Source organism: Pseudoalteromonas tunicata (assembly GCF_002310815.1).
GTDB classification, from domain to species: Bacteria; Pseudomonadota; Gammaproteobacteria; order Enterobacterales; family Alteromonadaceae; genus Pseudoalteromonas; species Pseudoalteromonas tunicata.
The window spans coordinates 1,366,442-1,424,112 of the sequence record NZ_CP011032.1 but is presented as its reverse complement, the minus strand read 5'-3'; the positions used below and the strand labels follow the sequence as shown (position 1 = coordinate 1,424,112).

The following is a 57,671-nucleotide window of genomic DNA, read 5'->3' as shown; positions in this document are numbered from 1 at the left end:
AAAAAATAAAAAACCCAATCAACACAGAAGTGCTTATTCAATAACCCCTCATCTTTGGCAAGTTTTATCAATTCTCGTATCTCGTTATCTTGCTGTTGCATACGAAGTTGAAGCTTTTCACTTTTCTGAAACATCTTCTCGAATCTTTGCAAAAAAGCAAATTCTTCGTATAACGGCAAAGTATTTTCGAAGACAAGCTTAATAGCATCCAATGAGTCTTTAGCGTTATTTTCAATGGACACATTTACTTCATCAAAGCGGTCTAAACAATATAACGCAATCTCTTCTTGAAGCGCTTCCTTATGCTTAAATTGGCGGTACACCGTTGCTCTGCCAACTTCAGCCATTTTAGCTACATCAACTAGCGTTGAATCCTCATTTTGAATAAACAGTTTTAACCCCGATTGAATGATTTTTTTTCTAGAATTATTTGTTCTTGCATCCATTTTATGAGACAACCTTGTATCATATATTTAATTCCATTATGATACACCAACGTCTCAAAAGTTAAAAATGAATTCTGTGGGGTAAGAAAGTGAATAGACTAATCGGTATTGACTTTGCAAGAGCACTAGCGCTCTTTGGCATGGTTATTGTAAACTTTAAGTTAGCCATGAACGCCGATATTGGCACACCACAATTAATAGAGTTTGCGGCTCTACTCGAAGGCCGGGCCTCGGCTTTGTTTGTCATATTAGCGGGTATAGGTATTGCGCTTTTAACTAAAAAATGTGTAACCAGTGGCTCAATGGAACACATAAAGCAAGTAAGAACCTCTTTGATAAAAAGGTCTGTTTTACTACTTTTGATTGGCTTGGCTTTTACTTCTATTTGGGAAGCAGACATCTTGAAATTCTATGCATTCTATTTTTTGATAGCTGCATTTTTATTTACTCTTAGCAGCAAGAAACTGCTCGGTGCATCTATCGGTTTTGTTTTTGCATTCCCATTAATGTGGCTATTCTTTGATTACGAAAAAGGATGGGATTGGCTCGAGCTTAGTTATACTGGTTTTTGGACAACTGAAGGATTGATTAGACACCTTTTCTTTAATGGTTATCACCCAATTTTACCTTGGTGTGGTTTCTTGTTATTTGGCATATGGTTGGGTAAACAAGATTTATCCAATACTAATGTAAGGAAGTCTTTGTTTACATGGTCTTTAAGTATTTTACTTATTGTAGAAGCCAGTTTCTATATGCTGAGATTGTGGGCAGGAGATGACCCGTCTATTGGCATGTCAAAAGATGAAATTGAGTTTTTGTTAACCACGTCAATAATACCGCCGTTGCCACAATATATGTTTTCAGCTGCAAGCTCTGCCGTTCTTGTTTTGCTAGTTTCTCTAAAACTAGCAAGTGTATTTCCTACCAACCAGTTAATTGAGTGGCTAAGCAAAACTGGGCAGTTAACGTTAACTCTGTATGTAGCACATGTCATTGTTGGCATGGGAATTCTTGAAGCGACTGGCTTACTCGTTAATAAAACCATAGACGTGTCAGTATTTGCTGCATTGGTCTTTTGCATAATTAGCGTAATTTTCAGTGTGTTTTGGCTCAAGTATTATAAAAACGGACCTTTAGAATGGATTTTTAAAAAATGCACTTAGTAGACCAAGGCATTGTTCTAAAAAACTAAAACTATTGAGACTGTTAACTGTTTAATTAGAGTAAATAGAGCTATGTCGAAAGTAACTGTCAGGGAGTTAAAAAGCAGCTTATAGGTATTACCTTTTACATCTACTTTCATTATCTTTTGGCTGGCCGACAATCGCTGTAGATACGCATATTTTCCGCGTTTCCAATCGTAGCAAATTTGCCATGCGTAAAAACATTGATCAAGTAGAACAAAAGTTACTAAACACTGCTCGTACGCCATCCTGCCCTCCCGGCATAAGTATGTCCCTATACAAAAGTTGTACCTGCAGAATTTAAAGTCGATGTGCATCACTGGCTAATACTGCACGGCCGTTATACCTGTGTTGCACGTAAGCCTCTATGTGATGCTTGTATTATTGAAGATTTGTGTGAGTTTAATGATAAAGTTGAGTAAATAACCTCCCTTTTTTATTTTTTCCTAACAAAGGAGGTCTTCATTAATCCGACTTGAAGTTGATAGCCCTATTCTAAAAACTCTGCTGCTAACTCAACCATATAACTGTAATCTGGCATATAATCTCCTCCATTACCTAAAATGACGATAAATGCATTTTTTTCACGATTTATTGCATATATAGTTCTAAAGCCATCATGGCCGCCAGTATGACCATAAACCGTTTTTCCATCATCACTAAAATAAAATATACCATACCCTGTACCATTAAATAGTGATTCATCAGGGGGACTATACGTTGTCATCATTAACGCTTTAGTCTCGGGTTGTAAAATTTTTCCTGTCATAAAAGCAGATAAGAAACGCTGCATATCTACCATTGAACTAACTTGAGCAGCAGAGCCATAGCTAAAAGATTCACGTCCAAATATTTTGTGTTCCGTTGCGAGATTCATTGCTGTTTGCTCTGTAATTTCAGCATGTTCATCCAGAATATAACTATGATTCATCCCTAGAGGACTAAAGATTTCACTTTCCATATAACTAGCAAACGTATTCCCCGTGACTATATTCACTATTTTCGCTAATAAAACATATCCTGTATTGCTGTAATCTTCATTGCTACCCGCATTGAACTCAAGCATTGGATTTTCGATAAAATAATGAAATATTTTGTCATTGGTAATTTCATTATCAATAATCTGATGTGTTTCCAGATCGTTAAATATGTCTGGAATACCTGATTGGTGAACCAGTAAGTGATGTAGAGAAATGTCCTGCCAAGATTGATCTAATTCTGGCAAATAATCCAAGATAGAATCTTCTAGATCAACAAATCCTTGCTCGTATAATTTGAGTATTGCAATTGCAGTAAAGGTTTTACTAACCGACGCTAAACGAAACTGAGTGTTCTCCGTTATTGGTAAATAAGGTTTGGCAATGCCTTTCATTCCAGTATATAAATTCACATCATTTTGCCAGACTGAAATGATTAGCCCCGCATTATCATCATTAAGGTTTGCCTCCAACACCGTATCAAGTGTTTCAGCTAGCGTTGATTGAACACCAGTTTTAATAGTTTCATGTTTTTTACCATTACTGTTACACGCCGAAATAAATAGCAAGATGCCCATAACCATCAGATTCTGAAAATAATTCTTATCCATCATTTACGTACTTTTCCTTTAATTTTATTCTAGAACTGAGTTAGATTAACAGTTTGTTTAATAATAAATAATAGTTGCTACAATACGATTTATGAACGGTATAGTAATTCGAGCATAATACCTTTAACCTATTGATTATAAATAACAATAATAACAAATGGAATATTGTAAAATTGACAAACAGTATAAAGCTACCAACAATAAAACATGGTAAACAGAGTATAATCCTTCTCTCGATACTAATATGTTTTACCTACTTCCTAACGCAAAGCAAAAGCTCTGCTGTTACACAAGGTTATGTTGCTGATGTATCAATCCATAAAAGCGATAGCCCTATATCGCTTAATGCTGCAAATGACGCGTTTAATTGGCAACCTATAAAAGAAGGAAATTTTAACCTTGGCAACCATCGTTATTCATTGATTCGAATTCAATTAGATCAATCAGTATTGCCGTCTCCTGATGGATTAGTTTTGGTTATCGCACGAAATAATATTTTTACTGATGCCATTTTGCTTTATCAACATGATAATGTAACCCAAGAAAAGTTACTTACTCCCTCAAGCACCGATAACAAATTACTCTCAATTAAACTGACTAAAGAAACGATAAAAAATCCCGTTTACATATCTATTTCAGGTCGCTACTTACGTGGAGAGCTATTTGTTCTCACACCTAAAGAATTTACCGATCGCATTAAAAAATCATCGCTAATAGATGGGATCTATTTTGGCATCATTAGCTTATTCTTATTGTTTAGCATTCTAAGCTATGTTTTTTTTCGACAAACTATATTTCTTAAATACGGTGCTTTACTCACCTCTATTTTTTTATGGGTAGCTGCGGGAGAAGGTTGGTTAAAAAGCACTTTTCCTCAAATTCAAGGGGTACCCTTTTTTACGCCTAATTCGCTAGGGATATTGTTTTTTATTACCTTTGCTTTTTTTAGTTATGATTATTTAAAACTTAAACAAAAAAAAACAAAAGCTGGCAGCTTACTGAAATATAATCAAAGAATGCTTATTTTCATTTGGTTATGTTATTGCGTTTCCTTTGAGCGTACCGACCCTACCATGTATCAAATCGCTTATGGTTTAGCATTACTTAACTGTTTAATTGTACTTGCTATCACATTTATTATTGCTGTTCGCACCTTGTCTAGCAAAGGAAAGCAAGGTGTTTTTTACCTATGTGCACTTATTGTTTTTGTTATCGGTAGTGTTATTTCCGGCTTATCAGTAGCAAATATAATCGATTATTTCGTAGGTTGGACGTTAATTAAAGTAAGTTCCTTTATAGAGGTGCTCATACTTGCTAGCGGGCTAATGTATGGTTACAAGGTAGCGTTAACTTCACAAGAAGATAAAGATAAACAACATAGCATTGTTCAAGCAAATATTATTTCAACGCAGAAAGAATTAGCGGAAAGTAGCACGATAATAGAAAACAATAAAAACAGCCGTTCCCTATGCCCTCAAATTGCAAAGATCGTTGCTTTGCTTGATAAGGTGCTATATGTCAAAGCAGCAGGCAACTACTCAGAAATCGTTTATCGACATGGCACAACTACTAAAGAGCAATTAGTCGATACAAATCTGCAAACCATAGAAAAAGCACTAGGTTCTGAAAAAATAATACGTTGCCACAAATCATATTTGGTTAAAGTAGACACTCATTTTATACTTAAACGAAGAACATCGGCAGACTATGACTTAATCGTTGAAGAGCACCTCATACCTATCGGCCGCAAATACCTTAAAGATATCCGGCGCTTATAAGGTAAAGATTAAATGAAAGCAGAGATAGTTGTGAAGCTAGTTTACGCTTTTACAGCTTATTTCATCTACCATCATTATCTTTCGGCTGGCCGACGATTGCCGTAGACGCGCATATTTTCCGTGTTTCTAACCGTACCAAATTTGCCCCCGGCAAAAATGTTGTAGAAGTTGAACAAAAACTACTAAAAGTCGTTCCAAAAGAATTTAAAGTTGACGTGCACCACTGGTTAATCCTGCATGGTCGTTATACCTGTACCGCCCGAAAACCGCGTTGTGGTTCATGTATTATTGAAGACTTATGTGAGTTTAAAGAGAAAACAGAGTAACTAATTTTTAATTGAAATATATTAATGATCATGCGAATAACTTAAATATGTGCTACCCGCATGATTATCTTAATTTGAAAACCTCAAATAAACGCTTAACCTTTAAACATTACCGAACATAAACTCTATACTCCCAAGGCGCCAATTTAAGGCTTGCGTCTTCAGTAAGCGTTGCCTTTTGTTTGCTAAATAGCTCTGTATATACTCCAGCTGTTTGTGGACCCATAAATTGAATATCTTGCTCTTTATCAGAAAAATTAATCACAACAAACACTTTATCTTTGGTATTTTCGCGGATAAAACTAAACACCTCTGTCGGATTAGTATTATAAATACGCTCCATTGTCGCGCCATATTTACCATGCCACAACGCACTGTTTTGTTTCAGCAAAGCTAAGAGCTTCTGAATCAATGGCTTAAAGTCATGCTCTTTCCATTCTATAGGATCTTTTTCAAAAAACTCAAGCCGCTTACTATTCCCTGCTTCAAGTCCATTATAAATTAATGGCATACCTTCACCGACAATAGACAATACGATTGCTGTCGCTACTTTTTCTTCGCTACCATAACGCTCAAACACGGTTCCTTCCCATGAATTAGCATCGTGATTTGAAACATACGTCATCCGATAGCTATTTTTCGGATACGCTCCCTCATTCCATGAATAGTATACAAACAATCTATTTAAATCAGCGTGACCACTTAAAATATCATGAATAGCTTCCTGCCAAGACCATGCATAAGTAGCATCAAAAGCTTTAGCATGTAAATCACGCATTTCCCATTCAGCTAACATAAAAACGGGCTTGATCGCGTCTAGCTCCGCCCTTACGTTTTCCCAAAAATCGAGAGGAACAAAACCAGCTACATCACATCGATAACCATCAATATTTACTTCTTTGACCCAATACTTCATTGCATCAGTCATGTATTCACGCATTTCTGGTACGTTATAATCAAAGTCGATTATGTCTGACCAATCCCACCACGGCGTAGGTTGAAAGTTACCTTGCGAATTTTTTGTATACCAATTTTGGTGCTTATGTCTTAATTCATTATCCCAAGCACTATGATTTGCTACCCAATCTAAAATAACGTACAAACCTAATTCGTGAGCAGCGTTAACAAAGCTTTTTAAGTCATCTAAGGTACCAAACTCCGGATTAACACCGTAGTAATCTTTTACTGAATATGGGCTACCCAAGGATCCTTTTCTGTTTTCTTCGCCAATCGGATGAATCGGCATTAACCAAAGAATATCTACGCCAAGTTCTTTTAATCGTGGTAGTTGATGCTCAGCGGCTGCAAATGTTCCTTCAGGCGTGAACTGTCGTGTATTAATTTGATAAAAACTTGCGTTCTTACTCCACTCAGGATGCGTTAACTTCACATATTCTTGTGGAACATAATTAGAGGAAATATTTGTTGTCTTAGTTTTTTTACTTATATTAGTGCAGGCACACAACCCTAAAAACAGTAATATGAGCGTAAATTTTTTCATTTTTGGAACACCTTAAACGATTAAGTTCAAAGAATATGCGATGTAGCGACATTATTTTCAACAGCCCATTAACATGAATACGAATGCAGCCTTTGCATCTGTCTAGCATAATTATCTTTTGGCTGCCCGGCAATCGCTGTCGACACGCATATTTTCTGTGTTTCTAACCGTTCTAAATTTGCCATGGTAAAAGATGTTGTTGGTTGTGATAACACGTTAAAATAAGGCGCGCTAATTAAGTTTAAACTGAATCTGCATTATAGGTTCGTCCGAAATGGATGCTGTACCTTGTGAACGAGGACCAAGATCAGCAGTTACTTAATTGAAGATTTATGTGAATTTAAAAATAAAACAGAGGTTGTTTAACATGCGTTTACTCCATACCATGCTTCGTGTTACTGATTTAGAGAAATCCATCGCTTTTTATACTCAAGTACTTGGCATGAAAGAAATCCGCCGTGCAGAGAACCCACAATACCGCTATACCCTTGCATTTGTTGGTTACGCTGATGAATCAGAGCAAGCTGTAATTGAACTAACCTATAACTGGGATACTGATAGTTACGATTTAGGTAATGCGTATGGCCATATTGCGCTTGAGTTTGATGATATTTACCGTGCCTGTGAGCAGATAAAAGCCCGTGGTGGTATTGTAACCAGAGAGCCTGGTCCAGTGCTTGGTGGTACCACTGAAATTGCGTTTGTAAAAGATCCTGATGGTTATGCGATTGAACTTATTCAGACTAAAACAAAATTAGACGACTTTTAATCCCCTATTTAATGAGTTATTGATTAAATATTAATTGTTTAATCAATAATTCAACCTCTTTACTTAGCGTATCGTTAAACTGAAGACCCACAATTTCAAATTTTCCCTGCCGCTTTACTGAACATACTTCACATTCTAATGTTAACGATGCTTGATCTTGCGTTTCAATTGTTCTGAGCTGTATCTTTTTTATCGATAAATCAACTGGATGCTCTTTTTCTATTAAAACTCTGCAACCATGTTGGGATAAATCTAAAATCATCACGTCGCACATTGCAGATGCTGACTTAATTTGCGCGGGAATTGAGGTTGGAATACGAATATCTTTTCTAAGTGGTTGGGAAGCAATATTACTCGGTACAGTGCAAACTAACATTTTAGTCGGGATATCAATTACTTTGACAATGGTTGTTACAAAAGCGAGCACAGCTCCACGCCCTTCTTCGGATAATGCACGAATAGTACACGCGGTTTGTGGTACCAAATAATGATCAACTTCAGGGCTTTTTCGACAATCTGGTTTATGTAAAAAAATATACTGGTCGGCTAAGTAACCAATATAAAAACTGCGAACACCAAGACGCTGTCCTGTTGCTGTGATAATTTCCACTGTTATTGGTGATGATGGTTTTAACTGAATTAAAGTATGATGGATTGAGTTTTTCATAAAATCTAACTTCCTTCGCACAAAAACCTGAGTGAATTAGAAATTTAGTATGAAAAATAAAAACGGAAAATTAGCACAGTAAATCTCTGAGCTAACTATATGCATAATTTAGGAATTTTGAAAATTTGGTAGGTAATAAATTTGCTTGGTGGAGCTATGCGGGATCGAACCGCAGACCTCTTCACTGCCAGCGAAGCGCTCTCCCAGCTGAGCTATAGCCCCAAGCAAATTTGAACTCACTTAATAAATTAAGTGGCGTCCCCAAGGGGATTCGAACCCCTGTTACCGCCGTGAAAGGGCGGTGTCCTAGGCCTCTAGACGATGGGGACGCAGAATTCTTGGTGATTAAACCGATAAAACTGTGTCACTAGGACTGGTTATTTAAACTCTTACCATACGAGTAAACGTTACCCTACTCACTTTCGTGAATAAAGTGGCGTCCCCAAGGGGATTCGAACCCCTGTTACCGCCGTGAAAGGGCGGTGTCCTAGGCCTCTAGACGATGGGGACACAGTGCTTATTAAGCGTGTATCACTAGGACATTACAATCAGGTATATTGGTGGAGCTATGCGGGATCGAACCGCAGACCTCTTCACTGCCAGCGAAGCGCTCTCCCAGCTGAGCTATAGCCCCAAGCAAATTTGAACTCACTTAATAAATTAAGTGGCGTCCCCAAGGGGATTCGAACCCCTGTTACCGCCGTGAAAGGGCGGTGTCCTAGGCCTCTAGACGATGGGGACACAGTGCTTATTAAGCGTGTATCACTAGGACATGTACCATATGAGTTGACTTTTTAACTCTAATTAACACTCGAGGCTAATTAAAATTGGCGTCCCCAAGGGGATTCGAACCCCTGTTACCGCCGTGAAAGGGCGGTGTCCTAGGCCTCTAGACGATGGGGACACAGTGCTTATTAAGCGTGTATCACTAGGACATTACAATCAGGTATATTGGTGGAGCTATGCGGGATCGAACCGCAGACCTCTTCACTGCCAGCGAAGCGCTCTCCCAGCTGAGCTATAGCCCCATATATACCTTGCAAAACATCTAAATGTATTGCTGAGTGCGGGGCGCATTCTATGCAGCAGCCAATTTAAAGTCAACAATTTTTTATGCAACATTGTTTAAATGCGTCATTTTTCAACAAGATGGTGATAAGTTATACAAAGCGTTGCATTCTGTGCCTTCGGGGATAATAAAAACCGCTCATTTAACACTATGTTAGGCGATTTATCTTCAATCAAGCTTGCAAATTTAAGCGTGCTATTAAGAATCGCCCCACGCTATTTTATAGATTAAAGCCATAAACCAACGTTAAACCATGCGCTTTTATAACGTGCTCGCTTTAAGCGCCCTATTATTTGTCTTTTTACGACAATCAGGTTCGACCAGATAAAATATATGTCATATTCGAATGGTATTTTAAGGAACATATCTGTCATTAACAAAGAGATAATAATGAAAACAATAAATCGTCGCGCTTTCTTAAAAGCGTCTTTAATGGGCGTAGGCTCTGTAACAACACTTATCGCGCTTAGTGGCTGTTCATCAAATGATGATGACGACCAACAAAAAATTGATAACGGCTTTAAAACCCAATTTGACCATGGTATTGCCAGTGGCGACCCACTTACTGACAAAGCGATTATTTGGACTCGAGTTACACCACAAGGCACACCAAGCTCAGTACAAGTCTTGGTTGAAGTGGCCACCGATACCAACTTTACGCAGCGAGTACTCAATGAAACAACAACTGCGCTTGCCAGCAAAGACTACACCATTAAAATTGATGTATCGGGCTTAAATGCAAATACTCATTACTATTATCGTTTCTCAACTGAATTTGCGAGCACAGCCACAGGCCAATTCAAAACCTTACCTATTAATAATGTATCAAATGTTAAACTGGCGGTCTTTTCATGTGCTAATTACCCTGCTGGGCATTTTAATGTATATAAAGCAGCACTCGAACTTACTGAGCTTGATGCTGTTGTTCATCTTGGTGATTACATTTATGAATATGGTATGGGTGGTTACGCAACCGAGCATGCTCAGGAGCTAAATCGTAGTTTAGCGGCCGATAACGCCAATGAATTATTGACGCTTGATGATTACCGTAAACGATACGCCCTTTATAGAGGCGATGTTAATTTACAAGCATTACATGCTAAAGCAGCCTTTATTGCTATTTGGGACGATCACGAAGTAGCAAACGATGCATATAATGAGGGTGCAGAAAATCACAATGCCGATGAAGGCGACTATAAAACACGTCAAAACGCGGCGCTGCAAGCCTACTTTGAATGGATGCCTATTCGCCCTTATGTTAAGGACTTTACTGAATCTTTATATCGTCATTTTCAATTTGGTGATCTTGTTGCTTTATATATGCTCGATACCCGACACGAGTTCAGAGTAAAGCCGCTTGAATATGCCGATTATATTGACCCTATGACAGGTCAGCTCGACCAACAGGGTTTTATTGCAGATTTATCTAACCCAAGTCGTGATTTACTCGGTCAGAGCCAGCTTAATTGGCTACAAACTCATATGGCCACCTCTGATGCAACCTGGCAAGTATTGGGTCAGCAAATACTGATGACTAAAATGAATATCCCTGCCGAGTTATTAGCAAGCCTCGCCAACCCAAGTGCAAGTATTGCGACCCAGTTTCAACAATTAGCTGACATTAAAACTCGCCAAATTAGCCGCGACCCAAGTTTAACCACTACAGAACTTGCGAGGATCAATACCGTGGCCCCTTATAATTTAGATGCGTGGGACGGTTATCCAATTGAACGAGAGCAAATTCTCGCCATAGCCCGTGAATTTAATAAAAATTTAGTGGTGCTTGCTGGCGATACACATAATGCATGGGCAGGCCAACTCACCGATATGCATGGCAATAATGTCGGTTTTGAATTTGCAACCGCATCGGTAAGCTCTCCTGGCCTTGAATATTATTTAGGTTTAGACCAGCCTACCGCCAAACAATTTGAGCGCGGTCTGACCTTTTTAGTCGAAGACTTACGATTTGCTAATATTACCCAGCGTGGTTTTATGGTGATGGAATTTAATCACCAACAAGCAAAAAGTACTTGGCACTTTGTTGATACAATAATGAACACCGACTTTACTGTTAGCACTAAAACAGCCTCAGTCGCAGCCAAATAAAGCAGCTTTAATTTATATTTAGGTGGGCCTATCACCCACCTGAATATAAAAATGCCGCGCATTAGAGTAAAACAAACACACTTATATAACTGTTTAGTCACTTGTATTGCTGAGCTAAATTGTTGAAAAAATTCTCAGTTTGATTATTCTACCAGCAAAAATTTTTAAGTTGCTCAATTAATCCGCATTCAAACTAAAAATTGACAATCTAGTATTGACTCTAAAACAAGTCTATCTATAATAGCGCCCCACAGAGCAGCGATATCAGGTTTTAACCTTTTTCATGCACTGATTAAATTAAGCGGGTCGTTAGCTCAGTTGGGAGAGCATCGCCCTTACAAGGCGAGGGTCACTGGTTCAAGTCCAGTACGACCCACCACTTAATTTAAGTTTCTTATGGGTCGTTAGCTCAGTTGGGAGAGCATCGCCCTTACAAGGCGAGGGTCACTGGTTCAAGTCCAGTACGACCCACCATAAGAAACACCCTGTAATTTGGGTCGTTAGCTCAGTTGGGAGAGCATCGCCCTTACAAGGCGAGGGTCACTGGTTCAAGTCCAGTACGACCCACCAAATTACACTTATCTAAATGGGTCGTTAGCTCAGTTGGGAGAGCATCGCCCTTACAAGGCGAGGGTCACTGGTTCAAGTCCAGTACGACCCACCATTTAGATACTCTTTACGGGTCGTTAGCTCAGTTGGGAGAGCATCGCCCTTACAAGGCGAGGGTCACTGGTTCAAGTCCAGTACGACCCACCATTTACTTAAATGGTTTCCGTAAAGAAAATTGATTACTTGGGGTCGTTAGCTCAGTTGGGAGAGCATCGCCCTTACAAGGCGAGGGTCACTGGTTCAAGTCCAGTACGACCCACCATGTAATCAAATACCTTAATGTGGGTGATTAGCTCAGTTGGGAGAGCATCGCCCTTACAAGGCGAGGGTCACTGGTTCAAGTCCAGTATCACCCACCACATTAAGGCATCAAACTCCTTCGTTTAAATATATAATTACCGTAACCATCTGTTTTAATTCAACTATTTCACTATTACACTTATATTAAACCTTGCTACTTTTAGAACTGTTTTATATATTCATAAATACGCGTTCATAATCAATAGCTGCGATGGCTGGTAAAACTCTCTTTCAATCAAAAGTTCTGATCGTTGATGATCAACCACTTGCTCAAATTTACATGAAGCAATCGCTTGAAAGCATTGGTTTTAGAGAGCTGACTTGCGCCGAACACGCCCACTCTGCTATTCGCTTATGTGAAAAACAAAAGTTCGATTTAATTCTCTGCTCCTACAATCTTGGCCGCGATAAAGACGGTTACCACCTCTACGAAGAACTCAAAAAGAAGCGTCTTGTTCGCCAATCCACCGGTTTTATTTTTATTAGTGCCGAAACTGATGCCAGCCTGGTACGCAGTGTGGTTGAACTGCAGCCCGATGACTTTTTAGCTAAACCCTTTGTCTTGCGAGAACTGAGCACCCGTATTGAGCGCTTACTTAAACGTAAACGGGCACTCGCTAAAATCTACGACTTCATTGATGTCGAAAACTATTCCAAAGCCTTAAAGTACATCGAAGCCAATTTAAACGGCCAAACCATGACGTCCTACTCGCCTATTTTGCTGCGCTTAAAAGGAGAGTTACTGATCAAACTTAATCGCTTTGCCGAAGCAAAGGAATTTTTTAAATCAGTATTAAATCTACAAAAATTCACCTGGGCCAAAGTGGGCCTTGTTGAATCCCTGATTGCAAATCATGAATATCAGCTCGCTCGCTCATTATTAGAGTCCATGGTTGAGCGCCCTGAAACCAAATTAGTCGCGTTTGATTTACTTGGAAAGTTAGAACTGCATTTAAAAAATTACAACGAGGCGCAAATTTATTTAAGTTCGGCCACAGATATGTCGCCTCGAAATATTGTAAGGCAAAATACCTTAGTGAATGTTGCTAGGTTAAATCATGATTATGAACAGCATTACGATACCAATCGTGCGATATTGAAGTTTGCCAAACACTCTATCCATGATTGCCCCGATATTTACCTCAATGTCGCCCGCGCAGGCGTTGATTACGCCTTAACAACGGAGCAATCTGAATTAATTACCCGTTTGACCCGTCAAACCATGGAATATCTGAGTGAACTAAAACAACAATTTCCTGATGCAGATACCCAAGAGCAACTCGACATTGTCAGGGCACGCTTGCATTATTTAAAAGATGAACGCGACAAAGCGGTCGCTTTAATCAACCAACTGGTTGAAGATGACGGCCCTATTCGCTCGGTTGATGATACGCTCGATAAAGCAAAAGCCCTGCATGAGTTAGGCTTTCATCAACGTGCCTCTGAATTATTTGAAAAAATTGCTGAGCACTGCGCTAAATATCCAGTGAAAGACTCCACTTTTATTGCGTATATCAGTCAAGAAAAACAAGAACGAGAAGACATTAAACACGGGCCACGAGAGCTTAATAATACCGCGGTAAAACAATATCAATCAGGCAAATATCAACAAGCGGTTGAAACTTTTAGCCAAGCGTTTCGCGTTATGCCACGTAATCAAAGCATCGCCCTTAATTTACTGCAATGTATTTTAAATGCGAGTCGCAGCGGCCAAACCTTTAATAGCGAATTAATCGGCCGATGCACTAAAACCATCGAAAATAGCCGCTTAGATAACGACCAACGTGTACGTTACGACAAAATAAAAGAGCAACTACAACAAATAGGTTTATAGCCCTATCGGTAAACGTTTAGGGCTTAATAAACAGCGCGTTTATTTTGATGAAAGGCTCTAGCTCGTTTCTTTGCTTGCATTGGGTTTTTCCACATTCACAGGCTCTGGCCAATCTTTAAAAAACACCGGTAAGTAGCGGCTATTAAATAAATATAACAACACCCAAATCAACAACATGGCTTGTATTGCAATAAATTCCGAAAACGCAAAATAGTTATGAGCCGATTGAAGCACTAGCCACACCAAATCAACCACGGCGCAGCACACTAATGGCCATTTCATAAACCGCCAAGGTCGTCTTAAATGTGGTTTTGCATCAGGGCGGCGCAAAAAATAAAGCACGACAGTAGGCAATGAAATAGAAGCAATAGCAAGCGCGACAAAAAACTGATCTTTATCGCGATAAAACAAGCCCATAATATCAAGCTCAGGCTGGCGAGATACCGCCGCAAGGATCCAAATTAAATACGCACGCATTAATACTGCAAGGGTTAAAACAAATCCAATTGGCGCTTTATACAGGCCATGTTTATCCCAATATTCTGGGCCAAATACTGTCATAACTGATTTTTCCGCTCAGCTAAAATACCAAGCCCAATAAATAAACTACATACCACAGGCATCAGCCAAACCCCTTTTAGCATTGCCAGTAAATGCGCAATAAAAGGCGCGAGCCATACCACTAACGCGCCGTAACCAAACGCAGTAACAACCACAAAAACCAAGGTACGAATAATAAAATGACGTCTGCCAACCACGCGTTTAATCAGTTTATTAAGTTCATTGCCATAAAGCGCAATCAAACATACCGTCAGCAACATCGCAATTTGGCTAAGGTAGGGGGCTAATTTAGCCCCTAGCAGTAAATCTGCGTCGAGTAACCACTGCTCAATACTAGCCATTGTACTGCGCCAATAAAGCAATTAAATCATCTTCAAATAACACCTTAATGCCCAACTCTTGTGCTTTGGTTAATTTTGACCCAGCTTTATCACCTGCCACTAATGCATCCGTTTTAGCCGAGACACTACCTGATACTTTAGCTCCTAGCGCCTGTAAGCGATTTTTAGCGTCGCTTCGGCCCATTTGTAACAAAGTACCGGTTAAAACATAAGTAAGCCCTGCTAATGGCTGCTCGGCTTCTGATTTAGGCTCAAGTGCAGCCCAAGTGATCCCCGCGGCAATTAAAGCGTCAACCACGGCACGATTATGCGCTTCACGAAAAAAGAAATTCACATGTTTAGCTACAATTTCGCCCACATCAGCCACTTCTTGCAAACTGTCAACGGAGGCCGCCATGATGGCGTCTAACGTTAAATAATGGTTCGCTAAATTAAGTGCGGTTGCCTCGCCCACTTCACGAATGCCTAAAGAATACAAAAACCGAGCTAAAGTAGTTTGTTTGGCGTTACCAATAGCAGCCACTAACTTTTCGGCCGATTTTGGCCCCATGCGCTCAAGTGACTCTAAATGCCCTTGTCTAAGGGTAAATATCTCGGCAGGGGTATGAATGAGCTCACGCTCAACCAGTTGCTCAACAATTTTGTCGCCCATTCCATCAATATCAAAGGCTTTACGCGATACAAAGTGCTTAATGGCTTCTTTGCGCTGGGCACCGCAGACTAAACCCCCACTACAACGAGCCACGGCTTCACCGACAGTACGCTCAACTTTCGATTGGCAAACAGGGCAATTGCTTGGAAAAACGATGTCTTTAGCATCGGTTTTGCGCTCTGCGAGCACCACTTGAGTAATTTGCGGAATAACATCACCGGCACGGCGAATAATCACAGTATCGCCAATTTTTACGCCTAAACGCTCAATTTCATCTTGGTTATGCAGTGTCGCGTTTGATACTGTCACGCCGCCTACAAATACAGGCTCTAAACGAGCGACAGGGGTAATTGCACCGGTACGCCCTACTTGAAATTCCACATCAAGTAATTGGGTCATTTCCTCTTGCGCCGGAAATTTAAACGCAATTGCCCAGCGCGGCGCACGCGCCACAAAACCTAAGGTTTGTTGTAGTGCTTTATCATTCACTTTGATCACCACACCATCAATTTCATATTTGAGTTGGCTGCGACGATTCATTATGTCTTGATAATATGCCAGCGCGTCATCAACGCCTGTGACTAATTTAGTTTCTGGGCTCATTGGTAAACCCCAATCGCCAAGGGCTTGTAATTGTGCAAAATGATCATCTGGCACCACGCCACCTTCGATAATCCCCATGCCATAGGCATAAAACATTAAAGGGCGTTTGGCGGTGATTTTTGAGTCGAGCTGACGCAAACTGCCCGCAGCAGCATTACGCGGATTAGCAAAGACTTTGCCATCATTTTTAATCGCCAATTCGTTCATTTTGGCAAAACCCGCGCTATCCATAAAGACTTCACCGCGCACTTCTAAACGATGCGGAATTGACTCTCCGCGCAATTTAAGAGGCACATTACGAATGGTTTTAACATTTTCAGTAATGTTTTCACCCGTTTGGCCATCGCCTCGAGTCGCCGCTTGCACCAATACGCCATCTTGATACAAGATAGACACAGCTAAACCATCAAGCTTAGGTTCACAGCAAAATGTCAAGGTGGTGGTATCTTTTAAACGGTCTTGTAATCGTTTGTTAAAACTACGAAATTCGGTTTCATCAAACGCATTATCCAATGACAACATCGGCACTAAATGCTGCACTTGGCTAAAACTGCCTAATGCCTCACCGCCCACTTTTTGGCTGGGTGAATCAGCGCTTAAAAACTGAGGATATTGCGTTTCAAGTGCAATCAGCTCACGCATCACTCGGTCGTATTCACTGTCTGGCACACTCGGATTATCAAGTACATAATATTGATAATTATATTCTTCTAACTGTACTTTGAGTGCTGCTATTTGGCTTAAAACCGACTCTGTCATTGTTACCTCTTAGATTACGCTATCGCTGTGTTGATGCTATCAACTTTATTTCTAAACTAAAAACGAAAAGCCACCAGCAAGTGGTGGCTAATATTTAAATTGCGAGGGTTTGACTACGCATCAAACTCTCTAATTTTTTCGACGTATTGTCGCACCATAGTCACACTTAAAGGGTCACGATTATGATCAAGCACTTGTGCACCAAATTCATCAGCTAACTTTTTAGCTGCGCTGTGCAACATGTTAAACGCCGGTAAGCTGTCGCCTTCACAAGGTAAGGTCATAAACAGGCTCACACCTGCGGTGCTTAACTGTTCCATATTATCAATATCAAACGTACCTGGGTTGTACATATTAACTAATCGAAATAAAACAGCACCATTGCCTGATGCATCTTCGTGACGATTAAAAAAGCCTTCTTCTGAGTATTTAAAACCAAGCGTTAATAACAATGGCAGCAACGACGCGCCTTGCATAGTCAACCCTTCAGGCATTTGAAGATGGACAATAATGAAATCTGACGGTAAGTCCTTCGCAGGTTCGGTTTTTACCGTTTCTTCAGCAGGAATGTCATAATCATCATCAGGATCAAGATTATTTAAATCGATTTTATCAAGCGCCGGTTCATTTGCTCTGGCACTAATATTCATTCCTAAATCACCCATTTGTGGCTCATCACGCACGGCATTGAGCACAATTGCAGGTTCATCTTGCGTATCAGGGTCACGATCCACAGTTTCAGGAATATCTTGTTGATCTTTTTTGCGAACAGACCACAACCCATGTAACAGCAATCCACCAATGACTAGTGCGCTGATTATGACTAAAACCCATCTTAACTCGTCGGCCATCCGAATACCTTTATTTGTTTATTTCCAATGATATATGAATATCAAACAATATACTTTGTTTAAATTGTTTTTGCCATTTCTACCGCTTGTTCGATATCAACTGATACCATTCGCGATACGCCAGGCTCTGCCATTGTCACCCCAGTGAGGCGACCGGCCATTTCCATCGCCACTTTATTATGGCTGATATAAATAAATTGCACCGTTTGTGACATTTCTTCCACTAAGCGGCAAAAGCGCCCAACGTTGGCGTCATCTAACGGTGCATCAACTTCATCGAGCATACAAAACGGTGCCGGATTAAGTCGAAAAATCGAGAATACCAATGATAATGCGGTCAGCGCTTTTTCTCCACCACTTAACAAATGAATTGTAGAGTTTTTCTTGCCCGGTGGGCGCGCCATAATGGTTACACCACTTTCGAGCATATCATCACTGGTCAGTTCCAAATACGCTTGACCACCGCCAAACACTTTAGGAAACAAGTCGCCTAAATCTCGGTTAATTTGCTCAAATGTCGCTTTAAATAGCTGTTTTGTTTCACGATCTATTTTACCGATTGCACCTTCTAACGTGCTCAGTGCATCGACTAAATCTTGATATTGCTCATCTAAATACTGTTTTCGTTGTTTTGCTTGTTCAAACTCTTCAATCGCCGCTAAGTTTATTGCGCCTAAATCGGTAATATTATCAATGACAGTATTAAGCAGTTGCTGCCATTTGGTGATGGTACTGTGAGCTGGTAAGTCTGCTAATACATCAACAAGTTTAACATTAAGCTCGCTCAATGGCTCAAGTGCGGCATTGGCGCGCAGTTGGCTTCCTTGTAATGCCAGCTCTTGTTCATTAAGTTGTTTTTCAAGTGCCTGTAACTGTTTCTGCGAATGTTGCAAACTTTGCTCTTTTTCAGCCAACAGTTGCTGCTGTGTCACAAGCTGTTGCTGCAATTGCGTTTTTTGCTCATAAATCTCAATTTGAGCAGCCAAGACCTCTTCGATTGACATCACCAACATTTCAAGCGGTTCACTTAAATTGGCTAACTCTTGTTTGGCATGATTGAGCTCTTGGGTCAATGATTGCTGTTGCTGCAAAATCGACTCGTGCTGTTGCTGCAATAACTGCTCAGCATTTTTTAAATTTTCAAGGGTCAGTGCCTGCTTGTGCAGCACACTGCGCGCATTACTCAATGCAAGTTGTTGCTGATTAATGGTTATTTTATGATTTTGGTAAACTTGCTCTGCCAATATAGCGTCTTGTTTGTACTCATCACTTTGCAATGCATGCTCATCAGATTGTGCTTGTAGCACCATTAACGCTTCGTTTATGGTCGCAAGTTGCTCGCTCAAATCAGCACACTGCAGGGTTATTCTATTAAACTGCGATTGCCAATTTTGTTGTTGTGCCGTGAGCATTTCGTGCTTAGTTTGGGCGCTGGCATCTTGTTGTGCATAGTGATGAATGCGCCCTTTGACTTGCTCAAGCAGCTCGGTGTGATCTGTCACCTTTTTTTGCAGCTCATCTACAAGCAAGCTTGATTGCGCTAATAACTCGCTATTATGTGCCACACTTTGCGTCAGTTGCTCTATTTTACGTATTTTAATTAAAACCGACTGAGCATCGTCTTTAAAGGGACTCACAGACCAATTGCGACCCACTAACATGCCTGAAGGCGTAATGGCGGCCAACCAGTAGTGATCCGTTAAATCCGGTGTTTGAGTTTCATCGTCAAGTAACAGTATGCGATCGAGTAAATCAGGGTAAATACCGCTTTTAATCACATGACTTAATGCTTTCGCTCGATACCCAGCCAAAACGGGCTCTGATGATGGCCACACTAAAGAGATTTGCGTTTGCCAATTGGCTACTTGGCTCACTTGAGCATCACTAAAATGCAATAAAGCTTGCTCTACTCTGGTTTCAAAGCCATCACTGACCACCAGCTGCTGAAATAAACTATCCGTTAAATCGCCCTGATTTTGCGCTAACACCTCACCTAACGCAGCTAACTGGGCTTGTTCGTTTAATAACAGCTCTTTGAGCGCTTGTTGCTTTTGTTGTGCAGCTTGCCATTGTTCGGTTTGATGTTTTAACCTCAACTCACATTGTTGTTGCTGTGCTTTTTCGTTGGCAAGTAAGGTTTTACATTGCTGGATCTGTTGTTTTAGATCTGCGAGTTGCGCAGTTAAATCTTGATTTTTAAGGTTGGTCAACTCGCTGTTTTTATCTGCCAGTTGGGCTGAAATCTGCGTTTGTTGTAACTGTTGTGATGTAATTTGATGGTGATATTGGGCGTATTGTTTATCAAATTGGTGGCTGCGCTGCTGCGCCTGTTGCCATGCAGCAAGCAGCTCTTCATCTTGCGCTTGTAGCTCATCAACAATGGCCTGCAATTGCTCTAACTGCGCTTCGGATTGCAAAATGGCAGCGCTTGCACGTTCAAACTCACTACCTTGTTGTTCAGCGTGCTGCGCAAGTTCAGTTAATTTGTTCTTTAATTGGCTGAGCTTGTCTTCATCACGTACCACTAAATTTTCAAGCGCTTGTTTTTTTTGCTGCTGGCTAATTTTTTGCTGTTCAAATTTAGTCTGTTGATTACTTAATTGAAACTCCTGCTGCTGTGCACTTTGAATTTGTTCATTAAGCTGCGCTAACGTTGCTTTTAATGCGCCAAGTACATCGTCATGACCAGTATGTGCTTGTTGATAAAAGCTAATTTCAGATTGTAAGGCTTCAATTTGTTGTTGGGCTTGATCTGATTTTTGCTGGTGTTGTTGCCAACGAAGCACAGCCAACTGGCTTTTTAGTTTACGTTCTTGGCTTTTAAACTCACGATAAGCCAAGGCTTGTGAAGCCTGATGGGTCAGTTTTTCAAGTTGAGTTTGCAGCTCTTGGCGTAAATCGAGTAAACGTTCAAGATTTTCTTTGGTGCTGCGCAATCGAGTTTCGGTTTCACGACGGCGCTCTTTATATTTAGAGACTCCTGCTGCTTCTTCGATAAACACCCGCAGCTCTTGCGGTTTACTTTCAATTAAACGTGAGATCATGCCTTGTTCAATAATGGCATAACTGCGAGGCCCAAGGCCGGTGCCTAAAAATATATCGGTAATATCGCGCTTACGGCATTTAGTGCCATTGAGATAATAAAATGATTCACCTTCGCGCGTGACAAGGCGTTTAATGGCAACTTGGTTACGATCGACCAAGGACCCTGCTAAATAACCTTGAGTATTATCGAACAGTAATTCGACTGACGCTTGAGAAATGGGTTTGCGATTGGTTGAACCGTTAAAAATAACATCTGTCATGGCATCACCACGCAGATTTTTAGCTGAGCTTTCACCAAGTACCCAACGCACCGCGTCAATCACATTAGATTTGCCGCAGCCATTTGGCCCAACCACACAGGTCATTTGGTCAGGAAAAGGGATTTTTGTAGGTTCTACAAATGATTTAAAACCAGCAAGCTTGATTGTGCTTAAACGCATCTTATTATTTTTTAAGTTCGACAGCGCAAACTGTAGCAGATTGGCCGCAAAATTTTAATACTTTTGCCATTTATTGTTGGCAACATGGTGTTACAAATGAGCAATTTAAGCTATTCCCAAGGCCAAAGTGCGTATTTATAATGAAAAAAAATATTTTGGTGTAACAGATATGCAAATTTCTCAAGGTTTTCAATATTTTTTATCGGGTTTTAGTCTTATCTCAAATAAAGGTTTAAAGCGATTTGTGATCATTCCGTTACTGATCAACCTGCTTATTTTTGGGGGCTCGTTATTTTTTGTAGTCGATTGGCTCACCCAAGGGATTAATTACTTTAATGGCTTTTTACCAAGCTGGCTAAGTTGGCTTGAATGGCTCATTTGGCCCATCGCTATTTTGGTGATTTTATTTAGCTACTCGACTATTTTTTCGGTCATCACTAATTTTATTGCCGCCCCGTTTAATGGCTTATTAGCTGAAAAAGTGGAGCTTCATCTTACCGGTCAAAAAATCAATGACGATGGTTTTACCGATTTAATAAAAGATGTGCCACGGATGCTCGGACGCGAAGTCAGCAAATTACTTTATTATTTACCAAAAGCGATTGGCTTTTTTATTTTGCTGTGGATCCTACCTGTGATTGGCCAAATTTTATGGGTTGGCTTTACCTGCTGGATGTTTGCGGTGCAATACAATGATTATCCCTTTGATAACCATAAAATAAAATTTACCGAAACACGCAACAAACTTAAACAAAATCAAGGGCTATCTTATGGATTTGGCCTTGCGGTGATGCTGTTTACTATGATACCAATAGTAAACTTAATTGTGATGCCTGTTGCAGTTTGTGGCGCAACTCGCTTATGGGTCGAGCAATTTAGAGGTGACTACCGCAGTCAACCTTTGTAGCAACTCGCTACCAAACAGAACAATAACAAGGAGAGCGTACGCATGATACTACCTATTTTTCAGGTTGATGCATTTTCAGAACATCAATTTAAAGGCAATCCGGCTGCTGTGATGCCATTACAAAGTTGGCTTGCCGATGACGTATTGCAACAAATTGCTGCTGAAAATAACCTCTCCGAAACCGCTTTTTATGTCGAAGAAGACGACGGCATTCATTTACGCTGGTTTACCCCTGCCACTGAAGTTGACTTATGTGGTCATGCCACACTTGCCACTGCGTGGGTATTGGTGAACGAATATCAATTTGAACATGATGAAATCATCTTTAAAACTCGCTCAGGATTACTCAAAGTACGCCACCTAAATGGGTTGTTTGAACTGGATTTTCCGGTGCATCATGCCAAAGAATGTGAAGTAAAAGCCCCGCTTTTAACTGCTTTTGGTGAAACACCGCTCGAGATTTTAGCGGCAGATGACTACTTATTATTATTTAAAGATGAAACCACCATCAAAGAGCTTAAACCTAACTTTGCGCTGCTAGCACAACTCCCCCTTCGCGGTGTGATTGCCACCGCACAAGGTGACAAGGTCGATTTTGTTTCTCGCTGGTTTGGCCCAAATGTAGGGGTTGAAGAAGACCCAGTGACAGGCTCAGCGCATACCGTACTTACGCCGTATTGGGCACATAAGCTTGATAAAACCTTACTCACCGCCACCCAAGTATCAAAACGCAGCGGTGATTTAATTTGTGAACTTAAAGGCGAGCGCGTTTTAATTAGCGGCCGCGCTAGCTTGTATTTAAAAGGTGAAGTGCATTTAGCCCTGTAAACCATTAGCATCACTACTTTAGTTATAATATCCTTCCTAACTACCATAGTTTTAGTGCCATAAAACTATGGTAAATCCCTAAACACCAATAGATCAGTATCCTTTACCTTTCTCACTATTGAAACCTACTTCTAGTTCACGTAACCTTCAAAAGTTACATATAAAAGCGTGCATACGGATAGCAAGTCACTATTTCCTTATTTTTAAATAATCAAAGGCTTTACTTTATGACTGCTGATTGGCTCACGGCCTTTTTTGTTTCATCAAACGATAATTTACTGATCACAGGCTTATATAGTCCCTTGTTAGTCAGTATATCAGTCCTAATTGCTATTTTTTCTGCTTTTATGGCCTTTGAAGTCGTAACTCAAGCAGTAAAAAGTCATTCTACTACTCGCCAACAACTGATGTTGCTAACCAGCAGTGTCGCGCTTGGTGGTGGCGTCTGGTCGATGCACTTTATTGGTATGTTAGCCTTCGATTTGTGCACCCCTGTAACTTACAGCTTTACCTTAACAGCGTTATCCCTCTTACCCAGCATTGCCGCATCTTGGGTTGCACTTAATTTATTAGCAAAACCAAGTTTTAAAGTATCTCAAATTCTTTTAAGTGGAATTTTAGTTGGCGCTGGCATAGGCACTATGCATTATATTGGTATGGCATCGATGCAGATGGCGCCGTTGCTGCGTTATGACCCTTGGATCTTTGCTTTGTCTATTCTAGTAGCGGTTGTATTAGCAATACTAGCGCTGTGGGTGAAAGCAGGGTTAAACCACGTTGCACAAACCAAAATTTCAACTCGCTTAAGTAATTCTCTTGCCAGTATTGTGATGGGGCTTGCTATTGCAGGTATGCATTATACCGGTATGGCAGCAGCCCGTTTTGTTCTACCTCCGGGGCTTGAACTCACGACCCAGTCCTCCAATATTTCATTTTATTTGGCTATGGGGGTAACGATAACAACAATAGTGATGGTATCAATTGTATTAGTCGTCAATATTTTATTTAAATACAAAGATATTTCATTACTTGCCAAATCTAACGAAGACCGACTTCATGCCATGATGAATACCGCCATCGATGGCATTATTACCATTGATGCGAAGGGTAATGTTGTGAGCGTTAATCAAGCGGTAGAAACTATTTTGGGTTGGCAAGCTTGCGAATTAATTGGCTCAAATGTCAAAAAAATTATGCCTAGTGCCATCGCGGATGAACATGATAACTTTTTAACCCGCTATTTAAATACACGCCAAGCTAAAATTATCGGTATCGGCCGAGAAGTAACCGCTGTACACAAGCAAGGTCATCTTGTGCCCGTACATTTAGGTATTGGCCATGTTAAGCAAGGGAAAGAACACTTTTTTGTTGGCTTTATTTCTGATTTAACTAAACGCAATACAATGGAATTAGCACTTAAGAGGAAAGAATCTAAATTTCGCTCATTAATTAGTAATATTCCTGGAATTGCCTATCGCTGTAAAAATGAACCTGGCTGGCCAATGGTGTATATCAGTAATGCTGTCCAAACTATCACTGGTTACGCTCCATCTGAGTTTGAACTGCCTAATCCACAGCGGTTTTTCTCCGATTTATACCACCCTGATGATATCGCCTTTATTGAAAGCCAAGCTAAACCCCCTACTTTTGCGCTTGAATATCGCATTATTCGTCGTGATGGCCAGATCCGCTGGCTCTTTGAACATGGCAACTATATTCAAGATAACAATTCAGGTGAAACATGGCTCGATGGTTTTATTATGGATATAACCGAGCGAAAAGAAATGGAGCAAGATTTACTTTTGGCTAAAGAGCACGCTGAACAAGCCGCTGCTGCCCGAGCAGCCTTTTTAGCTAATATGAGTCATGAAATTCGTACCCCAATGAACGCCATCATAGGCTTTAGTGATATTTTACTCGATACTGCTTTAGATAAAGAGCAACTAAAACACCTCAGCACGATTAGCCGTTCAGCAAAGTCTTTATTGCATTTACTGAATGATGTATTAGACAGTGCCAAACTCGATAAAGGTAAATTGGAGCTAGAAAACCGCGTTTTCTCTCTTACCGATGAAATCGACACTGTGGTTTCTACTTTATGGCTTCAAGCAAAACAGCAAAATTTAGCACTTGAGGCAGATATCTCCCCAAAAATGGCAAGCCACTATCTAGGTTCACCCGAGCGTTTGAGGCAAATTCTCACCAACCTAATTGGCAATGCCGTTAAATTTACTGCCCAAGGTAAAGTAACTGTCAAAATTTATCCAAGTGCTGAGCAATCGGTTACGTTTGAAATCATTGATACCGGTATTGGTATGAGTGCAGAACAACTTGAGCATGTTTTTGATGCATTTTCTCAAGCAGATGCCTCTATGAGCCGTAAATATGGCGGAACAGGATTAGGCACAACCATCAGTAAACAACTGGTTGAATTAATGGGAGGAGAGATTGAAGTCGAAAGTGAACTTGGAAAAGGCAGCATCTTTCGTTTTACTCTCCCCATGCAAATCAGCCAACAACCTGAGGTGCAATTGCAACCAAAAGCCACCACACTGCCACCTCTGGTGATACTGGTCGTAGATGATATTCAACAAAATATTGATTTATTAACTGTCTTATTAACCCGCGCAGGTCATACGGTACTAACGGCACGCGATGGTCAACAAGCCTTAGTACGCATGAAGCAAAATGACATTGCAGTGACACTAATGGATTTGCAAATGCCTATAATGGATGGCTTAAGTGCAACGCAAGCAAGGCGCGAGCAAGAGCGAAACGAAAACCTACCTTATATGCCAATAATTGCACTTACTGCCAGCGTATTAGCGCAAGATAAAATCGCAACTCAACAAGCCGGTATGGATGGTTTCGCTAATAAACCGATTGATTTAGCACTATTAAACAGCGAAATTGCTCGGGTACTCAATTTAACCATGTCACCTATTTCAGCTGCAACTTTACAACATAAACCTAAATTGATAGATACAACTCAAGGGATCACTCTTTGGGGCAGCGAAACAGTATATTTCAGCGAGCTTGCAAAGTTTTGTACTCAATGGCCTAGCAAATACCAAGCCTTGCAACTAGCGGTTGATCAGCAAGATTTAACACGTATTAAACAGCTTAGTCATGGTTTAAAAGGTATTTGTGGTAATTTAGCGCTTACCCAATGGATGACAATTTTTGCGCAACTTGAACAAAATGACCCCGATACGTTCCAAGTACTTCTCGATACACTTGCCAATAGTTTCCCTGCTATCAAGGCGCAATTAGATACCAACAAGAGCGACAATCAACAATCATGTATCACTTCTGAGAATAACGCTGTTGAGACTCATACATTGTTAATGCAGGTAGAGATACTCATCGGTGCCGTTTGCCATCATACTTATGATCAAAGCAATCTCGATACTTTAGTAACTCTGGCAAGTAATCATCACCCGAATTTAGTTGAATCCATTGTCAAAGCATTAGATGATTTTGACTTTGAGATCGCCCATCAGGCACTACTGGCACTTAAACAAGCCCTATTAGAAAACGAGGAATAACGATGCAAACAGTATCAAACCAAAAACAAACGTTACTTTTAGTGGATGATGAGCCAGTTAACCTACGGATATTGAAGCAATTACTCCATCCTGACTATCAGTTAATTTTTGCCAAACATGGCGAAGAAGCCCTTAAGTTAGCGTTACAAGAACGGCCCGACCTTATTTTACTTGATATTATGATGCCTGACATGACAGGTTTTGAGGTCTGCCAACAACTCAAGCAGCGCCCAGAAACCCAAGCTATCCCAGTGATATTTGTCACAGCCCTAAGCGAAGAGCATGATGAAGCCGCTGGTTTTGCCGTTGGCGCTGTCGATTATATTACAAAACCGATTTCAACTGCGGTTGTTAAAGCGCGTATAAAAACCCATTTATCGTTAGTTCAAGCTGATGAGCTGAGAAAAACCCGCTTGCAGGTTATTCAACGCTTAGGCCGAGCTGCGGAATATAAAGACAACGAAACCGGCACCCACGTATTAAGGATGAGTCATTATTCCAAAGTCATTGCCCTCGCCTATGGCTTAAGCGAAGCACAAGCAGATGACTTACTGCATGCAGCCCCTATGCACGACATTGGTAAAATCGGCATTCCCGATAGTATCATGTTAAAACCGGGCAAACTCACTGATGATGAATTTACCATTATGAAAACTCACGCAGAAATTGGGGCTGAAATTATCGGTGAAGCTGATTCTGAATTACTGCGTTTAGCTAAATCTGTTGCTTTAACCCACCATGAAAAATGGGATGGCACAGGCTATCCAAACGGCTTAAAAGGTGATGCTATTCCTCTTGAAGGGCGAATTGTTGCATTAGCAGATGTATTTGATGCCCTCACCAGTAAACGGCCATATAAAGAAGCATGGCCAATCGAACAAACCATGGATTATATTCGCCAGCAAAGTGGTGTGCATTTTGAACCTAAATTGGTCGAATTATTTGAACAAAATCTTGCCGAAATTATTCAAATCAAAGCGCGTTGGCAAGATGTGTAATTAAACGAGACATCACATAATAAATTCGATACAAAGTGCAATGGAGGCGCTTTGTATCGAAGTTATTATGTTGAAAAAAGATAAACTAAGTTAAGCGTTTTTCAACCCGCCAAGGGGGATTTAACCGATTATCTCCCGCCCAATAGAGTTTAATTTTGTTACCAGATGGGTCAAACAATAGCGCTTCACGCCATAAAAAACGCTGATCTGTTGGTTCTTGCTCAAATACAATACCTTTTAGTTTAAGGCTTGCTACCCACTCATCTAATGCTTGATGTTCAAAATAAATCGTTGCGCCATTTTCAAAACTTGCTGTAGTCAATGACAGTGAAAATGTGGCATCTCCTTCGGGGCAGGCAAAACGCGCATAATGTGCAGTATCCACAATTTGTGTAAAACCCAAAGTTAGATAAAAAGCACATGCTTGCTGCATATCTCTAACAGGTAACGTGACTTGGTTTAAATTCATGTATATTCCTTGTGATGCGCTTTTGCTCAGTCTCTTTGCACTTTTTAGCTTAAGTTAAATAGCAAAACTTTATTAAGCCATCTTATTTCATCTGAGTTCTGGATAGGAGATTTACCAACATATTGAATAAAAATAATATTTTTTAGTTATAATGTAAAAAATAAGATGAGCCGCATTTTTCAACAACCAAATAAAAAACAACAAGCTCATAAATTTAATTTTATAACCAAGCGCCTTAAGCTTCACATTCGCTATTGACGCAACTAAAGTCCAAATCCACCATCGATGTCAATATACGCATTACGTAAGCCAATGCTGGCGTCAGAGATTAAATAATTGATGGCAGGAATAAGGTCATCAGGCACTAAAACTCGACCAACGGGCGTGCTACTGAGTGACTCAAAAAAACCACTGATTGCGGCATCGTCCATCCCTGCTTTGGCCTGAATTTCGGTGGCGGTTACACCTGGGCGAATCGAGTTAATCCGAATGCCACGTGGAGCTAATTCTGAATTAAGCACTCGAGCTAAACCTTCAAACGCAGCTTTACTGGCACTATAAACTCCAGCGCTTGCAAACGCTTTTAATACTGCAACACTCGATACAAATACCACACTGCTGGGATTTTTCAAACAAGGCAGTAATGCCTGTAACGTTAGCGCTGGGCCATTAAAGTTCACCGCCATAGTGCTGGTAAAGTTTTCTAAACTCATTTGCTCAAATGGCGCTGGATAAAACACGCCGGCATTTAAAATTAGGCCATCGAGTTGAATGTTATCGCGCTGAAGCTCAATGACCATTTGCTGGATTTGTTCAACATTGGCACTGTCACACAACACTGGTATCACCTGCTCACCAAGCGCCTTCACCGCGTGGTTCAAGCGCGTCTGGTTTCGCCCTGTGATCACTAATTTAGCACCTTGTAACAACAACGATTGCGCCGCTGCAAAACCTATACCTGCTGTTGCGCCAGTGATTAAAATTGTTTTTCCTTGTAACGAAGTTTGCATTGCTGATTTCCTCTAGATAATACGTTGACGAAGCACAGCATACCCCGCAGAATAGTTTCCAATAAGATACCAAACAAGAAACTCATTGTTTCTCTATGAGAACGTATTTATGAATATTGACGCAACAACCTTGCACCTTCAACTGCCTAATTTATATCTATTTCGTCGTGTTACTCAGCTAGGCAGCTTTCAAGCCACCGCAGACGCGCTGCAATTACCACGCTCATCTGTCAGTAAAAAAATTGCCCAGCTTGAACAGCATTTAGGCTTAAGATTATTGCAACGCAGTACACGGCAATTAAACCTCACCGATGCAGGCAAAGAGTTACTTATCATCACCGACTCACTCACTGACCTACTCAGCAATACCGCTAAATTGACCGAACAAGCCCAAGCTAAGCCCAGTGGTCGAGTAAAAATAAGTAGCTCAACCCTTATCGGCCAACGTTACTTATTACCCTTGTTACCAGACCTAAAACGGTTATTCCCTGAGATAGTAATAGACATTAACCTTGATGATCGGGTAGTTGACCTAATTGAACTGGGGATAGACATTGCACTGCGGGTCGGTCAATTACCCGATTCATCTTTAGTTGCTCGTCAAATTGGCATTAAATCCTGGGCCTGTTTTGCCAGTCCCGCTTACCTACAAGATGCAGCTAAACTTGATAAACCAAGCGACCTTAGTGCACATCAATGCATCATCTTTCGCCATCAAAAACTAGCCATGGATCATTGGCATTTTTGCAGCCCAAGTGGCGAAATTCAAACCATCCACATAACGCCTGCAACAGCATCTGACGATGGCCGCACCTTAGTTGAACTTGCCTGTATGGGCATGGGCATCATTCGAATTGACCCTATTTTAATCAAACCCGAATTACAGGCTGGAAAACTAACGACAGTCTTAACAGCATGGCATCACCCCGATGCAGCCCCTATTCACTTGGTTTGTTTAGAAAAAGAGGCACGTAGTCGAGCCGTAAACGAAGTGTGGCAATACCTCAGTAAAGAGCTTACTCAGGTTCTTAATCAAGCAAGTTGATGACTTAAATCACCTCAATACGGGTTAAGTGTAATCCCACTGTTTATAGCAAGACTTAACTTATAAGAGCACTGATGCATAACATTTTATGCTTGAAATGTGCGTAAATTTTGCTCTGTCACTTTAGCCATTTTAAGCAGCACTTGTTGAGTTAAACAGTGCTCATTAAGGTATTTAATTAAATCCTGCTCGCTTCAAACTTTATAATAATACACTATAGATAATGCCTATCCCGCAGCAAAGCATGGTTAGCGGCATCAAGATCATGCTGATTAAAAACCTCGATACCGTGCTTTTGCAGTAATGCCACCGTGACACCTGTACCATCAAGCTTGGTATTGGTGAAAGTACCATCGTAGATCGCCGAACTCCCACAAGAGGGGCTATTTTCGGTTAATACCGCAACGCGGATCTGGTATTTTTTACACAAGGCTAAAGCGATGTGTGCTCCAGCTTTGAAGTATGCACTTTCATCCAGTCCATTTATATCAATAACCCGCGCGGTTCCCTCCCATACATCAAGGCCATCACCGTTTAGTATTTCTGCTGGAGATCTTGGAATAGTCATCCCTGCATCCACCTCTGGGCAAACTGAAATTACTTTGCCTGCTGCGACCCATTGTTCAAGAATACGTTCTGATGTGCTGAGCGCTTTACCATCATAACGTACTTTTTTCCCGAGTAGACAAGCGCTTACCAGTACTTTTTCCATTTCATTTCCGTTTTATTTGCTTGTAGTACTCTCTTTTCAATCACTCATTCGGCTCTGTAAATCAATTAAAGCCAAGTAACCACCGATACTTTTGAAGACATACTAGCGATGTTGATACTGGGCTGAGGTAATAAATTGATTAAAACTGTCGCACCATACAATCACCGTATTGTAGTGAGTTGGGTCGATGTGCGCAGGGAGCGCCACTAAAAAGTTATTAAAGGTTTTAACAGCCCCTACTTGCACCATCTGCGCTTTTAACCGATTAAAATCGAGCTCTGTTTCAACAAACTCAGGTGACAAATAAAGCTGATAATCTGGCCCCGGAGCTAAGGTGCCGACAAACGCAATCGCGTGCTGGCTAATAAACACCTCGCCCTCACCAAAATGAAGAAAATCACTGTCTTGCAAGTGCCGTTCAAATTTAGCGCTTACTATTGCTCGACTCGAAACCGCCAACAAATCTGACTCTAGTGGTGCCGGTTGCGCAATCAAAATAGGCAAGGTGTAGATCCCCGCCATAAACCCCATAACTGCAATACTTAAGTGAGTTGCTAATAATAAAATCAGCCGCTTGCTGTTCATGCTATTTGTTCCATTAACTTATTTAAATTAAAAAGATAACAGCAACCACGCTTTACCAAGTTACGCCTCAAAAAGAAAGACCTCCCCAGTTGGCAATACCTCATTCAAGAGCTTACTCACGTACTAAAAGATGCTGGGGAAAACTAAATAACATCGGTGGTTTGGCGAAAATTAAAGGCCTTTGACTAGCTATATTTAGCATCTAATTTTTTTAAAGAACGTAAAAACAACCCTAAACCACCCACAGCCAAAACTAAAATAACTATCAGATCAAACGATGACATTGTGCGTAAACTAAAGCGAATGGATGATATTACACCAAATATTAATGCGGTAATTGAGCCTATTGAGAGTAACCACCCCAAAATATTTCTAGAGTTATAAAAAATAAGACCTATACCAAAAATAAACGGGATCATGACAGTGCCACTTGTCACCCCAAAGCTAGTTCCAAATGCACTCAGGTTATATAACCGTGACCCAAGGCCAAAATTTGCAGTAACAGTAATTGCATTTAGTAGCATATAAAAACCACTGCACATCATTAATAAACCAATAAAAAAATGCCCAATTCCACCAGAACTTCCACCTGCACCTTTCATTATTATTACCTTCTAACTATGACTAAAATAAACTTTTACGAGTACCAACTTAAGCACCATACATAAATAAATTTAATTGGTTAGTAAAAACTGTAAGAAAAAAACAAACAAAAACACTTTAAAAAATTCATATTACATCCTTGAAGTTAATAAAGACTAACGGGCCTCTAAAATTGCCTATTTAAATTTATTTTTAATTAACCGACGATAACTGAGTTCCTATTTTGATTCAATGGTTTAGTTGCTTTTCCATCGAAACTTAACAAAATGATTCAGCATGATTTTTAAAGGTATTTAAGTGGGAGTTTAACAAAACGAGTTTATGACGCTCAAAAATTTCTAAGCCGTTGATTTGATGAATGAAGCAGGTAAAACCTAGGGCATTTCCAATGCATACTCACCATCAAGCGCACGGAGACGCTGCGCGACACCAAGAATTGATTGAGTTTATTACGGCTCGTTATCATTCACACCCAAGGCTCAATCTTGATTTAATCGACGTGTATGTCGTGATGTATCACGACACAATCTAAGAGTATGTATTTAGCTGTAAGAGCAATGATAAAAAACATCTTAATATTATGAAGTAGAATATTTTTAATTAAATGAATATCGATTTATCAATGAAAATATTTATGGCGCTTTGTATTTTTCAAGCTGTTTCGAAAGAATTTAGAAGCTTCCGTTATGGTTATCATAGTGAGTTTTACTTTTAACATCAAAAGCATCAAGCGACTAGTTATTTATTATTTGCTAGGTATTTTTGCTAGTAGAATTTATATATTCTGTGATTTTCATAGCCATAGCTTCAAGCTGTCTAGATGTCGTAGCACCAAAAACCCCTTCACTAAATTCAGATTGAGTATCAAAAAATGATTCTCCAATGACTTTGCCTGAAGATAGTTCAGTTATTTTGATTTTTAGCATTAATTGGGCATTCCCAACTATCGCACCAGCCATAAACCGGCCAAAGCCTGATACGAATCTAAAATTTTCAATTGATATATTCACTACTAAATTTGAACTAGATTTATTTTTCACTACACTGAAATTTTTAGAAATTAACTTCTCAAGTTCACCGATACTTCGAGTCAAATCTTTACTTTTTGACAATGATTTTGCAGGTGAAACATCCAAGTAAACTGAATGATTTTGAACATTCTGGTCTACATTAATAGGAGTATGAATAACCTCCTTAATATTTGCTGCACAACCAGATATAAAGAACACTACAAGTACAATCTGTAATTTTTTAAGATAATTCATTCAAAAATTAAACCTTTTTACCAATATTTAAATTTATTTTTTTATCCAACAATAATATCCCAGTTCCTATTTCCATTCAATTATTTACACTAAGATTAATTGAATCTTAATCATTTATTTTTAGTGGTTTGTCTTTGTGGCTTTAAGTTTTTTAAGGCTAAAAAGGTTTCACTTGCTTAGTTAATTCTTTTTTCTACTTCTTGACATTATGAACTAATCTATTTTAAAAACCTTAGTGAATACTCTATGTAAATTTTTAGCTTAATGTCAGGATAGAGACAATTCGATACCATCTTTTTTATTTCCAAATTTAAACTCGTCTAATTTTTTCGACGGTATCTATAAATCAATATCCCAAGCATGACCATGCTCGGTGCATACCATGAAATTGAAGTAACACTATATTTGTTAAGCAAAATATAAATAAAATTCACTAGAAGAGTTATTTCACACGTTAAGTATGAAACTACAAATCTTTTTAGCCATGCATAAAACTTATCGGTATTTGGAAGCAGCCATTTCGACTCATCGAGTACAAATGTGAGCGATACAATAAAAGATATCAGTAAACATTGAGATCTATTCCAGCTATTCTCCATAATATCTAAAGATATGTTTATTAAAAGATTACTTAACAGCGCAATGTTGAAAATTGTCATCATTGAACCTTTCTGTAGAGTTTAAAAAATACACAATGGAAATATATGGCATCCATAAATATCTTTTTTAATTGAAGTACACTGCCCCATTAAACGCCCTATTTCTATTTAAGCTCAGCTTTGAAAAAGAGATTTTGCAGTAGCCAATTTAACTTGAGCACTACATTATTACTTTTTAAAAACAACATTCGATTTAATTTTTAGAACGTTAAAAATAACTAACAAGCTTGTATAATTACTCGTTTCAATTTCTATAAATTAGCTAGCGACAACTGAAATCTTATTTTTATTCAATCGTTTTTCTTTGATATTTAAACCGAGATATTGATGAGTATCTAGTTTCCTCTTCATGATGAACTTGTTATATAACACCTACTGAATATTGTTCGGTTTTAGGCCAATTCCACGCATACCAAACAGTATAAATTGAAAGTAATATCTCAATAGCCGTTAGGTATAAATAGAAACCCCATGTAGTTTGTAGGTTTATCGCAATCAGAAGGACTATGTATAAAGTAGGTATGATTATATTTAACCAGCGATTAATTCTCGGTTTTAACACTAAAGTAAGAAATATCATTACACTTGGAACAGACATAAGTAGAGCTACGGCAAAGAACTCTAATTGAATCCCTTCTTTCGCTGATGTGACTTCCATCGCATTAGCTATCACTCCAGGAACATAAACTTCAATATAATCACCATATACATAGCAAAACATTACTGCCACCCAAAGTGAGGATATTATTAGCTTTACGTTTATTGGAAAATCTTGAAAAACCCTATTTGAATTATTAGTCGAACTCATTTGAACTCCATTTTCTGAGTAATGTATAACTAGCCTGTGGAATTACTCGTTTTAAATTTATTTTTTTTAGTCTACAAACCATAGCTGAGTTCCTATTTTGATTCAATTGTTTAGTCAGTTTTGCTTTAGTATTTAAAATTATGAATTTATGGGAGTTTTATTGCGGTATCAGTGAGGGCTTTGATGGCGTTGTGAGTAAAAGATATGTCACCACCGATCTCACCGAGGCGCAGTGCTACAACAAGGTTGAAAAATGTGCAGCTATAACCGCGAATAGTTCAAACGATTAAAACGCATTTTGAGATAAAGACGCTAGTTGTAGCGCCATGATTTATCGCGACAAAATACAGGTCAGCTGTAAATAAAAAGCCTCACTCATTTGTGAGGTTTAATGTTTTTAATGCGGTAAAGTTAATAATATCAATGAGATTTGTGGTTGACAGGTTTTTTTCACATACTCAAATGTACCTGGCAATATTTGCTCAGCGAAATTGATAGGAATGAATTTATTTTGACAGGATAAGTCAGGCTTGACTCCTTACCCCACGAAAGAGCCATAACACGTTACCGTGGGTGAATAACATCTATTAGATCACAGCGAACGGTTAAAAATCGAGCAAAGAAAGAAATGTAGAATCCGTTCCTGAAATGAGTAAACTTACAGCCTCAACGCCCCAAGCAGCGGAAAATGCGAACGTTGTGGCGCAGCCAGTGAGAGGGTTTCCGTTGACTTAGCTTGTTAAATAGATACATTCTAGTTGTGTGTTTTACGTTTAAAAAACAAGGTATAGGAAACTAACAACCAATCATAAGTAACATTAACCAATTCCCAACCTTCCTTACCATTTGAATCACAGAGACTCTGAAGATTGGAAAGCTTAGTCAAACGCGACTTAAAGATGCCACTAATACTATCTACACGATATTCAAATTTATCCATTTGCGAATTTCCTCAAATCCATTTAACGAGCATATAGAATTACTCGTTTTAAAATTTATTTTGATTAATGCACCAACAATATCTGAGTTCCTATTTTGATTCAATCGTTTAGTCGTTTTTAGATTATTAGTTAATATTCAGATTTATTGGGGTTTTTAGAGGGGTGTTTAAGCAGGTTTGGTGAGTTTTTGAGGTAAAAAGGGTTTCCCCTGCTTAATGCATCCTGTTTTGCAGCTTTTCTATATTATGAACCAAGCAATACAGTTGCCACTGGGCATTCACTTTCGTTTGACCACGCAAGGTCAATTTATTCATGCCTTTATTGACGGTGATATTCCGCCTTTTATTTAAAGGAAAGCAGGTTTGATACAGCCGAGTCGTTTGCCATTCCTTGAATAAAAAGATGTTGTCGTCCCATTGGGCTGTCTATTTTTACTTTCATTTTGTCGATGTAACTGACTTTTTTGCGTGATTCATCATTCTTAAACTGCACTTGCCGCCCTGTTTTTATCGGTGGCTTTCGCATGCATTGTTGTTGCAGCGGGCAAATTTTACAGTCTTTTAAGTAACCGCAGAATCGGGTGTATTGTTGATGATGGCTGTTGACATTGATACCACTTCGCCACATCTCATTGCCTGCGGGGCAGCGGCAGGTTTGGGTTACTTCATCATAGTGGAAGTCATCCGAGGGAAATAACCGCGGCTTACCTTTACTGCGTTTTAATCGGCGCTTTTCTTGCTCTGTTTCGTAGGTTTCGCTCTCTTTAAACAGTGGGTTGCGTTTTCTAAATTGGTTATCTGCTATGTAAGTATCAAAGCCACTTTTCGCCATAAATTCGAGGTTCGCTTCGCTATTAAAGCCACTGTCTGCGGTGAATTTGATGGCCTGTTCCTTTGACGTTCGGTTTGCGTTGAGTTTAGCGAGTTGTTGTTTTAATTGATTAACGGCTGGCTGCAAGGTTTGTTGCTCGCCCACCGAACCCCACGCTTGTGCTTGCCCTCTTTACCCAAAGAACGTATTTGGTGCTTATCGTCATTTATCGCAATACCGTTGTAGCCTTGAATGGTGCCTTTTGAGGTGGTCATTTTAGCGCTGTCAGGGTCGGTGATATTACTTTTAACCGGCTTACCTTTACTGCCTGTTTTTTCTTCGTGAGTGGCTAAAAACGCGCTTATTTTACCTGCACTTTTATCGAGCTTTTCTTTTTGCTTTAAGTCTTGTGTGACCAGCTCTTCACTTAGGCCATCTTGGGCTTGATGGCGTTCAATGATGCGTTTACTTGCGCGTTCTAGTTTTGCTTTTTTACGGCCTAACTCATCGAATGTACCGCTCCATTATTCGTATCGTCCTGATACTCACCTTTCAGGCCAGCTACGCTGTTCAAATTTATTCCCGCTAAATTTGTCTTTACTTGCATTCGACTTCTTTCGTTAAAATAAAGTGCCAGCCATCAATAGCAAACATATTACGGCCTATTAAGCCTTCTGCGTCGCATATCATCAGAACTTGCGTAAATAATGGTTCAATCTGCTCGTGCATTTTAGCCACAAAGGCCGCGATTGAGGTGAAATGCGGCTGCACGTCACCCGCTATTTCTTGCAAAAGAGTCTCATGAACAAAATATTGTCTTCACACGCCTTAGCAATGCGACGACTACTGATCAAACCATGTGCATAACCCAGCAGAATAATTTTGAGCATCACCGCAGGTGAATACGCCGCTGCACCTGTTTTATCGTTGTTGTACCATGCATCAAAACCCGTTAAATCGAGTTTATTTTCGACAATATAACAAAGGGCATACTCAAAAGTGCCAGGCAGAATTTGCTCTGAAAAATTGATAGGAATGAATTTATTTTGGCAGGATAAGTCAGGCTTGGCTCCTAACCCAACGAAAGAGCCATAACACGTTACCGTGGGTGAATAATATCTATTAGATCACAGTCACCCGGTGGGTTCAAGGTTAAAAATCGAGCAAATAAAGAAGTATAGAATCCGTTCCTTAAATGAGTAATTCTACAGCCTCAACGCCGCAATAAACGGCAAATAATAGTTGGCTATAATGTGTAGCGCAGCGAAACTCAGCCAACTGTTATGAGTCCGCTTTTTTAATTGCCTTGTTATGTTTTTCAGTTGCCGAATTACATTGAAGCAATTGATTGTTAATTTGGCTTTTTTCTAATGAACATTTGTCTTTTAGAGATGACAACCGTTCCGTTTGTTGCTCTTTTAACCAATCAATTCGCCCCTTATTTTGTGACTTTAACTCTGTAATTTGGGTATTAAAATTCTTCTCTAGGCGCTCTATTTGCCACGTATGGTACATCCAAAAGGCTGTTGATAATGACGCTATTACAACACCTAGTACAATCCCTGGGTGCTTTCCAAACCATGTCTCCCATTTATTGTTTTCTAGAATCAAGAGCCTTTGATCTAAGTGACCTAACACTTCGTCTTGTCGCACGGTTCCGTTCATTAATTTTCTCCTTTTGGAGAAATTACTTTTTGAACATCTGCTCGAGCGGCACGGTTATCCCAGCTGCTGTGTTCGTCATCTCCTTTAATGATGACTATTCTGTTGCCTTCCATGTAAACGTTAGTTCCTGCAAAGGTAACTCCTTCTATATTTCCACCAATTAATCTTTGCTCAATGGTGGCTAAAGTTCTATTTACACTTTCTACAGCAGGAACTACTGAAACTTTAGATTTCTTCGAATCGACAATCTCAAATTCAATCGTTGCGCCACGTCCATTAGTTGGATGAATATTTGCCGAAATATTGTATCCACTTTTTATGTTCGGCTTTATTGAAGAAACAAACGAATTTGCATACTTTTTTAATAGTTTTTGATTGTTCATAGATCCCTCAATGTTCGATTAATCCCGAGAAAAACATAACGAGACTGTAGAATTTCTATTTTTATAAATTTGCCCATTTTTTATGGCCTCCTGTATCGCTTTCTAAGCGATGATCTCACACTAAGCAATACATTTGAGACCCCTTAAATCACCTAAAAATTTGACCAAATAAGTAATTCTACAACCTCAACGCCTAATTAACAGGCAAAAAATAGTTGGTTAAAATAAGCGACGCAGGAGCAAAAACCAACTGTTTTTTGTCCTTGTTTAATTTCTTGTTAGCTTTTTTTGTAATACTGTTCGAGTAACTTATTGAACCTTTTACCTTTAGTGAAATAATACATAAAGCCAAAAGTAAAAATAAAGTAGAACAAAACGCCCCAACCTACAGAAGAACTATTATCAGGAATTAGATAAATCCTAGTTAAAATAAACAGTAATAATGTGCAGGAAAACGTAAGTAGCATGGTTTTGGCTTTTTTATCAGTAGATATGTAAAGCAACAACTTAAGATTTTTAGTAATAATAAAAGCTACGGCTACAAATAAAAGTAAAGCAATTTCGAATTTACCATTATGCATGTAAATAACTAAGAAAAATGGAGAAAATAAAAGAGGTAATAGCTGTTTTTTATATTCTTCGATTGTTTTTCTTTTCTTAAAACCCCCAGGGTTTTTATGCTTTTCAATATCTTCTGTACCTGCTGTTGCAGAACAGCCACACTTTGAACAATGAGTTTCATTTGAAGCATTTCCAACACTACATGCGTTACAAGTCCATCTATAACCTTTCATAAAACTCCAATGTTGATAAGAAAGCTAACGAGACTGTAGAATTTCTATTTTTATAAATTTGGCCATTTTTTTGACCTCCTGTATCGCTTTCTAAGCGATGATCTCACACTAAGCAATACATTTGAGACCCCTTAAATCACCTAAAAATTTGACCAAATAAGTAATTCTACAACCTCAACGCCTAATTAACAGGCAAAAAATAGTTGGTTAAAATAAGCGACGCAGGAGCAAAAACCAACTGTTTTTTGTCCTTGTTTAATTTCTTGTTAGCTTTTTTTGTAATACTGTTCGAGTAACTTATTGAACCTTTTACCTTTAGTGAAATAATACATAAAGCCAAAAGTAAAAATAAAGTAGAACAAAACGCCCCAACCTACAGAAGAACTATTATCAGGAATTAGATAAATCCTAGTTAAAATAAACAGTAATAATGTGCAGGAAAACGTAAGTAGCATGGTTTTGGCTTTTTTATCAGTAGATATGTAAAGCAACAACTTAAGATTTTTAGTAATAATAAAAGCTACGGCTACAAATAAAAGTAAAGCAATTTCGAATTTACCATTATGCATGTAAATAACTAAGAAAAATGGAGAAAATAAAAGAGGTAATAGCTGTTTTTTATATTCTTCGATTGTTTTTCTTTTCTTAAAACCCCCAGGGTTTTTATGCTTTTCAATATCTTCTGTACCTGCTGTTGCAGAACAGCCACACTTTGAACAATGAGTTTCATTTGAAGCATTTCCAACACTACATGCGTTACAAGTCCATCTATAACCTTTCATAAAACTCCAATGTTGATAAGAAAGCTAACGAGACTGTAGAATTTCTATTTTTATAAATTTGGCCATTTTTTTGACCTCCTGTATCGCTTTCTAAGCGATTATCTCGTACTAAGCAATGCATTTGAGACCCCTTAAATCACCTAAAAACTTGACCAAATTAGTAATTCTACAGCCTCAACGCACGCCTAAACGGCGAGCAACTTGTTGCGAGTCCAGCGGCCGCAGGCCGCGTTGTTTAAGGCGCTTGTTATATGGAGTGTTCATCATTACTGAAATACTCCTCCGTATTCTTGCAATCCAGATATATCAAACAGATAAATACCTAAATTTGATATATCTTTCAGGCCTCTTTTACTTTCTGGATGTTCAATTGGAGACCAGTAGCAAAGCTCAGTGTACGAATTGCCTGATTTTGGCCGAAAACACCAAGTTGAGCCGTCCAACCCCCTAATATTATCAGGCCGTGAATTAAGCAAAGCATTTTTATACAAATCATCAATTTTGCTTTTTATCTCACTGGTGAGCCTGACTTTGGAATGATAATTCAACGCTGGTCTTATCCCATATTCAGACACATAGGCTGTCTGATATAGCTCCGAAACCAAAAAACTTGCATCTTTCCCAACGCAAAACCTGAAAACCATATCGTCACGTAGCGAATGTTAACTGATAACTCAAACATCAAGCCATGAAAAGCTTCATTCTCAGAGCAGTTTGGTTCTTCAGCAAATGCCTTACCTGCGAAAAAAATATATGTAATGACTAATAACAAAGTTTTCACTGAACATGATGCCTTAACATATAACGCCCGCCACAAGCGCGAGCAACGTGTTGCGAGTCGAGCCGCGAAGCGGCGTTTTGATGGCGATTGTTATATGCCAATTTAGACATAAAGACTTATCAAGACAATGGTTAGGATAATTACCGCAAATCCCGTACATATAATGCGACCTTCATGATCTTCAACCTGTCGGCCACGAGGATAATTACCTAAAGTAACAATATTTAGAAATATACGACCAACCCAATAGATAAGAAACTCGCAAATAGCTTCCAATAGGATGAAGCGGATAAATCTAAGAATAGCTTTGAATGCTCCTTCGGCTAACTCTTCCACCGAAACCTCCTTGGCATATAACGCCCGCATTTGGGGCCGAAGTGAAGCGCAGCGGAACGGAGGTCCCAGCCCCGCAGGGGCGAACAACATGCGCTTGTTAAGTTGCGACTAATCAATGCTACGGCCTATTAATTTAGAAATAAAAGTAACAATACCTTTTTCGTTGCTGGTAGCACGATTGAAAACAAAGTAGTTACGGATTGCGAAGAATAACCCAACAACAAAACACGCTATACCTACCCAATTGCATACGTGCACCAAACGGCCATAGCGAGCCTCGATAATGACGTAGAATTTACTCCCGGCTTGACTAGCAATATGCCCTTCGATGTAACCACCAAGAAGAATAGCAATGAGAAAGTAAGAAATAACTCCCGTCAGCAGTGCCCCCCACCACGGCAATCGCGACGCGATATGCACTATATCTGGAATTACAGACACGATGCTATTGCTACGCCTCCTACGATACCTTCTTCCCATAGCTGCGATTTCCTTTCAGCAACTTAACGCCGCAAATAAACGGCAAAAATTAGTTGGCTATAGTTTGTGAGGCACGAACAAAGCCAACTGGTTTTTGTCCGCCCTTTTTAATTTGCCTTGTTATGTGTACTTTAGCTCTATAATTTCCAGAGCTTCAACTTTAAGGCTAACAGCTTTATTTTTTGCATCTGTTACTTGAGCACAAGATTCAGGATCATCAGAGTCAAACCATTCGAGGTGAGTCATAACCTCCATTGCGTTAGCTAACACAACATTTTCTGTTTCGTCCTCATAAACGATGCAAATAGGATATTCTGGAGTGTTTTCCAATGCTCAATTGTCCTTGTACACAATCGTGGTAGAGCGACCCATTACTGGGCCGACCCCACACAGATCCGGACGTGCGGAATTACCGCATCCGGCTCTTCAGTTATATATTCACGCGTGTAAATCAACACGCTCCTAGTACCAATCTACGTGAATAAATCGCTTACTCACTCTTGGTCGCTCAATTGCATAATACATTAGCATCTTCTTGAAATTACTCCAATTGTAACTGCGTCTGCCACTGCGCCTATTCAGCCATTTGTATAAACTGTGCAACACATAACTGTACAATCTATCAAGGCTGCAGCTGTTGTCTGGCAGGCCAAAGTAATTTCGGTATCCCATCAGTTTGCGTTTCAGTTGCGGCATCCAAGTGTTGAGCTTGTTTGACCGCTTGGCTTTGATGTATTGGTAAAACTCGCTCATGCTGGCGCGGTGCTTTTCCGCCCCTGTTCGCCGCCTGAGTCGAGGTTTTCCCTGTGCATCTTTTGCCCAGTAAAAGGCAAAACCAAGAAACACAAATTGCCGTTTTCGACTCGGGTGAAATCGACTAAATCGTAGCAGTGAGGTTTTCTCCTCTGCCACTTCTAAATTGCTTATGTTTAAATAAAAGTCTTCAGTCGTTTTGGCAGCACCTCGTAAAATCGCTCAGCATCGTTGGCGTACTGAAACGCACACACAAAATCATCGGCGTACCGGATGAGCATCGCGCGGCCACGCATTCGGGGTTTTACTTTCTTTTCAAACCATAAGTCGAGTGCGTAATGCAGGTAGATGTTCGCCAGTACCGGGCTAATGATCCCCCCTTGCGGCGTACCGCTTTTCGGGTATTCAAATACCCCTTCAGGTGATTTTATGCGGGCTTTAAGCCATTGGCTGATTAAACTCAGCATGGCTTTGTCATCAATGCGTTGTTTGAGCATCTTCATCAGCCAGTTGTGATCAAGGTTGTTGAAGAAGCCTTTAATGTCAGCCTCCACAATGTAACCGTATCCTTTAAACTGAAGATTCAACGCTAAACTGTGCACCGCTTGATGGGCGCTTTTATTCGGTCGGTAGCCATAGCTATTGGGCAGAAAATCCGCTTCCCAGATACTTTGCAATATCTGGCTCACGCCTTGTTGCACCAATTTATCATCCACCGTGGGCAAGCCCAGCGGTCTCTGTTTGCCATTTGCTTTGGGAATAAAGACACGTTTGATGTCATTGGCTCGAAAGCGCTTATGCTTCAGGGCATCGCTCAGTCGAGTAATGTTGCCAACAAGTTGCTGCTGATAAGCAGGCATGGTGATGCCATCAATACCAGCGGCTGCTTGTTTATTGAGCTGACCCCAACTTTGATACAGGAAATCTTCCCTTAGTAATCCGTATAAGTTCTGAAACCTGTGTTTGGGGTGGCGCTGTGATTTAAATGTGATCGCGTTTAGTTCGGTTATCATAGTGAGTCCAGCCCTACATTGTCCGGCCTATGTGTCTGCTAAACACGTGATATAACTGCCAGCCCCTTCGCCATGTGATCGGCTTTCCCGTCTCAAACTACTACGAACTGGTCTGACTGCCAAAGGGTCATCGTTGGCCTTGCTTTTGACTTAGCTTCCCTACCGCGTCCTTGCGGAACACCTTTGGCTCTCTCAAGTTCCTGATGCATCTCTTTAAACATGCCACGGCTTAATAACTCCGCTGACTCGCCACAACCTCACTCATTACGGTTGCTTTGCTTGGACTTCAGTGGCGTTACAAACCTCGTCAGTCAGACTGTATTTATCGGAGCGATCTCAGCACTTCAGGGACACGGATCCCCTGTGGCCTACTTAATTCTCTGTGTACGCTTCACCTATCTTGTTCGCTGAAAAAAAAACAGCTCCGCCATAGGCGCAACACTCGATACGGGTGGTGAGTTAAACCTTACCCGACAGGGACTTGCACCCTGCAAGATGCATCAAGCTTCGCTTGACGCACTAACGCCTCGATTAATCGGCGCAAAATAGCAGGCTAAAATTAGCGACGAAGGAGCGCAAGCCTACTTTTTTGCGTCCTTTGTGGTTTAAGCGTTTGTTAGCCAACTTTTAAGTAAATTCTATAAACATTTCAGTCTTTAAAGAGTCTGGGTACCTTGGTATTTGATACTTATCAAATATTTCTTCCCAGTTTGAAAATGAATAAAATAGAAACATCATCAATAACTCACTTTCACCATTGGATTTTTCGATGATAAAAGAGTCTCGACTGTGTGTAGTCGAGCTAGATTGACCATCAGGGGTGATAGTAACCAACTCATCTTTAATATCGCTTACCTTCGATACGGTACTTTTTTTGTCCGCCATGAGACCAAAGTGTTTGGAAGAATTAGCTATGTCTCTACACCACTTTAGTCGTTCATAGGTATTACAAACTTCATGAAATTCTTTTTCAGGAATAGAAAGGTGTTTAATACACCAATCTCTTAAGGAATGCGCTGTTATGCAGTAATTGAAAAGATGATCAGCGGTATCTACTTTGGAGTCTGAAGTCCAAGCCCTTCTTCCCTCTCTAGCTAGTTTTAAAAAAAGGTCTTTCGGTTCTTGATAAATGCTTATGACTGACATATTAACTCTTGTTGGCTAACGAGGCTATAGAATTTCTATTTTTATAAATTTGGCCATTTTTTTGACCTCCTGTATCGCTTTCTAAGCGACAATCTCGTACTAAGCAATGCATTTGAGACCCCTTAAATCACCTAAAAACTTGACCAAATGAGTAATTCTACAGCCTCAACGCCAAGCTCATCGGTAAATTAGGAGCGTAGCGATTAATTTATCCGCGTGCAGCTTTTTGTTAGGTTTATACATGATAACCTGCTCCTCTCAACTCTACCGAGAGCTGCTGCTTCCATTGCCCTTCTTGATCCATTGTGACGTAAACTACGCCGCTAATATCATTTGGTGTTTCAACGTTTCCTTTTACCACAGCGGAAACTCTTGAGCGGCTAAGCTTACCTATTAAAAACCCGTGCTCAAAAACAACATTTTGACGAGCGCGATAGTTTCCTGTCAACTCTCCAGCCTTGGAACCAATGTCACAGGGTGTGTATAACACCACGCCAAAACCAACATTAGAGTAATGCTCGATTTTTTCTATAATGGTTCGTCCTGAGCTTGCTTGCTGATGGAGAATAATAGGCTGCAACCCTAGGCTAGAAATGAATGATGACATTTCTAGTTTGGCAATATCATCGTGGCCGTGAACTATAAAAACCTGAGAAGTATTGAAAACACCCGGCGGGGTTGGGATAACTGGTGGTTCTGCGGTTGGTTGTTGGGTGGCACCCCATTTAGATGAATTAAATTGCTGTTGTGTAATGTAACCTTTTCGCAGCAATATATCGAACAGTGGTTCATCCTTAATAGCCCAATGCGTCCTCGATAGCTCCCAACTCCCAACATCTATATCTACCCGCAAAGCCTCAATAGTACCAATGGGCAAGCTCGGAAGAGCAGGGTCGAATTCAAAATCGAATACTACAGAATTCTGTCGTAAGCGAATATTTGTTACATACCCTATCCTGGATTCTACTGATTCGTTTTCAGTGACAAAAAGCGTGGGGAAGCTTTTAAGCTCCTCAATTGCTTTTTCATCAAAGAATTTGTATCTCTCGCTTATTTCATCAGCAGTATATTCAATTGCAACACGACTTCTATCCAGCTCGTGAGGGCTTCTGTCCCAACTTTCTGGATCATAAGAGATTATTAAATTAAACAACTTTTAATCCTTCCAAGGAGTTTGCTACGAGATCTAAAAACCTAGCAGCTTATTAGATCCCATAATGGGGTGATAAAATCCCCCAAAACGGCGGATAAAACATATCCACAATATTTACACCTTTTTTATCTATAGTAAACAAGCAATTATAATATCTATCGATACTACGCTGTTATTATCCGACAAAACGGTGACTAATAATGTTATTGGACACTTCATCAAACCCTGTACTCATCAACAGTATTATTTTCGTTCAATCAACAGATAAAAGCGGGCAAGCTGCGCTCGTCTTCGCAAGCAGGCTTGCACCTACAACCATTTCAAAGCTCACGCTGATGCCAACAAATTCCCCCTTCAATCAAACCTGAAAAAATAGATTTGATGAATAATGCGCTACAGTAAGTCGAGCAAGCCATGCTAAGGCATGGATGGCGCTTCATGGCGGTTATGTTCACATCAAATGTATTTTTGAAGATCAGTTTGCCTATTTTTTAAAATTTGAGGCGCCGAGGGGTTCCAAGGGGAGACCGGCGATAGCCTCCCCTTGGCTGCTGTCGCCAGTGCGACAACAACAATGCCAATTTAAAAAGCGGTTTTTAAAACTAAACACAGTTATTGATGTGAAAACGGCTTTTAAATAACTGTCGAGCTAAAGCCCGACCTACAACAGCGGCCGAGCTGCGCTCGCCTTCGCAAGCAGGCTTGCACCTACAAAAATATCAAAGCTCACGCCGATGCCAACAAATTCCCCCCTAAATCAAACCTGAAAAAATAGATTTGATGAATAATGCGCGACAGGAAGTCGAGCAAGCCATGCTAAGGCAGAGGTGAAAAGCATTGCTTTGAACGAGAGGCCTTGGATGGCCGAACTGGGTAGCGTACAGGGATGGAGTAGCGAGCCGCTTCATGGCGGTTATATTCACATCAAATGTATTTTTGAAGATCAGTTTGCCTATTTTTTGAAAATCTGGGGTGCCGAGGGGTTCCAAGGGGAGATCGGCGATAACCTCCCTTGGCTGCTGTCGCCAGTGCGACAACAATGCTAATTTAAAAAGCGGTTTTTAAAACTAAACACAGTTATTGATGTGAAAACAGCTTTTAAGTAACTGTCGAGCTAAAGCCCGACCTACAACAGCGGCCCAACTGCGCTCGCCTTCGCAAGCAGGCTTGCACCTACGGTAAAATCTCAAAAAAACATCAAAATATCGGTGTAGCGCAGCGCCTCGGGGCTATTAATACTCGGCGGTGGTGAAACAATTTTAACAACTGAGTTTTCGGTGGTGAAAAAGAAGGTTAACCACTGAGGTTAAGAGAAACACAGAGAAAAAAAAGCTATTAATTAGTTGGCTTTACTCACTTAGTTTTTCTCGGTGAGCGAAGCTTCGGTGTACTCTGTGGTGAAAAATCACAATGCAACAAGCGCCTGGCTAAAGCAGACCCACAAAAGCGGCCAAGCTTTGCTCGCCTTCGTAAGCAAGCTTGCGCTTAAACAGAGTATCAACAAAAAGCCGAGTTTCCTCGGCTTTTATGCGTTATGGCTCAGTTCGTTACTGAGTAACAAGCTCTTAGCTATAAAGCTTTTGTGGTACTTTTATCACGCGTAAATGCACCGTCACTTCTTCGCGGTCATGATATAAGTGCTTGGCTTGCAGCGCATATTCAATGCCGTATTTATTCATTTCGCTGTGAATTAAGGCTAAATTTTCATACACACTGTCAAAGCGCTTTTTCATTGGCAATTTAAGGTTAAAAATCAGCTCTTTGACAAAATCATTTACGGCCCAATCAATCATCAGTTGCGTTACTTTGTCTGGTTTTTCAACCATATCGCACACTAACCAATCGATATTGCGTTTTTCAGGGCGAAATTTGAAGCCATCTACCGTGTAGTGTTTAACTTGGCCGGTATCCATCAATGATTGGGCCATAGGGCCATTATCGATGGCTTGCACAAACATACCACGGCGGACAAGTTGATAAGTCCATCCACCAGGGCAGGCACCTAAATCAACCGCACGCATCCCAGGGCTTAGGCGCTTTTCTTTTTCGGCTTCTGGCACAAAAACAATAAAAGCCTCATCTAGTTTTAACGTTGAGCGACTTGGCGCAGCACTTGGAAAACGTAAACGTGGAATGCCCATAAAAAAGTCAGAGTTATTGTTATTCCATGAATAACCAACATAGGCAGTGGCGTTATCTAAAAACAAAATGTGTAAACTTGGCAGCTTACTTGGGCCATCTTTTACTAAACTACGCTGCGCGACCAATTTATTACGCAGTGGCACGGTAATTTTTTTACAAAATTTAAGTAACTCTTTGCCTTCGTTAGTATCTGGGGTTTCAACCCGCAGATCTGAGCCTGTCGGCATATCAATCAAAGCATTTGCTATTGCACTGACGCGGTCGGTTTGCGGTAACTCTTCCACCAGCACACCACAAAACCACTGCCGAGCAAATACCAGCTGAGCAAAGTCGACTTGCTTAATTAAGGTGGCGCTGTCGTCGGCATTAAAACATTGAAACACAACAAAACCAGTATTTGGTTTGGTTTTTACATAACCTGCAACATTTAACTCAGTAGCATGATGGGTGATTTCGGCGGCCGCATCACTTTCAAATCCTGGGCGACAATAAATAACAATACAAGACATTAATTTTTAACCTTTTAAAATTCTGTGCGACTAACTTGCACAACAAACCACACCCATGCACCAATAAAACACACACCACCTAACGGGGTAATTGGCCCAAGCCATTTCCACCCTAGAGTACTGAGTAAATATAAACTACCACTAAAAAGCACTATGCCCGCCACAAGCAACGCTGCAGGGCCCACTAAGGCAACGCCTTGTTTTGCCACCAGCGCAAATAAAATAAGCGCTAAACCGTGATACATTTGATATTGCACCCCAGTTTGAAATACTTGCAACGAAGCACTCGACAAGGTGGCTTTTAAGCCATGGGCAGCAAAAGCCCCTAATATTACAGCAAAGCCTGCAAATGCAGCGCCTAAAACCAGCATCCACTTAATCATGGGTCACCTTTTTCATAAAATCTGCCGCAAGCTTGGCACTGTGCTGCCAATTTTGCGCTTGAGTAAAACCAGAGCGTTTTCGTGGCACCAATGAATGATCGCCATCATCTATCCAGGCAATGGTGACCGGCCCAAGCAATGGCAACTCGCTGACAAATGCGCGTTCGCCAAAAATATCGCGCTCACCCTGCACGATAAAAAGCGGCGCTAATAACTCACTAAAATGAGCGGTGCGCAGTGTATCTTTTTTCTTAGGTGGATGAAATGGATATCCAAACGCAATCACGCCTTTGACCGTTTGCTCGCACGCTAATAACGACGCCATACGCCCGCCCATCGATTTACCGCCAATAAAAATCGGTAAATTGTTATCAAGCTTTGCATAAATTTGCTTGAAGTAAGCAATTAATTTATCGGCGCGTTGTGGCGGTTGGTTGCGCCCGAGTAAAAGAGCTTTATCCATGTATTCAAAATTGAATAAACCAACATTTATGCCTTGCACCATCAGCAGTTGTGCCATTTGCTGCATAAATTCAGAGTCTTTGCCCGCCCCAGCCCCATGGGCAAACAATAATTGGGCTACCGGGGCGTCGCTTTTAAACCACTCAATCGCCATTATTCGGTAAATCCTGCTTCAATTTGCTCTACTTCTACCATGCTGAGCATCCACTCTTTAAATGAGACAATTTTACCCAGCTCAGTTTGTGATTCGCGGCACACTAAATAGTAGGCATTTTTACTTTCTAAAATATGACTAAAAGGAATAACCAAGCGACCCGCATCCAGCTCTGGCCTTGCCAATACGCTATTGCCAAGTGCCACACCCTGACCATGAATCGCCGCTTGCAGCACCATCGATGAATGGCTAAAAATAGGTCCGGTATTGACCTTGATATTGCGCACTCCGGCGGTTTTCATCCAGGTTTTCCAATTTTTACGCGTCATATCGTGCAACAAGGTGTGATTTTCTAAATCATTAATATGCATCAGCGGTTTTGGGCCGTTCAGTAACATAGGGCTACAAAGCGGCACCAAGTATTCTGTATGTAACTTGTGGGTTTGCACGCCATTCCAATGGCCACGGCCATAATAAATGGCGACATCAACATCATCGGTGAGTGAGTTTTCTTCTAATTCTTGCGCTTTTATACGAATATCAATTTCAGGGTGGGCTTCATTAAATAAATTAAGCCGAGGGATTAGCCACTGAATAGCAAAACTTGGCGTTAAACTGACGGTAATGGAGCCTTTAGCGCCCCGAGCTAACAAACGTTCAGTTGCATCGACCAATTGCCCAAAGATTTCTTTGATATCAAGAAAATAAGCTTGGCCTTCTTCAGTCAGGAGCAAGGAGCGATTTTTACGTAAAAACAGTTTTAATCCTAAATGATCTTCAAGGGTTTTAATTTGGTGACTAACCGCAGCTTGGGTTACAAATAGTTCTTCGGCGGCTTTAGTAAAGCTAAGATTACGAGCGGCGGCTTCAAATGCCTTTAGTGCATTAAGCGGCGGTAAACGTCTGGACATATTCCACCTGATTTATTCATTAGTTTTTTTTATCTGAACGCATTATAAATGATCGTTTTTAAAAGACAATTTTTTTGCTTATTATTTACTCGCAGCGCAAGAAGCAGCTCCAACCAAGCGCTTAGCTGCCATAGAATTTAAATTGACTTAAATCTTTAAGATATTTATGCCCCCAACCTGCATAAATATTTTTATCCAATATCGAGGACGATATGAACAAGCTAGCACTGTCATTCACTTTAGCAAGCAGTATTTTTAGTACCAATGGTGTTGCCAATGAGCAGCACTTCGAACTGAAAAAATTAGTCGAGCAAGAGATTAAAGCAACCATTACCGTACAACTGACAGAGTTACAAAAAGAGCATGCTGTTATCAGCTTGCCAACACAGCCTATCTTGATTGCCCGTGTGTTGCCAACCACAACCCGCAGCAAGCTCGATGAGCCAGTACAAAGCGAATAGTAAAGTAAAGCAAATAAAACACAGCAAAAAGGAGGCTAAAGCCTCCTTTTAGTTTTTATACTCTGTCAAATGTATTAGCTAGCGCTAGTATCAAGTGGTTCAAAGCTTTTTATTAAATCATCCACCGCTTTCATTTGTGTTAAATACCCTGCTAACTTATCAAGTTGCAATGCACATGGGCCATCACATTTTGCTTCGTTTGGATTTGGGTGCGCTTCAATAAATAAACCTGCAAGACCTAATGCCATACCACTGCGAGCAAGCTCTGCGGCTTGTGCGCGGCGACCATCGGCCGAGTCGGTGCGACCACCTGGGCGTTGTAAAGCATGAGTTGCATCAAAAATCACTGGTGCCTGTTGTTTCATGTCATCCATGCCCAGCATATCAACCACTAGGTTGTTATAACCAAAGCTTGAACCACGCTCACATAAAATAACCTTGTCATTGCCTGCTTCGTGGAATTTTTGAATAATGTGACGCATTTCATGCGGGGCTAAAAACTGTGGTTTTTTCACATTGATCACCGCACCTGTTTTTGCCATCGCCACCACTAAATCGGTTTGGCGGGCTAAAAATGCAGGCAATTGGATCACATCAACGACTTCGGCAACGGGCGCGGCTTGATGTGGCTCGTGCACATCGGTGATCAGAGGCACATTAAAGGTTTGTTTAATTTCTTGAAAAATCTTTAACCCTTCATCAAGACCCGGACCACGATACGAATTAATTGATGAGCGGTTTGCTTTATCAAATGACGCTTTAAACACGTATGGAATGCCTAATTTTGTAGTTACTTCTACATAGTATTCTGCAATGCGCATCGCTAAATCACGCGATTCAAGTACGTTCATACCGCCAAATAAAACAAACGGTTTATTGTTCGCGACTTCTATTGACCCGATGTTAATAATATCAGTATTCATTTTTAATTCCTTAAGGTGCAACCGCTTGCATCATTAAACCACAAATGTAAGCCATGTATGTGCCTACACCATAACCCAGTACTGCTAATAAAACCCCAACAGGTGCAAGTGACGGGTGAAACGCTGACGCGACCACGGGCGCTGAAGCCGCACCGCCCACATTGGCTTGTGACCCCACCGCCATATAAAACAGTGGTGCTTTAATGGCTTTGGCTACAATCAGCATTAAGCTTGCGTGCACCAACATCCAAATAATACCGACTAAGAATAAACCAGGATTGTCGAATATGGCGGTGACATTCATATGAAGACCAATCGACGCGACTAAAATATATAAAAAGCTCGACGCGACTTTAGATGCACCAAATGCTTCAATTTGACGCACTTTAGTGAACGATAAAGCAATACCAATGGTGGTTGAGATGACAATTAACCAAAAGAATTTGCTGTTTAAACTATACGCTTGCGCCCATGCAAAATTATCCCCAAAAAATGGCCCTAAAATATCGGCCATAAAATGCGCCAAGCCCGTAATACCAAACGCTATAGCAATGATGGTCATGTAATCATTGAGTGTGGGCATTCTTGCATGCTGCGCATGATAAGCTTCAACACGGTGCTTCAGCTCTTCAATCGCGCTGGTATCTGCACCCGTGGCGGCATCAATTTTTTTATGGTTTGCAGCCATTAACAGCAATACTGCCATCCAAATATTGGCGACAATGACATCAACCGTCACCATCACTGAGAATATATCACCACCCACTTCAAACATTTCTTTCATTGAGGCTTGGTTGGCACCACCACCAATCCAGCTACCAGCAACGGTTGTCATGCCACGCCATACCGCTTCAGGTCCATGGCCGCCAACAATCTCAGGGTTAACCATACTCACCACTATAATGGCGATTGGCCCACCAATCACAATCCCCAAAGTACCCACTAAAAACATAATGAGCGCTTTTGGACCTAGATTTAAAATGGCTTTTAAATCAATGCTAATGGTTAATAAAATTAGGCAGGCAGGTAACAAATAGCGTGATGCGACGTAATACACATTCGATTTATTACCGTCGACGATGCCAAAGGTATTGAGCAACGAAGGTAAAAAGTAACACAATAATAAAGCGGGTACGTATTTATAAAATTTTTGCCAAAAATGATGCTGGCTGTGTGAGGTTTTAAAAACAAACCCTAAAATAACGGCTAATAGACCAAGTACCACGGCATCGTTGGTAATTAGCACTGACTCGGAAGCTGACATTTATTCTCCTTATAATTTAATGGAACGTATGATGTTGATAGTCCATTTCATCTAACTGATATTGGATAAGCTCAATTGCGGGATCATCCGGGCATTCATTAATAAAAAACTCAAAATCATGGCGCGCAATGTTATGACAATCGAGTTGCTTGAGTAAATAACCTCTGTCGCGGCGTTCATACGGGTCGTCGCCAATCATCTCCATTAACATCTCAACACATCTGAGCGCATCGATATAACGCTTCTCGCTGATAAATGCCCATTTTTGATGGCCGATAAACAGCTTAATTAAATCTTCGGCAGGTATTAACTGATAGTGGTCGCTGTTATCTTCTTCTGAGCCATTTTCTGTTTTGATATACCAACTTTGGTGGCCAGAAACCGGATCAATAAAATACCCTTCCATTTCACTGCAACGCACATGCACTGTAAGTTCACCATATTCGACGACGATTTCAGAGCATATTTCATTTTCATTGAGCACATAATCTAAAATCATCGCCATCGCAAAGCTGCTGCCAGTGCGATAAGCAAGGGCATAAGAAATTGTATTGAGTTTACTTTCAGCAATCGATTGATTGGTGCCGCTAAAGGCCCAGTCACCATAAAATAAATCTATAATGGCATTGAGAGACTCATCAAACGTGGCAAACTTATCAGCCTCTAATTTGGCCTGAGCAACCAAAGTATCAAGCACATCAAGGCTTGGCCGAATATCAAAATCAGCTTGCCATTCTTTTTGGGCTTTTAAGCAACTGTAAATTGGGGTTAGATGCTCAACCTCTTGATCATCAAACCAGATATCTGACATCAATACCTGTACTACTCTAAATTAATTACAAAATGGCGCACAGTTTACCTTTTCTGCCCTAAACTTTCACCCACAAAAGCCATGAATGACCGCATATACCCGTTCGATTGATTAGTTTGTGCTGGCTAAGTGGCAAAATGGTGAATAACCAAGCAATAAAATTGTGCGAGTGTAGCAAGCTTTAACCCTCTGCATCACTCACCTAAATACAGGATAATAAATCTGCCTCTGGCCACTTTAGCTTAAAATGATGCGTTGACAGCTTCGGCTCTTTGATTTGAACTTATTTTTTATGGTGCAAGAGTTTGAATTCAAAATATAAAAAAACCGGCCTAAGCCGGTTAAATACAAAACGAATAATAAATAAGTTACTTATCTGGGTAAATTTTTAAAATGTGCTCGTATTTCGCAATATTTTCAATGAAGATATCAACTAGCTTAGGCTCAAAATGCCGACCTTTTTGCAGCGTGAGTTCATCAAGCACTTTTTCAATCGGCCAAGCGGCTTTGTAACAACGTTTATGACGCAATGCATCATATACATCAGCGAGCGCAACAATACGGCCATAAACATGAATTTGCTCACCACTTTTGCCTTCAGGGTACCCTGAACCATCCCATTTTTCATGATGATCTTGTGCTAAAATCGCACCTGCTTGAATAATTGAGCGACGCGAATTTTTTAATATTTCATGTCCTTTTGTGGCATGCGTTTGCATGATTTTCCATTCGTTTTCATCAAGAGTATCGGGTTTATGCAAAATAGTATCTGCGATACCAATTTTACCAATATCATGCAATGGCGCTGCATGTTTTAAAATTTCGGCATCTGCTTCACTTAAACCATAATCACATGCGAGTTCATAACTAATAAGTGAAACACGCTTAACATGATTGCCGGTTTCTTCAGAGCGCTGTTCAACCGCTTCACTTAAACGGTAGACAATTTCTCGTTGAGTATCTTCAATTTCAGATTGCAGCTGCACGTTTTCGAACGCAACTTGCACATTTTGCGCAAAAATTTCTATTAGATGCTTATGCGTTGCGTTAAGTTGTTTTGGGATCCCCGATACATAAAGCATTGAGTTATGGTTACAACGACTTGAACAATAAGCAAAAAGGTAGTTATCTTTATACACAATAGAACGCTGACTAAGTGCTAAATTACACGCTTGTAGTTGCTCAATACTGAGTACTTCATCAATCGGTTTGCCTTCACTTTTCTCAAAATCCCCTTGGCCGGCAAATACAATTAGATTCGATTCAACATCATCTGGATTACTGGCCACTAACGATGTTGCATATAAAGCTTCATCAACCGTGCCTAATATGGAAGTCAGTTGCTGCATTACGCCATGAATAAAGTTATCCATTGAATGGGCTGAGAATAAATCACGCGATGCAATAATAATGCGCTCAAGCCCTAAGCGAGATTTTTCTATGGATAAAATATCGCGATACGACCGCAGGCTTGACATAACAACAGTAAAGAGTTTTTGCGCTGTGAGTTCAGTTTTAGATTTGTAATCGTTAATATCATAATTAACAATTACTTGCCTTTCTGGGGCTTGGCCTGGTTGACCGGTACGAAGAATAATGCGGGCATGATGATTATGAGCAACTTCTCGAATGAATTGAGCTACTTTTAGCCCTGCATCATCGGTTTCCATAACGACATCAAGTAAAACAATCGCGGCATCAGGATGCTGAACAATGATTTCTTGTGCTTCTTTACCAGAATAAGCGCTAATGAATTTTAGTTTTTTATCTTGGAACTCAAAGTCACTTAAGGCGAGTTTGGTGACCGCATGAACTTCGGGTTCATCATCCACAATAATTACTTTCCAGTAACCTTGGTTGACCTTTTCTGCGGGTTGCTCGGGCTCATCTGAAAATAAAAAATCATTCGCCATAGTCGCTCCTTAGTTCATATTTGGGGTCACGCAAACAGCTTTAACACATTTAACCATACCACCGAGCTAAAGTTACGCGATCATTACCAGCTAAATCTTTAATAGTTCTAATATCTTTATATGCCATTTGTAAGAAAATTGCACTTACTTGTTCGGCTTGTTGATAACCATGCTCTAACAATAAATAACCCCCTGAGGTTAAAAACGTTCGCGCTTGATTAACTATAGTACGAATGTCTGCTAAGCCATTATCGGGAGCAACTAACGCTGAAAGAGGTTCAAAGCGCACATCGCCTTGCGACAAATGTGGATCGTCTTGTTCAATATACGGTGGATTTGAAACAATCAGATCAAACTGCTCAGTTGAAAATGCACTAAACCAGTTACTTTGCACAAAACGACAGTTTTTTATCTCAAGTGCAGCTTGATTTGTTTGTGCTAATACAACTGCATCTTCAATTCGGTCACACCCTGTAACTTGCCAATTGAATTGTTCGCTTGCTAAAGCTAATGCAATTGCCCCCGTTCCAGTGCCTAAATCCAATACTTTGGCGTGTTCAGGCAACGCTAAACTAAGCGCATGCTCAACTAACGTTTCGGTATCAGGGCGTGGAATGAGCGTCGCTGGCGAGACTTTAAGTTTTAAACTCCAAAATTCGCGATAGCCGATAATATGGGCAATCGGCTCGCCGGCTAACCGCCGTGCAACCGCTTGTTCAAATTGCGTTTGTTGTTGCGCCGTAAGCGCCTTGTCGGGCCAAGTAAATAAATAACTGCGCGATTGCCCTATCACATCAAGCAACAGAACTTGAGCATCTAATTTTGCTGTATCACTACAAGCAAAAAAGGCGTTAGCAGCAGATGCTAACGCCTGTTCTAATGTTTGACTAGGCACGATTAATCGTCGCTCATCGCTGCAAGTAAATCAGCTTGATGCTCTTGCACTAGCGGATTAATAATCGGTAATAAATCACCCGATACAATTTCGTTTAATTTGTATAAGGTTAAGTTAATACGATGATCGGTAATACGACCTTGCGGATAATTGTAAGTACGAATTCGCTCAGAACGGTCGCCACTCCCGACTAAATTACGACGTTGAGTCGCTTCTTCTGCATGGCGCTTTTCATCTTCAGCTTGTTGTAAACGTGAGGCAAGCACTGACATTGCTTTAGCACGGTTTTTATGCTGCGAACGCTCATCCTGACACTCAACCACCACCCCTGTTGGAATGTGGGTAATACGAATAGCAGAATCGGTTTTATTAACGTGCTGACCACCGGCACCGGATGCACGAAAGGTATCCACTTTAATATCGGCTGCATTAATTTCGATTGCTTCGGCTTCTGGAATTTCAGGCATGACTGCAACTGTACATGCAGAAGTGTGAACACGACCTTGTGATTCAGTTTCTGGCACACGTTGTACACGATGTACGCCTGACTCAAACTTTAATTTACCATAAACGCCGGTACCACTGATGTTAGCAATGACTTCTTTGTAACCACCATGTTCGCCTTCGTTGGCACTAACAATTTCAACTTTCCACTTTTGTGTTTCAGCAAAACGAGCATACATGCGGAACAAATCACCGGCAAAAATAGCCGCTTCATCACCACCTGTGCCAGCACGTACTTCAAGATATACATTGTTATTATCTTTTGGATCTTTTGGCAACATTAAGACTTGTAACTCATCAGTCAATGTTTCAAGCTGTGCTTTAGCTGCTTTGAACTCATCTTGCGCCATATCACGCATATCAGGGTCTTCATCTTTGAACATCTCTTCTGCAGCAACCAAGTCTTGCTCTGCTTGGCGATACGCATTAAAAACTT

General features: G+C 40.4%; 49 protein-coding genes, 14 tRNA genes and 5 pseudogenes (2 of these 68 running past the window's edge). 23 read left to right on the top strand and 45 right to left on the bottom strand.

The genetic code is table 11. The features are described 5' to 3' along the window. On the bottom strand, nt 1-446 hold the 5' portion of the coding sequence (locus PTUN_RS06650; protein ID WP_009839439.1) for a TetR/AcrR family transcriptional regulator. Its footprint begins 109 nt before the window's first position; only the first 446 of its 555 coding nucleotides appear in the window; its start codon is at nt 444-446; its stop codon lies off the left edge, out of view. Between the two features lie 89 nt (nt 447-535). On the opposite strand from PTUN_RS06650, the gene PTUN_RS06645 reads away from it, so the two are divergent. Then, nucleotides 536-1,609, top strand: a complete 1,074-nt coding sequence (locus PTUN_RS06645) for a DUF418 domain-containing protein (RefSeq protein ID WP_009839438.1) — start codon at nt 536-538, stop codon at nt 1,607-1,609. A gap of 130 nt (nt 1,610-1,739) precedes the next feature. Next, nucleotides 1,740-2,052 (top strand): annotated as a pseudogene (locus PTUN_RS06640) (hypothetical protein); the annotation flags it as partial. Nucleotides 2,053-2,120: 68 nt separating this feature from the next. Here the strand turns inward: PTUN_RS06640 and PTUN_RS06635 are convergent. Next, nucleotides 2,121-3,221: a serine hydrolase domain-containing protein gene (locus tag PTUN_RS06635; RefSeq protein WP_083781293.1), complete on the bottom strand. Its 1,101-nt coding sequence runs from the start codon at nt 3,219-3,221 to the stop codon at nt 2,121-2,123. A gap of 170 nt (nt 3,222-3,391) precedes the next feature. Here PTUN_RS06635 and PTUN_RS06630 point away from each other — a divergent pair, with 170 nt between their 5' ends. Next, nucleotides 3,392-4,996, top strand: a complete 1,605-nt coding sequence (locus tag PTUN_RS06630; RefSeq protein WP_040644109.1) for a 7TM diverse intracellular signaling domain-containing protein — start codon at nt 3,392-3,394, stop codon at nt 4,994-4,996. A gap of 77 nt (nt 4,997-5,073) precedes the next feature. Then, nucleotides 5,074-5,322, top strand: a pseudogene (locus tag PTUN_RS06625) (endonuclease III); the annotation flags it as partial. A gap of 109 nt (nt 5,323-5,431) precedes the next feature. On the opposite strand, the gene PTUN_RS06620 reads toward PTUN_RS06625, so the two are convergent. Beyond that, on the bottom strand, nt 5,432-6,823 hold the full coding sequence (locus tag PTUN_RS06620) for an alpha-amylase family glycosyl hydrolase (protein WP_009839434.1): 1,392 nt from the start codon (nt 6,821-6,823) through the stop codon (nt 5,432-5,434). Between the two features lie 114 nt (nt 6,824-6,937). Here PTUN_RS06620 and PTUN_RS22570 point away from each other — a divergent pair. Further along, a pseudogene (locus tag PTUN_RS22570) lies at nt 6,938-7,028 on the top strand (endonuclease III); the annotation flags it as partial. A 162-nt stretch (nt 7,029-7,190) separates the two neighbouring features. Then, a complete protein-coding gene (gloA, locus tag PTUN_RS06615; protein WP_009839433.1) occupies nt 7,191-7,592 on the top strand; it encodes a lactoylglutathione lyase in 402 nt (133 codons plus the stop codon). Between the two features lie 16 nt (nt 7,593-7,608). Here the strand turns inward: gloA and PTUN_RS06610 are convergent, their stop codons facing one another. The 8 genes from PTUN_RS06610 to PTUN_RS06575 all read right to left on the bottom strand — a co-directional run bounded on the left by PTUN_RS06610 (nt 7,609) and on the right by PTUN_RS06575 (nt 9,287). Further along, entirely contained in the window at nt 7,609-8,259 is a 651-nt protein-coding gene (locus PTUN_RS06610) for a PilZ domain-containing protein (protein ID WP_009839432.1), read from the bottom strand. A 146-nt stretch (nt 8,260-8,405) separates the two neighbouring features. Beyond that, a tRNA-Ala gene (locus tag PTUN_RS06605) sits at nt 8,406-8,481 on the bottom strand. Nucleotides 8,482-8,512: 31 nt separating this feature from the next. Beyond that, a tRNA-Glu gene (locus PTUN_RS06600) sits at nt 8,513-8,588 on the bottom strand. A gap of 105 nt (nt 8,589-8,693) precedes the next feature. Then, a tRNA-Glu gene (locus PTUN_RS06595) sits at nt 8,694-8,769 on the bottom strand. A 48-nt stretch (nt 8,770-8,817) separates the two neighbouring features. Then, nucleotides 8,818-8,893, bottom strand: a tRNA-Ala gene (locus tag PTUN_RS06590). A 31-nt stretch (nt 8,894-8,924) separates the two neighbouring features. Beyond that, nucleotides 8,925-9,000, bottom strand: a tRNA-Glu gene (locus PTUN_RS06585). Between the two features lie 87 nt (nt 9,001-9,087). Continuing rightward, nucleotides 9,088-9,163 (bottom strand) — tRNA-Glu (locus PTUN_RS06580). Between the two features lie 48 nt (nt 9,164-9,211). Then, nucleotides 9,212-9,287: transfer RNA gene (locus PTUN_RS06575), tRNA-Ala, on the bottom strand. 431 nt (nt 9,288-9,718) lie between these two features. On the opposite strand from PTUN_RS06575, the gene PTUN_RS06570 reads away from it, so the two are divergent. The 9 genes from PTUN_RS06570 (at nt 9,719) to PTUN_RS06530 (ending at nt 14,177) form a co-directional block, all read left to right on the top strand. Then, a complete protein-coding gene (locus tag PTUN_RS06570) occupies nt 9,719-11,434 on the top strand; it encodes an alkaline phosphatase D family protein (RefSeq protein ID WP_009839397.1) in 1,716 nt (571 codons plus the stop codon). A gap of 303 nt (nt 11,435-11,737) precedes the next feature. Then, nucleotides 11,738-11,813, top strand: a tRNA-Val gene (locus PTUN_RS06565). A gap of 19 nt (nt 11,814-11,832) precedes the next feature. Beyond that, nucleotides 11,833-11,908: transfer RNA gene (locus PTUN_RS06560), tRNA-Val, on the top strand. Nucleotides 11,909-11,928: 20 nt separating this feature from the next. Beyond that, nucleotides 11,929-12,004, top strand: a tRNA-Val gene (locus tag PTUN_RS06555). A gap of 18 nt (nt 12,005-12,022) precedes the next feature. Beyond that, nucleotides 12,023-12,098, top strand: a tRNA-Val gene (locus PTUN_RS06550). A 16-nt stretch (nt 12,099-12,114) separates the two neighbouring features. After that, a tRNA-Val gene (locus PTUN_RS06545) sits at nt 12,115-12,190 on the top strand. 39 nt (nt 12,191-12,229) lie between these two features. Next, nucleotides 12,230-12,305 (top strand) — tRNA-Val (locus tag PTUN_RS06540). Between the two features lie 21 nt (nt 12,306-12,326). After that, a tRNA-Val gene (locus PTUN_RS06535) sits at nt 12,327-12,402 on the top strand. A 152-nt stretch (nt 12,403-12,554) separates the two neighbouring features. Next, nucleotides 12,555-14,177 (top strand): response regulator, encoded by a 1,623-nt coding sequence (locus tag PTUN_RS06530; RefSeq protein WP_009839350.1) that lies wholly within the window; start codon nt 12,555-12,557, stop codon nt 14,175-14,177. 57 nt (nt 14,178-14,234) lie between these two features. On the opposite strand, the gene PTUN_RS06525 is transcribed toward PTUN_RS06530, so the two are convergent. From PTUN_RS06525 to smc, 5 genes are all read right to left on the bottom strand, one after another. Further along, nucleotides 14,235-14,738, bottom strand: a complete 504-nt coding sequence (locus PTUN_RS06525; RefSeq protein WP_009839349.1) for a DUF2919 domain-containing protein — start codon at nt 14,736-14,738, stop codon at nt 14,235-14,237. Next, nucleotides 14,735-15,079, bottom strand: a complete 345-nt coding sequence (locus PTUN_RS06520; protein WP_009839348.1) for a DUF3392 family protein — start codon at nt 15,077-15,079, stop codon at nt 14,735-14,737. The genes PTUN_RS06525 and PTUN_RS06520 overlap by 4 nt, the downstream gene beginning before the upstream one ends. After that, complete coding sequence (gene ligA, locus PTUN_RS06515) at nt 15,072-17,093, bottom strand: NAD-dependent DNA ligase LigA (RefSeq protein WP_009839347.1); 2,022 nt, start codon at nt 17,091-17,093, stop codon at nt 15,072-15,074. Before ligA ends, PTUN_RS06520 begins: the two co-directional genes overlap by 8 nt. A gap of 113 nt (nt 17,094-17,206) precedes the next feature. Continuing rightward, entirely contained in the window at nt 17,207-17,944 is a 738-nt protein-coding gene (locus PTUN_RS06510; protein WP_009839346.1) for a cell division protein ZipA, read from the bottom strand. 59 nt (nt 17,945-18,003) lie between these two features. Then, nucleotides 18,004-21,429, bottom strand: coding sequence for a chromosome segregation protein SMC (gene smc, locus PTUN_RS06505; RefSeq protein ID WP_009839345.1), 3,426 nt, complete (start codon nt 21,427-21,429; stop codon nt 18,004-18,006). Between the two features lie 169 nt (nt 21,430-21,598). Here smc and cysZ point away from each other — a divergent pair, with 169 nt between their 5' ends. From cysZ to PTUN_RS06485, 4 genes are all read left to right on the top strand, one after another. After that, a complete protein-coding gene (cysZ, locus tag PTUN_RS06500; protein WP_040644093.1) occupies nt 21,599-22,336 on the top strand; it encodes a sulfate transporter CysZ in 738 nt (245 codons plus the stop codon). Between the two features lie 42 nt (nt 22,337-22,378). Beyond that, nucleotides 22,379-23,164: a PhzF family phenazine biosynthesis protein gene (locus PTUN_RS06495; RefSeq protein ID WP_009839343.1), complete on the top strand. Its 786-nt coding sequence runs from the start codon at nt 22,379-22,381 to the stop codon at nt 23,162-23,164. Nucleotides 23,165-23,391: 227 nt separating this feature from the next. Continuing rightward, a complete protein-coding gene (locus PTUN_RS06490; protein ID WP_009839342.1) occupies nt 23,392-26,712 on the top strand; it encodes an MHYT domain-containing protein in 3,321 nt (1,106 codons plus the stop codon). Nucleotides 26,713-26,714: 2 nt separating this feature from the next. After that, nucleotides 26,715-27,710, top strand: a complete 996-nt coding sequence (locus tag PTUN_RS06485) for a response regulator (RefSeq protein WP_009839341.1) — start codon at nt 26,715-26,717, stop codon at nt 27,708-27,710. Nucleotides 27,711-27,795: 85 nt separating this feature from the next. Here PTUN_RS06485 and PTUN_RS06480 read toward each other — a convergent pair whose 3' ends face one another. Then, the gene (locus tag PTUN_RS06480; RefSeq protein ID WP_009839340.1) at nt 27,796-28,179 is read right to left on the bottom strand and encodes a VOC family protein; all 384 of its coding nucleotides are present in this window, start codon (nt 28,177-28,179) and stop codon (nt 27,796-27,798) included. A 263-nt stretch (nt 28,180-28,442) separates the two neighbouring features. Continuing rightward, nucleotides 28,443-29,189 (bottom strand): SDR family NAD(P)-dependent oxidoreductase, encoded by a 747-nt coding sequence (locus PTUN_RS06475; protein WP_009839338.1) that lies wholly within the window; start codon nt 29,187-29,189, stop codon nt 28,443-28,445. Nucleotides 29,190-29,298: 109 nt separating this feature from the next. Here PTUN_RS06475 and PTUN_RS06470 point away from each other — a divergent pair, with 109 nt between their 5' ends. Further along, nucleotides 29,299-30,234 (top strand): LysR family transcriptional regulator, encoded by a 936-nt coding sequence (locus PTUN_RS06470; protein ID WP_009839337.1) that lies wholly within the window; start codon nt 29,299-29,301, stop codon nt 30,232-30,234. 214 nt (nt 30,235-30,448) lie between these two features. Here PTUN_RS06470 and PTUN_RS06465 read toward each other — a convergent pair whose 3' ends face one another. The 3 genes from PTUN_RS06465 to PTUN_RS06455 all read right to left on the bottom strand — a co-directional run bounded on the left by PTUN_RS06465 (nt 30,449) and on the right by PTUN_RS06455 (nt 32,133). Continuing rightward, nucleotides 30,449-30,946 carry a 2-thiouracil desulfurase family protein gene (locus PTUN_RS06465; RefSeq protein ID WP_009839336.1) on the bottom strand — a complete coding sequence of 166 codons (498 nt, stop codon included), beginning with the start codon at nt 30,944-30,946 and terminating at the stop codon, nt 30,449-30,451. A 102-nt stretch (nt 30,947-31,048) separates the two neighbouring features. Next, nucleotides 31,049-31,531: a DM13 domain-containing protein gene (locus PTUN_RS06460; protein WP_009839335.1), complete on the bottom strand. Its 483-nt coding sequence runs from the start codon at nt 31,529-31,531 to the stop codon at nt 31,049-31,051. A 185-nt stretch (nt 31,532-31,716) separates the two neighbouring features. After that, a complete protein-coding gene (locus tag PTUN_RS06455; protein ID WP_009839334.1) occupies nt 31,717-32,133 on the bottom strand; it encodes a hypothetical protein in 417 nt (138 codons plus the stop codon). 389 nt (nt 32,134-32,522) lie between these two features. Between PTUN_RS06455 and PTUN_RS21715 the strand changes: the two genes are divergently transcribed. After that, nucleotides 32,523-32,666: a hypothetical protein gene (locus PTUN_RS21715; RefSeq protein WP_157579385.1), complete on the top strand. Its 144-nt coding sequence runs from the start codon at nt 32,523-32,525 to the stop codon at nt 32,664-32,666. 220 nt (nt 32,667-32,886) lie between these two features. On the opposite strand, the gene PTUN_RS06450 is transcribed toward PTUN_RS21715, so the two are convergent. The 14 genes and pseudogenes from PTUN_RS06450 to PTUN_RS22135 all read right to left on the bottom strand — a co-directional run bounded on the left by PTUN_RS06450 (nt 32,887) and on the right by PTUN_RS22135 (nt 45,903). After that, complete coding sequence (locus PTUN_RS06450; protein WP_009839333.1) at nt 32,887-33,399, bottom strand: hypothetical protein; 513 nt, start codon at nt 33,397-33,399, stop codon at nt 32,887-32,889. A gap of 1,020 nt (nt 33,400-34,419) precedes the next feature. Then, a complete protein-coding gene (locus tag PTUN_RS06440) occupies nt 34,420-34,866 on the bottom strand; it encodes a DUF6326 family protein (RefSeq protein ID WP_009839331.1) in 447 nt (148 codons plus the stop codon). A gap of 454 nt (nt 34,867-35,320) precedes the next feature. Continuing rightward, nucleotides 35,321-35,398: pseudogene (locus PTUN_RS22625) on the bottom strand (transposase); the annotation flags it as partial. Between the two features lie 621 nt (nt 35,399-36,019). Further along, nucleotides 36,020-37,654 (bottom strand): annotated as a pseudogene (locus PTUN_RS22620) (transposase). A gap of 244 nt (nt 37,655-37,898) precedes the next feature. Beyond that, a complete protein-coding gene (locus PTUN_RS06420; protein WP_009839323.1) occupies nt 37,899-38,282 on the bottom strand; it encodes a hypothetical protein in 384 nt (127 codons plus the stop codon). Continuing rightward, nucleotides 38,282-38,665 carry a hypothetical protein gene (locus PTUN_RS06415; RefSeq protein WP_009839322.1) on the bottom strand — a complete coding sequence of 128 codons (384 nt, stop codon included), beginning with the start codon at nt 38,663-38,665 and terminating at the stop codon, nt 38,282-38,284. Before PTUN_RS06415 ends, PTUN_RS06420 begins: the two co-directional genes overlap by 1 nt. Nucleotides 38,666-38,943: 278 nt before the next feature. Continuing rightward, a complete protein-coding gene (locus PTUN_RS06410; RefSeq protein WP_009839321.1) occupies nt 38,944-39,459 on the bottom strand; it encodes a zinc finger Ran-binding domain-containing protein in 516 nt (171 codons plus the stop codon). Between the two features lie 266 nt (nt 39,460-39,725). Continuing rightward, complete coding sequence (locus PTUN_RS06405; protein ID WP_009839321.1) at nt 39,726-40,241, bottom strand: zinc finger Ran-binding domain-containing protein; 516 nt, start codon at nt 40,239-40,241, stop codon at nt 39,726-39,728. A gap of 883 nt (nt 40,242-41,124) precedes the next feature. Then, on the bottom strand, nt 41,125-41,358 hold the full coding sequence (locus tag PTUN_RS06400) for a hypothetical protein (RefSeq protein ID WP_232285023.1): 234 nt from the start codon (nt 41,356-41,358) through the stop codon (nt 41,125-41,127). A 108-nt stretch (nt 41,359-41,466) separates the two neighbouring features. Continuing rightward, a complete protein-coding gene (locus tag PTUN_RS06395; protein WP_009839316.1) occupies nt 41,467-41,799 on the bottom strand; it encodes a hypothetical protein in 333 nt (110 codons plus the stop codon). Between the two features lie 159 nt (nt 41,800-41,958). Beyond that, nucleotides 41,959-42,168 (bottom strand): hypothetical protein, encoded by a 210-nt coding sequence (locus tag PTUN_RS06390; RefSeq protein WP_004586969.1) that lies wholly within the window; start codon nt 42,166-42,168, stop codon nt 41,959-41,961. A gap of 599 nt (nt 42,169-42,767) precedes the next feature. Beyond that, complete coding sequence (locus PTUN_RS22140; RefSeq protein WP_009839314.1) at nt 42,768-43,604, bottom strand: reverse transcriptase domain-containing protein; 837 nt, start codon at nt 43,602-43,604, stop codon at nt 42,768-42,770. 627 nt (nt 43,605-44,231) lie between these two features. After that, complete coding sequence (locus PTUN_RS06380; RefSeq protein WP_009839313.1) at nt 44,232-44,750, bottom strand: hypothetical protein; 519 nt, start codon at nt 44,748-44,750, stop codon at nt 44,232-44,234. A gap of 235 nt (nt 44,751-44,985) precedes the next feature. Then, nucleotides 44,986-45,903: a TIR domain-containing protein gene (locus PTUN_RS22135; protein ID WP_009839312.1), complete on the bottom strand. Its 918-nt coding sequence runs from the start codon at nt 45,901-45,903 to the stop codon at nt 44,986-44,988. Nucleotides 45,904-46,763: 860 nt separating this feature from the next. Between PTUN_RS22135 and PTUN_RS06370 the strand changes: the two genes are divergently transcribed. Beyond that, nucleotides 46,764-46,949 carry a hypothetical protein gene (locus PTUN_RS06370; RefSeq protein ID WP_009839310.1) on the top strand — a complete coding sequence of 62 codons (186 nt, stop codon included), beginning with the start codon at nt 46,764-46,766 and terminating at the stop codon, nt 46,947-46,949. A 519-nt stretch (nt 46,950-47,468) separates the two neighbouring features. Here the strand turns inward: PTUN_RS06370 and rlmM are convergent. The 4 genes from rlmM to PTUN_RS06350 are packed head-to-tail and all read right to left on the bottom strand — an operon-like array spanning nt 47,469 to nt 50,464. Beyond that, entirely contained in the window at nt 47,469-48,554 is a 1,086-nt protein-coding gene (gene rlmM / locus PTUN_RS06365; RefSeq protein WP_009839309.1) for a 23S rRNA (cytidine(2498)-2'-O)-methyltransferase RlmM, read from the bottom strand. 14 nt (nt 48,555-48,568) lie between these two features. Continuing rightward, on the bottom strand, nt 48,569-48,937 hold the full coding sequence (locus tag PTUN_RS06360; RefSeq protein ID WP_009839308.1) for a DUF423 domain-containing protein: 369 nt from the start codon (nt 48,935-48,937) through the stop codon (nt 48,569-48,571). After that, on the bottom strand, nt 48,930-49,553 hold the full coding sequence (locus tag PTUN_RS06355; RefSeq protein ID WP_009839307.1) for an alpha/beta family hydrolase: 624 nt from the start codon (nt 49,551-49,553) through the stop codon (nt 48,930-48,932). The genes PTUN_RS06360 and PTUN_RS06355 overlap by 8 nt, the downstream gene beginning before the upstream one ends. After that, the gene (locus tag PTUN_RS06350) at nt 49,553-50,464 is read right to left on the bottom strand and encodes a transcriptional regulator GcvA (protein ID WP_009839306.1); all 912 of its coding nucleotides are present in this window, start codon (nt 50,462-50,464) and stop codon (nt 49,553-49,555) included. Before PTUN_RS06350 ends, PTUN_RS06355 begins: the two co-directional genes overlap by 1 nt. A 212-nt stretch (nt 50,465-50,676) precedes the next feature. On the opposite strand from PTUN_RS06350, the gene PTUN_RS06345 reads away from it, so the two are divergent. Then, entirely contained in the window at nt 50,677-50,925 is a 249-nt protein-coding gene (locus PTUN_RS06345) for a hypothetical protein (RefSeq protein ID WP_009839305.1), read from the top strand. A gap of 74 nt (nt 50,926-50,999) precedes the next feature. Here the strand turns inward: PTUN_RS06345 and kdsA are convergent, their stop codons facing one another. The 6 genes from kdsA to prfA all read right to left on the bottom strand — a co-directional run. After that, the gene (gene kdsA, locus PTUN_RS06340) at nt 51,000-51,848 is read right to left on the bottom strand and encodes a 3-deoxy-8-phosphooctulonate synthase (protein WP_009839304.1); all 849 of its coding nucleotides are present in this window, start codon (nt 51,846-51,848) and stop codon (nt 51,000-51,002) included. 10 nt (nt 51,849-51,858) lie between these two features. Continuing rightward, entirely contained in the window at nt 51,859-53,112 is a 1,254-nt protein-coding gene (locus tag PTUN_RS06335) for a DUF819 family protein (RefSeq protein WP_009839303.1), read from the bottom strand. Nucleotides 53,113-53,128: 16 nt separating this feature from the next. Further along, the gene (locus PTUN_RS06330) at nt 53,129-53,923 is read right to left on the bottom strand and encodes a tetratricopeptide repeat protein (protein ID WP_009839302.1); all 795 of its coding nucleotides are present in this window, start codon (nt 53,921-53,923) and stop codon (nt 53,129-53,131) included. A gap of 368 nt (nt 53,924-54,291) precedes the next feature. Beyond that, entirely contained in the window at nt 54,292-55,836 is a 1,545-nt protein-coding gene (locus PTUN_RS06325) for a response regulator (RefSeq protein ID WP_009839301.1), read from the bottom strand. A gap of 49 nt (nt 55,837-55,885) precedes the next feature. After that, nucleotides 55,886-56,731: a peptide chain release factor N(5)-glutamine methyltransferase gene (gene prmC / locus PTUN_RS06320; RefSeq protein ID WP_009839300.1), complete on the bottom strand. Its 846-nt coding sequence runs from the start codon at nt 56,729-56,731 to the stop codon at nt 55,886-55,888. Nucleotides 56,732-56,733: 2 nt separating this feature from the next. Next, nucleotides 56,734-57,671: the 3' portion of a peptide chain release factor 1 gene (prfA, locus tag PTUN_RS06315; protein WP_009839299.1), read on the bottom strand. 148 nt of this gene lie beyond the right edge of the window; 938 of the gene's 1,086 nt are visible here — the last part of the coding sequence; its start codon lies beyond the right edge, outside the window; its stop codon occupies nt 56,734-56,736.

Coding starts and splice junctions, on each gene's coding strand:
- PTUN_RS06635 (WP_083781293.1), bottom strand. CDS start 3,221: ATGATGGATAAGAATTATTTTCAGAATCTGATGGTTATGGGCATCTTG.
- PTUN_RS06620 (WP_009839434.1), bottom strand. CDS start 6,823: ATGAAAAAATTTACGCTCATATTACTGTTTTTAGGGTTGTGTGCCTGC.
- gloA (WP_009839433.1), top strand. CDS start 7,191: ATGCGTTTACTCCATACCATGCTTCGTGTTACTGATTTAGAGAAATCC.
- PTUN_RS06610 (WP_009839432.1), bottom strand. CDS start 8,259: ATGAAAAACTCAATCCATCATACTTTAATTCAGTTAAAACCATCATCA.
- PTUN_RS06570 (WP_009839397.1), top strand. CDS start 9,719: ATGAAAACAATAAATCGTCGCGCTTTCTTAAAAGCGTCTTTAATGGGC.
- PTUN_RS06530 (WP_009839350.1), top strand. CDS start 12,555: ATGGCTGGTAAAACTCTCTTTCAATCAAAAGTTCTGATCGTTGATGAT.
- PTUN_RS06525 (WP_009839349.1), bottom strand. CDS start 14,738: ATGACAGTATTTGGCCCAGAATATTGGGATAAACATGGCCTGTATAAA.
- PTUN_RS06520 (WP_009839348.1), bottom strand. CDS start 15,079: ATGGCTAGTATTGAGCAGTGGTTACTCGACGCAGATTTACTGCTAGGG.
- ligA (WP_009839347.1), bottom strand. CDS start 17,093: ATGACAGAGTCGGTTTTAAGCCAAATAGCAGCACTCAAAGTACAGTTA.
- PTUN_RS06510 (WP_009839346.1), bottom strand. CDS start 17,944: ATGGCCGACGAGTTAAGATGGGTTTTAGTCATAATCAGCGCACTAGTC.
- smc (WP_009839345.1), bottom strand. CDS start 21,429: ATGCGTTTAAGCACAATCAAGCTTGCTGGTTTTAAATCATTTGTAGAA.
- cysZ (WP_040644093.1), top strand. CDS start 21,599: ATGCAAATTTCTCAAGGTTTTCAATATTTTTTATCGGGTTTTAGTCTT.
- PTUN_RS06495 (WP_009839343.1), top strand. CDS start 22,379: ATGATACTACCTATTTTTCAGGTTGATGCATTTTCAGAACATCAATTT.
- PTUN_RS06490 (WP_009839342.1), top strand. CDS start 23,392: ATGACTGCTGATTGGCTCACGGCCTTTTTTGTTTCATCAAACGATAAT.
- PTUN_RS06485 (WP_009839341.1), top strand. CDS start 26,715: ATGCAAACAGTATCAAACCAAAAACAAACGTTACTTTTAGTGGATGAT.
- PTUN_RS06480 (WP_009839340.1), bottom strand. CDS start 28,179: ATGAATTTAAACCAAGTCACGTTACCTGTTAGAGATATGCAGCAAGCA.
- PTUN_RS06475 (WP_009839338.1), bottom strand. CDS start 29,189: ATGCAAACTTCGTTACAAGGAAAAACAATTTTAATCACTGGCGCAACA.
- PTUN_RS06470 (WP_009839337.1), top strand. CDS start 29,299: ATGAATATTGACGCAACAACCTTGCACCTTCAACTGCCTAATTTATAT.
- PTUN_RS06465 (WP_009839336.1), bottom strand. CDS start 30,946: ATGGAAAAAGTACTGGTAAGCGCTTGTCTACTCGGGAAAAAAGTACGT.
- PTUN_RS06460 (WP_009839335.1), bottom strand. CDS start 31,531: ATGAACAGCAAGCGGCTGATTTTATTATTAGCAACTCACTTAAGTATT.
- PTUN_RS06455 (WP_009839334.1), bottom strand. CDS start 32,133: ATGAAAGGTGCAGGTGGAAGTTCTGGTGGAATTGGGCATTTTTTTATT.
- PTUN_RS21715 (WP_157579385.1), top strand. CDS start 32,523: ATGCATACTCACCATCAAGCGCACGGAGACGCTGCGCGACACCAAGAA.
- PTUN_RS06450 (WP_009839333.1), bottom strand. CDS start 33,399: ATGAATTATCTTAAAAAATTACAGATTGTACTTGTAGTGTTCTTTATA.
- PTUN_RS06440 (WP_009839331.1), bottom strand. CDS start 34,866: ATGAGTTCGACTAATAATTCAAATAGGGTTTTTCAAGATTTTCCAATA.
- PTUN_RS06420 (WP_009839323.1), bottom strand. CDS start 38,282: ATGAACGGAACCGTGCGACAAGACGAAGTGTTAGGTCACTTAGATCAA.
- PTUN_RS06415 (WP_009839322.1), bottom strand. CDS start 38,665: ATGAACAATCAAAAACTATTAAAAAAGTATGCAAATTCGTTTGTTTCT.
- PTUN_RS06410 (WP_009839321.1), bottom strand. CDS start 39,459: ATGAAAGGTTATAGATGGACTTGTAACGCATGTAGTGTTGGAAATGCT.
- PTUN_RS06405 (WP_009839321.1), bottom strand. CDS start 40,241: ATGAAAGGTTATAGATGGACTTGTAACGCATGTAGTGTTGGAAATGCT.
- PTUN_RS22140 (WP_009839314.1), bottom strand. CDS start 43,604: ATGATAACCGAACTAAACGCGATCACATTTAAATCACAGCGCCACCCC.
- PTUN_RS06380 (WP_009839313.1), bottom strand. CDS start 44,750: ATGTCAGTCATAAGCATTTATCAAGAACCGAAAGACCTTTTTTTAAAA.
- PTUN_RS06370 (WP_009839310.1), top strand. CDS start 46,764: ATGGCCGAACTGGGTAGCGTACAGGGATGGAGTAGCGAGCCGCTTCAT.
- rlmM (WP_009839309.1), bottom strand. CDS start 48,554: ATGTCTTGTATTGTTATTTATTGTCGCCCAGGATTTGAAAGTGATGCG.
- PTUN_RS06360 (WP_009839308.1), bottom strand. CDS start 48,937: ATGATTAAGTGGATGCTGGTTTTAGGCGCTGCATTTGCAGGCTTTGCT.
- PTUN_RS06355 (WP_009839307.1), bottom strand. CDS start 49,553: ATGGCGATTGAGTGGTTTAAAAGCGACGCCCCGGTAGCCCAATTATTG.
- PTUN_RS06350 (WP_009839306.1), bottom strand. CDS start 50,464: ATGTCCAGACGTTTACCGCCGCTTAATGCACTAAAGGCATTTGAAGCC.
- PTUN_RS06345 (WP_009839305.1), top strand. CDS start 50,677: ATGAACAAGCTAGCACTGTCATTCACTTTAGCAAGCAGTATTTTTAGT.
- kdsA (WP_009839304.1), bottom strand. CDS start 51,848: ATGAATACTGATATTATTAACATCGGGTCAATAGAAGTCGCGAACAAT.
- PTUN_RS06335 (WP_009839303.1), bottom strand. CDS start 53,112: ATGTCAGCTTCCGAGTCAGTGCTAATTACCAACGATGCCGTGGTACTT.
- PTUN_RS06330 (WP_009839302.1), bottom strand. CDS start 53,923: ATGTCAGATATCTGGTTTGATGATCAAGAGGTTGAGCATCTAACCCCA.
- PTUN_RS06325 (WP_009839301.1), bottom strand. CDS start 55,836: ATGGCGAATGATTTTTTATTTTCAGATGAGCCCGAGCAACCCGCAGAA.